This is a genomic window from Pseudomaricurvus alcaniphilus (assembly GCF_011440395.1).
Lineage (GTDB): Bacteria > Pseudomonadota > Gammaproteobacteria > Pseudomonadales > Cellvibrionaceae > Pseudomaricurvus > Pseudomaricurvus alcaniphilus.
This window is the reverse complement of the sequence record NZ_JAAOIX010000001.1, coordinates 979,403-1,037,073: the sequence shown is the minus strand read 5'-3', so window position 1 is coordinate 1,037,073 and position 57,671 is coordinate 979,403. Positions and strand designations below refer to the sequence as shown.

Genomic DNA, 57,671 nt, shown 5'->3' with positions numbered 1-57,671 from the left:
AATCACTCGGCTTGATGAGTATGTCGATATCTCCAAGTTCTATGCTTTATTTACTTAACGATAGAATAGCTTAGTCATAATGTTGATTAAGTTGCTTCCCACGCTCCATTGGATGAGGCTATGTTTATTTGGGCGGCGATACCGGCCATGTCGACGCCTTATTCCATAGCGTAATCGATGGTCGGTGGCTTAACCGCTCTGTTGGAAGATTTTCTCAGCGGTAAAAATCCGCAGGTCGGCATTGACTCAGGGCATGGCGTATACGCAGTTGCTAATAGTTAATGTGCACGGGGCCTTTTTATTGATTTTAAGTGAATTTTGATAAACTGCATTGCACGATATGGGGGGCCGAAAATCGTAGAAATATGTCCTGTCGCCTAAATTTTATTTCGCTACTGCAGTACTGGAAAGCCTCTAATATGGTTAGATTGTTACTATTTGCAAGCAGGCCTTTAGATCTCGAATGGTACAAAAGCAATCAATGATAGTGGGAAACGATGATCACTATATTTAACAAAATAGCAGTTTTAGCGGATATAGCTAATCTGGTTACAAAAGTAGCTCTGGAAAAAATAATCAAAGTGCCTGCCCCTGCCAGGCTGGGGGATGTGCCCGCTTGCGCAGAGGCAATTACGCCAGAGTGGTTAACTCTGGTGATGTGTGCCGATTACCCCGGTGCTAAAGTTGAAACTGTACGAGCATATGGAGGCTCCAACGGCACCTCGCAACGGCGGGCGTTAGTGGTGACCTATAACGACGCAGGTAAGAAGGCCGGTTTGCCCGAAAAGCTGTTTACTAAGGTGGCCAGCTCCCTGGGTTCCAGAATTGTTTTGGGTCTATCCGGTGCAGTAGCTGGGGAATCGCTGTTTTATAACCACATACGCGGAAAACTTAATTTGCGCAGCCCCAAAGCCTACTATGCCGCTTTTGATAAAAAAGCCTTGCGCACCATAGCAATTTTAAGTGACCTCAGTGATGAGGGTTATACCTTTCCCGAACCAATGACCAATCCAGTGACGCGCAAGGACGCAGAGGATATGGTTGAACAGATGGCTATGTACCACGGAGCTATGTGGAATTCGCCTATGCTGGAAAACGAGCTGAGGGAGTTAAAGAATTGCTACGATGTACAAGAAGCCTTAAACGACAAAGTGGGTTTTATCCCCTGCGTGGTAAAAGGCTGTGAGCGTTCACGAGTCGTACTGCCCGATTCGGTTTATCAACGCAGGCACGATATAGGTCCAGCCTTGATGAAAGCCTTGGCCTTAAATTTGGAGGGCCCCCAAACCTTGTTGCACCAGGATGTTCACCCCGGAAATTGGCTGCGTGATAAAGATGGCCGCATGGGCTTGTACGATTGGCAGGTGGTAACCAAAGGCGGCTGGGCACTGGATTACTCCTACGCCATGACGCTTATTCTCAGTACTGAAAATCGCCGTGCTTGGGAGAAGGACTTGCTCGCCTTGTACTTGGAAAAACTGGCCGAAAACGGTGTTGCTACCCCACCAACCTTTGAACGGGCTTGGCACCTTTATTGCCAGCAGATTTTCCATGGGGCTGTGTATGCCCTGTTTACCATTGGTCGCAGCGCTTTAATGCCTAAAATGCAGCCCGATGATTACAGCTTATGGGCGATTCAGAGAGTAGGGCAGGCGATTGAAGATTTGGAATCATTTAACAAGGTTCTTTAATCGAGGTATCTACAACTGTAACTAGCTCATTTACTAATGAAGACGAGGTTTGCTATGGCTGCTCTGATTCTCGATGGCGCAGGTTGTTAAATTAATTAACATAGTCTCTAAAAAACATAGCGATTAATGTATTTTTTACCTCGGCACCAGGTTTGGTTGATGTGAAAGCAGAAAGCTTGACCCGTTTGGCTCTGAACCCATTTCCAGTGCGGAGTAATCTCGTAGTCGCGTGCGTCCCAGGACATAAGAATATATGACTTATCGTCAACTGTTTTGGCGGTACATCCCTGTGCCGCATAAGTGTCCACCAATACCTGCGGTAAGTGGACGGACCCACATTAAGCGGATGTTCGCTAGCTCAGTAAAGCGTGACTGTGTTCTTCAGCTTTAGTTAATGCTTGTGTTATTGCCTCGGGACCCATGGCGACGCCTTCAATATAAATAGTGTCTATATTAGTCATGCCAAGGAAACCCAAAATAGAACGTAAGTAGGGTTCTTGATAGTCCATTACTTTGGCAGGCCCACTAGTATAAATACCACCTCGACCCATCACCAAAATTACTCGTTTACCTGTGACCAGTCCCTCTGGGCCTTCAGCACCATATTGGAATGTCTTTCCCGCGCGCGCTACATGGTCAATCCATGCTTTGAGCACGGATGGAATGGAAAAGTTGTACATTGGTACTTCGATCATAATAATGTCACTGGTTAATAGTTCATTAATAAGCAGATCGGATAATTCAAGTGCCAGAGTATCTGCCTCGCCGGCAAACATAGCCTCCAGGAATGATGGACTTACATGGGGAATGGGCTGCTTAACCAAATCGCGTTCAATAATTGTAGCAGCAGGGTGTTTTTTGCTCAGAACATCTATGGCAACTGACCCTATGCGACGGGTAACTGAACTATTAAGATTACTGCTTGAGGCAATATGTAATATTGTGGTCATGATATTTCCCTTGTAGGTGGAATTAAGTAAAAGATAAGGTGAGCCTGTCCTGGCACTAGGTAGTAGAGTCATTCGAGACAGTGTTAATTTGTGGCAGGCGGATGCAATGGCGCCTTTTAGATCTGGTCATCTCTGCATAGTGTCGCTATAAACTGGATCCTCAATGCCGCGAGTCCCTCTAAGTCTGAGGTTTTCGTAAAGGCCGCCGTGTGTGATACCACGCCATTTTTGAACCTGAGACCAGTCTATAACCAAGCTTCGTTTAGCAATGCGCCACTCTCTTGCACGCTTTTCAAAACGATCTATATACCGGAGGCCAAGAATCATCTCGACTACATCGGCGCCGGAGTATTTAAATTCTGCGTTATTTTCTGCACCGATCAAGGCGATCCGCCCGGCTTCAGTGGGATGAGAAATATGGTGGCAGTGGGCATAGCTCTCGCTAAACGCAACATCACCATCAATGTCGATAATAATATTCGAAATGCTATGCATACTTTGTGCAAAGACATCTTCAACAGTCACTTTCATTCCCAGTTTCAGGAAATCCCTGGCTGGCGGTGTATTATCATCTGGAAATGGCCCGCCTATATAACGTGCATCGTCCCAGAATATGCCATTCAATTCTGCGGAATCCAGTCGATCAACAGCTCGACAATAGCGGTAAATTTTTTCGCGGATCATTTCGCGATCAATCAGTTCTTGAATGTCAAGCATGGGATTTCCATTTGAATACTATTGACTTGAGTAAGCTGGCAAGATGCTGTTGGCCAGAAAAAAATGGGTACATAAAAATGTATTGTTTAATCACCACCAAGTGGAGCTTGAAACTTAAGAAAAGCGGGTGTCATCTCAGGCGATTTTCGTGCACGTCCACAACATAAAAATTAACTGAACCGGGCTCAATGAAATGCGCTTCATCCTCTTTGATTTTGTCGATGTATCGTTCATCAAAAAAGGTACGCATAGACTCTTCTGCATCCGCTCTGTTATCGAATTCGATTTCGGTAATCACGTCAAAGGGAGGGTTGGCGTTGATTCGCCCGTCGCCAATCAGGTCATTAAATGGATCGTCGCGGAGGATGTAGTTGCGACGATGCAGAGTTGCGCCATTTGTGGATGGCGGCAAGATAGCAAATACATTGGGTAAGTGATGCTCGTGATAGTAGTTCATGAACTGCTCGAGTGTTAACCCTGAGCGACGTTTCATAGTGAGAACAAGTTTAAACATGGCATAACTCCTTAGAAAACTAATCTTCGGTGTGTCTGGCACCAACAATCAGACACTAGCAGTTAGTTCACATCCGGAAACTGACATCTGTCAGTTTCCGGATGACGCTGCAGCAAAAATCGATTTTGCTTTGCTCACAAAATCAATGTCATAGAGTCATCGATTTTGGCGGCACTTCCCGGTGCTGCTTTAGTGTCCACCAAAACCTGCGGTTTATGCAGGGACACTAGTTAATAAGTCTCGGCTCTCTCAAATCCAGATGTACTTGTCGGTAGATTAGTACTCCGAGGTGCCCCTTCGGAGTCTCGAGCAGTCACTCCAAGCTGTAGGCAATGATATAATCACCTCGCGGCATATCCACCCCAGAGCCAACAGGAACAGACCCTCCGGCGGTCACCACCAAGAATTGACGACCCGATTTGCTCGAAACATAGCTCATCGGTGTTGCCGTCGAGCCAACCGGTAGTTTGGCCTTCCAGAGTTCCTTTCCGTCAAAGGTGCTGAACGCACGAATATAAGGGTCCTGCGTGCCAGAATAAAAAACCAGGCCTGTTGCAGTTGCCATGGGGCCGCCGATTGTTGGTAATCCAACCGGCATGGGAAGATGGCTTTTGATGCCCAGTGGGCCGGAAGCCTCAGTGGTGCCGGCCGGGCGTTGCCAGGCAATTTTATGAGTTTTTAAATCGATGGCCGTTAGCGTGCCAAAGGGAGGTTGTTTGCACGGCATACCTAGTGGCGATTTGATGAAGCCGTATTCGATGGCATAGGGCGCACCCTTGGTTTCAATTAGGCCGGTAAAGTGGTCTCCACCGCCTTGGGCGGCTCGCTTGTTATAGTCGTCGCGAGTAATCAACTGAGCGAACCAAGGCATACGGATGTCGTTGACAATCAGATAACCGTTCTGCTCATCTATTGCGCCACTGCCCCAATTCGCACCACCGGCCGAACCGGGGTAGAACATGGCGCGGTCGGTTCCAGGGGGCGTGAAGTTGCCTTCATAGCGCAGTTGCCTGAAATCGATGCGGCACCAGAGTTGATCGAGTGGCGTCAAGCCCCACATGCTGCGCTCAGTCAAGATTTCCGTGCCAAGCGACGGCATGCCGACGGAATAAGGCTGGGTAGGAGATAAGCGGTCACCCGTTGTACTATGATGGGGTACTGGGCGTTCTTCGACTTCCGTAATTGGAACGCCCGTCTGGCGGTTAAGGAGATAAATCTGTCCCTGCTTGGTCAGCTGTATGAGGGCGGGCACCTTGCCACCTTGACCGTCTGGGTGATCAAAGAGCAACGGTTGCGAGGCAACGTCGAGGTCCCACACATCATGATGGAGTGTCTGGAATTTCCAAATCAGCCTGCCGGTTTCAAGATTGAGGGCTATCACCGATGTGGAAATAGCATCATCTTCCGGCCGGCGTGCACCTCCCCAGAAGTCCGGGGTAGCGTTGCCGGTGGGAAGATAGATCATGCCCAGCTCTTCATCCACCGACGGCAATGACCAAACGTTCGGCGTGTGACGGGTATACTGGCCATCTTTAATGGGCAGCCGTGTGACGTTCGGATCGCCTGGGTCCCATGCCCAGACAAGATCGCCGGTTTCTGCATGAAACGCGCGAATAACGCCACCCGGTTCGTTGTTGGATCGGTTATCGGCGATCCAACCACCGACGATAATCAGGTTGCGCGCGATCGTGGGTGCGGTTGTCTGCATATAAGAACCGGGAATAACTTCACCCATTCCCTGGGTCAGGTCGATAGCACCCTGCGCGCCAAATTTCGTGCACAACTTGCCGGTAGCGGCATCAACAGCCATAAGACGCGCATCGAGTGTTCCAAAAATTATCCGGCTATCGCATAGCTTTGGCTTGGCACCGGGCGAGGTGGCCGCTTGATAGAAGCTGACCCCACGGCACCTGCGCCAATCAAGCCCAGGCTCAACGTGTGGATCAAATTGCCAGCGAAGCTTGCCACTTTCGGCGTCTATGGCGAGGATTTTGTTGTTTGGTGTGCAGGTGTAAAGGGAATCATCGATTTGCAACGGCGTGGCCTGATATACAGCACCCTCGCCTTGCATATCTCCGGCTCGTAACGTCCATGCGACCTTGAGGTCCTTCACATTATCAATGGTGATTTCGGTATAAGGGACGAACCTCGTCCCCGCAGCTGTCCGCCCCGCATGACGCCATTCCGAAATAGTGCTTCCGTCGCTTGAGGCGGACGCCAGAGTAAGCGGATCGCGGTCGGATGCCAGAATAACACCGTGTTGCAAAAATCCGCCGGCGACAAACAATAGCAAAGTGGTAAGTGTCGAGAGGGAGGCAATGAGCGAGGTCCGCGGTGCTATAGCAGGTTCAGTACTGCGATGACCGGCAAGCGCTGGAGCAATGAGCAGCAGCAAAAAAAGAATCGCCAGAGGTGCGGTTACGCGGGCGAATAGCGGCCAATAAGCGAAGCCCACTTCCCATACGGCCCATAGGCAGGTGGCCAGAAAAATGGCGATATATAGCCAAAGCCCTTCCACAAGACGGCGCATGACCAAAGTGCCTGCTAGCATAATTCCTACCCCCGCTAGCAAGTAATAGGCAGATCCGCCCAGGCGCAGTAACTGGAAGCCACCAATCGTCATTGTTATACCCAGTAAAACGCTGATGAAGCCAATAGCGTAGGTGCTATAGCGCATAAATGGTCCTGGCTGGTAAGGCTTTCTCTCGGGGGCCTTTTTCATTCGGTGACTCTGTTTTGGCGGCTTTTGAATATACATAGATAGGAATTATCTACTCATTTTTTGTTTATAGTGAGATTTGAGCGAACCAGGAACCCTGTGGTGAGGCCAGGTATAATTGACGATTCGCTTTAGTGGCACGATAGCAATATTACAGAGACTCGATAAATCAATACTTCATATTGCTGGTATAGTGCTAGTGCTATCTTTGCTGATGTCGGGGGCTCATGTGGCAGCAATGTAATAGACAGGCTGACGGGAGATAAACGCGAGTCGCTGGAATTTTATTATTATTAAATTCATCGTTGAGATGATCAGGGCGCTTAACTTTATTACCAAAGCTAGCAGTAGACCGATGCGGCCAGATTATTGTAGTGAGTATAAGCACTCGATGTATGAAGAATGCACTTTCATGCAATTAAACATCGGCCTGAGTATCTATACCAAAACGCTCTCCTTGAGCTTGAAAATCGACATAGGCTTGCTGTATTTCTGCACGGCTATTCATAACGAAAGGGCCGCCCATCGCGACAGGTTCATTCAGCATGTGTCCGGCAAACAGCATTAACCGCATCGATGAGTCTTCAGTTTTAAGGAGCAGTTCGCTGGTTGCAGGTTTGCTTTCAGGGGTGAGCCAAACCACATCGCCTGCGCGTACTCGAGTCGTATCGGCTCCTATCAGGCCAGTACCGTCCAAAATCACCACAAAGCTGTTGGCATCGGCAGGCAGTTCAATTGAGTACGCGGTGGTAGTTGCCAGATTTACTTCCGCCATTATTACTGGCGCATAGTTGCGGGCAGGGCCGGTTTGTCCCGCTAAGGGGCCAGAAAAAACCCTGATTTCTATGCCCTCGGCGGTAACTCGTGGCAGTGAGCTGGCTTGCAAAACCTGTAGCCTGGCATCGACCATTTTGTTGGCAGCAGGCAGATTGATCCACAGCTGTAAGATATGAATGGTTTCGCCGTGTAGGGGTATCTCATTATGAATCAGCCCGCGCCCTGCGGTTAACCACAGGGCATCGCCAGGCTTGGCCAGGCCCTGCGCACCGTGGTTATCGTAGTGCTCGACTTCACCTTTGAGCACATAGGTAACCGTTTCAATACCACGATGGGGATGGCGGTCGAATACGCCCTCAGGACAGGTATCTTCCATCAATAATAAAAATGGGTCTGTCGCGGCGGAATCGTCGGGCGGTACAAGTTGACGAACACGGTGAGCTGCTGCCATGCCTTGTTGTTCGATAGGGTGATCAATTCGTGCAACTCGACGTTGCTGAGTTTTTTGCTGCACGGTACTATCTCGGTTCGTCATGATGTGTCTCCGTTGGTTCCAGTTGCACGCTTTGTTGATACGATTGTTGTCATAAATGTTAGTGGCGTGTGAATAGTTTATCACACAGTTTTCGTAGAATTGGTCTGCATTGCACTCTCCAGAATCCTGCTAAATGGCTTTGACTGCCGTATATCAATATTCAAGTTTGTGTAGCTATGCAACAGAAAAGTGTCTTGGCTCCGGGTTAGTCATGATCATATCAAGCGTGTTGATGGGCATTATATAAAATATTCACTGTCCTATTTGTTGTAGCCGAATATATAGTCTGATGGGTAGTAGCTATAGGGGTGTAGGTGGTCAAGTCTAACGCTATGATTCACATAAATGAAACGATTGAGAGGGTACCTGAATCGTTGGCTGTTAAGTTGTCTTCGGCTAATCCAATCTCTCGCCAAGCTCGAGTGGCGCTAGGTGTCTACCAAAGTGAATTTACGCCCGCATCCGCATGGCTAAAAAGGTAATTGTAATGAAAAACCGACAAATTATACTTAGCTCACGGCCTGTTGGCGTACCGCAACCTCGTCATTTTAATTTGATTGATACTGATATCCCTGCCCTACAAGCGGGTGAGTTTTTGGTAGAAAATATCTATTTATCAGTCGATCCGGCGCAGCGCGGTTATGTAAACGATGAAAATAACTATGCCCCACCAGTAGCTATTGGTGGCGTTATGCGGGCAGTTGCTGTAGGGCGTGTGGTGGAATCTAACAGTGATTCCTATGCCGTTGGTGAGTATTTGTACGGCTGGTTTGGCTGGCAAGACTATTGTGTTGCTACCGCTGCACTGGTTTTTTTGCGCATCAACCCTGGGCGTGCACCGCTTTCGACTAATCTTGGCTTGCTGGGTATGAACGGCTTAACCGCCTATATTGCCTTGCACGATATTGGTAAACCCAAAGCGGGTGATACGGTACTAGTGACGGCGGCAGCGGGTGCGGTAGGCAGTATTGTCGGGCAGTTAGCTAAGCTCGAAGGTTGCCGAACCGTAGCCGTAACCAGTTCAGACGAAAAAGGTCAGCATTGTATAGATGACTACGGCTACGATGCCTTTATTAATTACCACAAACCATTAGATGAAGGGTTGCGGGCAACATGTCCCGATGGTGTTGATGTGTTTTTTGATAATGTCGCTGGCGTAATTGGTGATGCGGTATACCAGCATATGGCATGGTTTGGCCGTATTATTCAATGTGGCACGATATCTATTCCTTCGTGGGTGCCGCCACCCGAAGGGCCACGTAAAGAGCGGGAAATTTTAACCCGGCGTTTGACCGTGTCAGGTTTTGTTATTTTTGATCACATGGACAAGCTTGATAGTGTCGTCGAAGTGTTGGCCGCCATGCTGGCTGATGGAAAGCTGCATTATCAAGAAGATATCGGCTATCGGCTAGAAGGTGCACCGCAAGCGCTGGTGGATGTCTATGCAGGTCGTAATACGGGAAAAAAGCTCATACAGCTACGTGATTATCTGTAATCAACAGTATTGATAGCTACTATAATGAAAACATTATGGTTTCTAGATTTGATTTCATTAATAATGTTGTAAGAAGGTCTTATAAAAAGAAAAGATTTCCTTGGCTGGATAAAGAGCTATTAGAAATATCGGAAATTAATGCAGGGGTTGTCTCTGTCGTTGGGTACCTAATGGCTTTCGTAGTGAGGCTATCCATAACGCATTGCAAGGCCATTTCTGAAATGTTTTCTCCTTTACCGGTGCGCTGTAATTTTATGGCGCACAAATATCTACAATGCATAATTCCAAGTAGTTATCAATCGATGTCATCTTTTTTAAAATAAATATTTAACGGAGAAATTGAATATGCTAACTAAATATGACGACTACCCTGTGCATCAAACGTCTGATCCAATAGCCTATGCCGGCACTGACCGAAATTATTATGATCGCTATTGGTTCAACGGGTACAGTCGTGATGGTAGCGTGTTCTTTTCCGCTGCTTTTGGTGTATATCCCAACCTCAATATCATGGATGGCACATTTTCTGTGGTTTCTGACGGGGTGCAGCACAATGTTCGCGTCTCACGTCATATGAATATGGAGCGAATGCACACCGTAGTCGGCCCGCTCGAAGTGGAAGTGGTTGAGCCACTAAAGCAATTGCGCGTTAGACTTAATGACAACGAATTTGGTATTACCGCTGATGTGCTGTTTTCCGGTAGAGCACCTGTGGTAGAAGAGCCTCGGTTTACCAAGCGGCAGGGGCCCCGTACTGTATTTGACTATACCCGGTTAACCCAGAACGGTGATTACACAGGCTGGATTGATATTAAGGGTAAGCGTACGGATTTTGAGGGTAAAAATGTCCGTGGTACTCGGGACCGCTCGTGGGGAGTTCGTTATAACGTCGGCCTGCCTGACCCGCAGGAGGTTCCACCGGTAAAAGATTTGCAGGCGTTCTGGCTTTGGGCGCCACTGAACTTTGATGATACCTGGGTGCACTTTCACGATAGCCAGGAAAGTGACGGTACTTCGTGGAATGTCGGTGGTCTTGTTGGTGGATTGGGCGATGATACCCAGCCTGAGCATATGAAGAAGCTTGAATGGGATATAGTTATGCGTGACGATATCCGCCACCTTAAATCAGCCACTGCCTATATGACAGATGCTGACGGTGGTATCACCAAAGTAGAATTTGACCTAAAGTGGAAGTTTTATATGTCTGGTTTGGGGTATCAGCATCCCGATTATGGTCACGGTTTTAATAAAGGCCCCTTGGCTATCAATTATGACACCATACTTACCGCTGATATTGATTCATCACTGCCGCCGCTTTATTCACATATTCAACAGTTTTCTGAAGTGACAATGACTCGACCAAATGGTGAGGTTTCAAAGGGCTGTGGTGTGCTTGAACAGGCCTTCTTTGGTGATCATGAGCCAACAGGATTGAAAGGCCTGTTTTAATTTATTGCCAGCGGAGAATAAGAATGAGTTCGATTGACAAACAGTTTGCAGCTTACCTGCAGCATAAAATGCCTCAGGTATCGAATGTGGAAGTGCTATCCGTAGGTCAAATATTCGGTGGTGCCAGCCGTGAAACCTATCGTATGAAAGTGCAATGGCAAGAGGCAGGTGAGACTATAAATCGCGGGCTAATTGTTCGGCGCGAGGCGGCTGCGGGTTTGATTAATACCGAAAGTGAAACCGAGTTTCGAGCATTTGAAGCCTTTTCCAAAACGAGTGTACCAGTGCCAGAAGCTTTGTACCTGGAAGAAGATGCCAGTTGGCTTGATCGCGCATTTATTGTGACCTCGGAGATTACTGATTCCGCTGCTGGCTCACCCTTTTCAAACGAGCCCTACGGTGAAAATCGGGAAAAATCGGGTCGGCAAATGTTTGAGTATCTGGGCGAGATTGTCAGGCAAGACCCAGAAGAGCTTGGTCTTGTGGGTATATTGGCGCCAACGCCTATAGATCAAATTTGGAGTGTTGAATTAAATCGGTGGCAACAGGTGATTGACGAGTTGCCATCGCCCGAGCCGATAGCACAAGCCGCAATTCGGTGGTTGCGTAACAATCCGCCGCCCGTTCCAGTAAAAACCTGTGTGGTTCACGGCGATTATCGTTCTGGAAACTTTATGGCCAATGAAGCGGGTGATATTACGGCTATTCTCGATTGGGAAATGGCTCATATCGGTGACCCGCTTGAAGATTTGTGTTGGGCAATTGATCCTATTTGGGGTTTCAAGCAACCTAATCGTGTTGGAGGCTTAATTCAGCGTGAAGAAGCCTTGCGAATATTTGAGCAGAGCAGCGGCATAAAGATAGACCAAGCGGCGTTGCAATGGTGGGAGTTGTTCAGTTGTGTTAAGGGCCTGGGAATCTGGACAACAGCAGCCAAAGAATTTAAGAGTGGCGCCAATCCGGACCCCATGTTGCTGGTTACAGGTATAGCGCCTTATTCATGGCACGAGCGGCTGACCATCGAGAAACTCATTAAAATACAGGCGGGTGTAATTTATGCGAACTGATGCAAGCCACATATTAACCACTTTCCAAACTGATCTTTTTACCAGCATCGTCCCGGCATTGGACGGTAATTACCTCGCTGGTAGAGCGGCGGTTATCGCAATTGGTTGCAACCTTTTGGCGCAATACTGTGATGCGGAAGTCGATAATCTTTACAATGATAACCTGGCGTTGCAAGCTCTATTTAAGTCTACTGTTGAAGTTATTTCGAATGCCGAACTAGCCGCTAAATTACAAGCAGCAATTGCGCTCCAAAGTCCCTCTCTATGTGTGCGCGATGTGGCTGCTTTAAACGATCAGCTAAATACCCTGTTCATCGAAGTGCAGGCGTATATTGAAGGCAGTCAAAGTGCAGAAGAGCAGAGCTTAGAGATTAAGTATTTACGGCATTTAGAAGCCTCTGCGCAGCGCCGAGCTGTTGAAATGTTGTCTATGGGTTGACAAAGTGTTTTCTGGTTGATCTTGCTTGAGTTCCCCCGGCCTGGCCGGGGGAAAAGTTTGTAGACCAAGTTGACATGCGTATGAAGCGGCAGCCCTGAGATTCCGCCTATTGACGAATAAAATTCACGATCTATTAATGAATTGAGGCCTGCGAATCAGCAATACTTATAACAAATATTGATAGTAGGTATATCGAACATCCGTTTCCGGGGGGCGCTATTAAAAGGTACGCTTACCAATCAGTCGATAGTGCTAGCTTGCATCGATCGCTAAGATTAAAAATACAAGGCGAAATGATTTTAGCTATACCTGTACGCAGCGATTAAAACCAATAATGCGAAAACGCATCATATAAAAGGGGAATACAATGAAACTTAAGCCCATGAACCGCGCTTTTTTAATCTGCGGTGCTTTCAGTGCCTGCGTCACTTCAGGAGTAAGCCATGCTGCACTTGAAGAGGTTATTGTAACCGCTCAGAAGCGTGAACAATCTATCAACGACGTCGGTATGACTATTTCTGCTGCCTCAGGCGATCAGCTAATGGCTCAGGGCGTTACTGATACATCAGACCTGGCAAAAATTGTTCCGGGATTTAATGCCACCGAATCGTTCACAATGCCAGTTTATACATTGCGAGGGGTAGGTTTATACGACTACAGTTTAGCCTCATCGCCCTCAGTCGCACTTTATGTGGACCAGGTGCCTCTGCCTTATCCCTCCATGGCGGGTGACGCAAACCTGGATGTTCAGCGGGTAGAAGTACTCAAAGGTCCTCAGGGTACTTTATTTGGTCAAAGTTCTACTGGTGGTGCCATTAACTACATCCCCAATGCTCCCACTGATGAATTTGAAGCTGGTGTAGACGTGAGCTACGAGCGCTTTGGTCGTACAGCTATCTCTGGTTTTGCCAGTGGTGCATTAACCGACAGCTTGCAGGGCCGTATAGCTCTAAACACTGTTCAAGGCGGCGATTGGCAAGTTAGTGCTAGTCGCCCTAGTGATGAGAATGGTGCTGAAGACAAGCTCTCAGGCCGCATACTGTTAAATTGGGATGCCACAGATTCAGCCACCTTTGGCCTTAACGTGGCCTTCAATCATGACAAGTCTGATATCGCTCAGTCTCAATATTCGGGCAATCGATTAAACATCGTCGCTGCGCCAGATGCACGCAACCCTGCCGCCATTGTTGATCCGGCGTTGTACGCCGCGTATACCACCCCCGGCAGCCCCGGCTATGACCCAAGCCTTGCGGCTAAGCAGGAATTGATGTTTAGCCGGATGGCTGCTGGTGAGCAACAAACTATTGACTACCTAACTACTGTTGACCCTGGTGATGACCCGCGTAAAGCAGAATGGACTCCCGGATTCAGAACTGACAGAAACGACAAATTTGAGAAAATAGCCCTGCGTGGCGATATTGGGCTAAGTGACGAAATGACGCTGACCTTTATCAGCACCTACATGGAGCAGGACATTGAACACTATGTTGATGGTGATGCCACTGTTGCTCAAGTTCTGGATGAAACAATCACAGGTAATATTGAGTTTTTCAGTCAGGAAATCCGTATTGCTTACGATACCGACAATATGCATGCCATTGTCGGTCTGAATTATGACAAAACGGAGATGTTTGACAGTATACACTATGATTTGTTTTATGGTCCGCTAAATGAATCATTACCCGGTTTACGTTTCAGCGAGCTAGATGCTCTGCTTAAGCAAGAAATTGACAACACAGCCATCTTCGCCAATGTTGAGTATAGTTTCTCCGACAGTCTGAAATTCAATGCGGGTATTCGTTATACCGAATCCAATCGGGAAGGTGAACAGTGCAATTTTCAATCGCCAGATGCTGCTGATTCGAACGTAAGCAAGACCTTCGGCAACGCAGATATAGTTCCAGGTTTTGGCTTCTATGATTTGCAAACTGCTTTTGGTCTTGACCCTGCGAATCATGTGGTTGTAAACCCCGGTGAATGTTACGTCTTAAATGATAAAGTCGCGCCAACAGATCCAGGTTACCTACGACCAAGTATTACGCCTAATCAGGAGGAGTTGAAAGAAGATAATGTCTCCTGGCGACTTGGGCTAGATTACGCTTTGGACCAAGGCGCACTTGTGTATGGCACAATCAGTAAGGGTTACAAGGCAGGAATTATCAGCGGTCTCTCACCTGCTGTTACCAGCGCCTATGCCCCAGCCGTTCAGGAAGAGCTATTGGCCTATGAAATTGGTGTAAAAGCGCCTATCGGGGACTCGGTCCAACTGAATGCTTCTACGTTCTACTACGACTACACTGATAAGCAGTTACGCGCCAGAATTCTGGACCCTGTTTTCGGTTTATTGGAAAAGCTTTTGAACGTACCAGAGTCTGAAATCTTTGGTGTGGAGGTAGAAGTGCTGGCGCAACCTTCAGATGGGCTGGTGTTGTCTGCCAGCGCTACCTATCTGGATTCAGAAGTGACTAGCAGTTTTAGTACCACCCCTGATGGCAGTGCGATCTATAACCAAAGTGGCTATACCGGTGACTTTAAAGGTTCCACTCTTCCCTACACACCTAAACTATCCGCCGTGGCTAATGTCCAGTACGAGTTTGACGTGACGGGTAATGTTGTTGGCTTTATTGGTGGCTCACTCACCTACTCAGATTCAATGAACACAACATTTGAGAACAGTGTGCTAGTGGCCGATGATTTTGAGATGGACAGTTACACCACACTTGACCTGCGCGCTGGAGTGGCTGCCACCGATGACCGCTGGAGACTGACGTTCTTTGGTCGTAATGTGACTGACGAATACATAGTTAACACGATCTTTACTGGTGATTCAGTCTATCGCAATGCTTCCAAGCCCGCCATTTATGGCATGTCTCTCTCTTTGAGAATGTAATAACCAGTAACATCTAACAGCCCTCGAATCCCGGGGGCTTTTTTTTATCTGAATTAATCTGCTAGAACCTACAAAGCGGTAAGTTGCTTTGTACCACATGCCTGGGGAAACTTTTGGTTGCAAATCGGACGACAATTTTTTGGGGGAAACGATCTATATCCTGATAGATTGATTTGGCGATGCCTTGAGAAACTGTGGACGTTGGTGGGCAATATGGCTATCAGTTCGGCCGGAGGTCATCGGTGTAGTTGATAGTAGTCATACGCATTATTGGCTGGCTATGTTTACTCCTCAGATTGATAATAGATTAATAGATATACGATTTTCTGATACATAACTACAGTTGATAAGCGAGACTTAATGTTACTGTCGTTGCAGTAGAGCAAACAATCGACGAAATATAGTGATCAATGTGTTTTGTATCACTTGCCAAATCATCAGTTACTTGAACAACTCAACAAGAAAAATCCTACAAGAAATCCAGGGTTAATATTATTTGGTTTAGGCTATTTTTTGTGTGTAAAGCGTAGTTGCCAAATTAAACAAATACAATAGGGCTTGGTATGAAACTAGCAAGATTTTCAGTGGGTGGAGAATGTGCCCTCGGATTAGTTATTGGTGATTCAGTTAGCGACTTAAATGCCCGTATTGAATCGTTACCTTCGAAAATGATTGATCTGATTGAGGGTTGGGATGAGTATCGGCCACTCATTGAAGCGGCAGGATTGCAGCCTGATTATCTTCTGTCGGAAGTGACATTGTTGGCACCAATTGAACGGCCAGGAAAAATACTCGGTATCGGTTTGAATTACGCTGACCATGTCGCTGAAGCCGACGGGAAAATGGCAATCCCTTCAAAGCAGCTTTGGTTCGCTAAGCCCGCTACCGCGATTACCGGCCCTTACGCGGATGTAGAACTACCGATCGCTTCCGAGCTGCTCGATTACGAGGCGGAAATGGTTTTTGTTATTGGTAAGCGCTGTCGTCATGTGCCAACTGATAAAGCCAATGAGGTTATTTTTGGATACTGTGCTGGCAATGATGTCAGTGTTCGAGATTGGCAGTTCCACACTAATCAGGTCATGATGGGAAAGTGCTTTGATACCCACGCACCGTACGGACCCTATATCGTGACACCGGATGAGATAGATCCAGAAAACCTGGCGATTCGCGCCCTCGTTAATGGAGAGGTTCGTCAGGAGTCTAATACCAGTCAATTGATATTCAGTTGTGCAGATCAGGTCGCTTATCTCAGTCAGGCGATGACATTGGAGCCGGGCGACATAATTTTTACCGGCACGCCTAATGGTGTGGGTGCATTGATGACCCCTCCTTGCTATTTAAAGCCCGGGGATATTGTCAGAATCGAGATAGATGGCATTGGTTATATTGAAAATACCATTGTTAATGAGATTGCGAATGAGATAGTAGAACAATAATTGATTTCTGCTGCACACTTCCGATGTGGAAAGGATAGGAATAATAATTATGACTTCTGATATCGATAAAAAACTGAAAAGCGTCGCCGAAGGCGATTTATTGTGGACGCCTTCAGACGAAATTATTGCCAAGGCAAAGCTAACCAGGTTTACCCAGTGGCTTGAACAAAAGCATGGCATTACCTTTGCCAATTACAACGCCCTGTGGCAATGGTCGACCGAAGACATAAGTACGTTTTGGGCAATGATTTGGGATTATTTTGAAGTGATCTCAGATACACCTTATAAGCGTGTCATTGACGAGTTAAAAATGCCTGGCGCTAAATGGTTTGAAGGCAGTAAAACCAATTACGCAGAGCACTTGCTACGGCATGAAGCTGAAGCAAAACCAGGAAAAGTAGCATTTTATCACAGCACGGAAACTCGATCACTGGCAACAATGAGTTGGCAAGAGGTGGGGGATCAGGTTCGAAAACTGGCTACCAGACTACGCGAGCTTGGCATTAAACCGGGTGATCGTGTTGTGTCTTATATGCCTAACGTTCCAGAAACCGCTATTGCTATGCTTGCGACTACCGCAATCGGGGCCATATGGTCATCCGCGGCACCTGAATTTGGTGCAAACACGGTGGTGGAACGCTTTGGCCAAATTGAGCCTAAATTTATTTTCGCGGGTGATGGCTATAGCTTTTCCGGAAAGATCTTCGATCGACGTACTGAAGTTGCCCATATTATAAAAAATATTCCCAGCATTGAAACATTGGTTTGGCTGCCCTATATGGGCTTGGAAACAGAGTCGCCGGCAGGATTAAAGTCTTATGTATTTAGTGATTTGCTAAATGGTCCCGAGGTTGCGCGTGAAGAATTCAGTTACGAGCGTGTCGGTTTTGATCACCCGTTATGGGTACTATTTTCATCGGGTACTACGGGAAAACCTAAATCAATAGTTCACAGCCACGTGGGCATGATTGTCGAGCATCTAAAAACAATGACGTTCCATTGTAATTTAGGTCCAGATAGCACGATGTTTTTCTACTCGACAACAGGCTGGATGATGTGGAACTCTCTGGTTTCTTCCCTCATTACCGGTGCGTCTGCCGTGCTCTATGACGGTAGCCCGGTGCATGGTGGGGTCGATATGTTGTGGCGAATGGTCCAGGATACCGGGGTTACTTTTTTTGGCGCCAGTCCGACATTGGTGCAGAATATGAAAAAGGCAGGTGTGCGCCCGGCAGAATTGTTTGATTTAAGTAAATTCGAAAATATTTTGTTGGGCGGTGCGCCTTCGTCCGCTGAGGTATTTCAATGGTTTTATGACGAAGTTAAACAGGATTTATGGGTTTCATCCCAGTCAGGGGGGACGGAGGTTTGCAGTGGCTTAGTGGGTGGCGTATCAACCCAGCCTGTGTATGCCGGAGAGATTCAAGGTCGTGGGCTCGGCATTGATGTTCGTGTTTGGGATGATGAAGGCAACGATTTGGTCGATGAGATTGGCGAGTTGGTTCTAGCGAAGCCCGCACCGTGCATGCCCATTTATTTATGGGGTGATGAGGGTGGTAAGCGCTATCACGACAGTTACTTTGATGTGTTTCCTGGCATTTGGTGTCATGGAGATCAAGCAAAAATTAATGCACGTGGTGGTGTCTATATTTATGGTCGATCAGATGCAACATTGAATCGTTTTGGTGTACGCATTGGTAGTGCTGAAATTTATCGGATTGTTGACGCAGTTGATGGAATTAAGGACAGCCTTGTGATTGGCGCGGATTTGCCTGATGGTGGTTTCTATATGCCGCTATTTGTTGCCCTTGAGGAAGGCGTTGAGTTAACCAACGATTTGATCAACGCCATAACCACACGTTTACGCAAAGATGCCAGCCCACGCCATGTGCCTGATGAAATTCACGTGGTTCCTGTGATCCCATACACTTTAACGGGTAAAAAAATGGAGGTTCCCATTCGTAAAATCATAATGGGTACTCCTCATGAAAAAGCCGTAAGTCGCGATGCTATGGCAGACCCGAGTTCGCTGTCCTGGTTTTTGGAATTTTCTCGGCGTGCCGATGTTGTTGCTAAACGTAGCTAATGGTGCTCTTGGATTGGTTAGGGTAGATGCAAACTTTATTGAAGGAGTTGGTGTAATGAAAAATAAGTCTTTTACTATTGAAGATGAAATGGCTTGCATAAGATTAAGCAACGAATTTGCCTATTATCTGGATCATAAACAATACACTAAAGCAGCAGCTTTGTTTACTGAAGATGGCGTATTTGAGCGACCTGGTGCTAGTGCCAAAGGACGCTCTCAAATAGTGGCTTTTTACGAAGCTCGCCCAGTTTCGCCGGTGTCATGGCATATGTGCGGGTCACCTGTGTTTATATCCGTGAAAGAGGACGAGGCCGAGGCAATAACGCCATTCACGTTGTACCACGCCAAACCTGTTGAGAATGGCTTGCCGCAACTCGGTTCCGGGCCCGCGGCGATAGCTGAGTTTAAGGACACCTATCGGCGTACCGTTGAGGGTTGGAAAATCCACTCGCGCAAGGCGGCACCAGTTTTGGTGGCAGAACATTAAAAGACTGTATTGGTGGGTTTGAAGTTTGATCGTTATCCTATCCTGCTTTTGTTCGAAATATATATCATTTATTAGAATACCTAGAGGGTAATCAAGATGGCTAAAGACAAGAAAATTGTGCCAGTGAAACTGGCGCATATTGTTCTAAAGACAAAACAATTTGAAGCTATGGCTAGTTGGTATGGTAAGGTCTTTCATATGGAGGATGTGTTTAAGAACGATATATTAAATTTTATGACGTTTGATGAAGAGCATCACCGGCTAGTGTTGATAAATATGCCATCAGAAATTGGGGATCATGATCCAATGAGAGTGGGCTTGGGGCATTATGCGTTTAGCTATGCGAACCTGGACGATTTACTCGAAACCTATGTGCGTCTTAAAGGGCAGGGGATTGTGCCGTTTTTTCCCATTAATCATGGTATGACCACCTCGCTCTATTATAAGGATCCCGACGGCAATGAAGTTGAACTAATGATAGATAACTTTAGCACGCCGGAAGAGAGCAAAGCTTATTTTCAAACAGAGGCCTTTAGCGCTAACCCTATTGGCCATCCGTTTGATCCGGATATTTTGTCAGTTGGGCATAAAGCGGGCCGTCCATTTGCTGAAGTTATGGCAGAAGCCATTGCAGCCGCATCGGATATAGCCATCCCCTCCGCGGTCGAGTAACTAAATATTTAGGAGGTTAGTATGCTGGACCCTAAGAATACGAATAGTACAGCCATGTCGCCGCCAGAATTTAATGTCGATATGTACGCTGACGAGGTTTTACGGAATCCTATTCCCTTCTATGATGCTCTGCGTGATGCGGGGCCGGTGGTATCAGTGCCACAATATGGCGTATATGCTGTGGGCCATACGGCTGAAGCAACCGAAATATTGAACGATAACGAGCGTTTTATTGCGAGTGCGGGAACAGGCTTGGTAGATATTCGTGATCCGGGTCTGTTGCGTCCAGTTAGTTTTCTATTAGAGTCGGATCCACCGCAGCATACCCTGGCGCGCACTACTATGCAGCGCATAATGTCACCTGTATTTGTACGAAGCTGCCAGAGTATGTTTATTGACCGAGCTGAAGCATTAGTTGATGAATTACTCGACAAAGGACAAGTGGACGGTGTTGGTGACATTGCAGAAAAGTTTGTATTGAACGTATTTTCTTCAGTGGTTGGTCTAGAGTTGCCACCCGGGCCTGCGATTGCGATCACGACGATGGCTCTAAACATGCAAGGGCCAATGAACGAGCGGAGTATGCAAGCATATAAGGATGCGGAGCCACATCTTGCATGGTTTGAGCAGGCACAGGCGCGGGAGAGTGCTATCCCAGGGGGAATCGCTGATCTTACATATCAGGCAGAAGACGCTGGAAATCTGCCGGAAGGTTTTGCTAAAAATATGGCTTCGACTTTTCTTGCAGGAGGCTTCGATTCGACTATAGGTGGTATAGGACACACCCTGAATCTATTGGCGCAACATCCCAGTCAATGGGATTTGGTTTGTGCCAAATCTCAATTGGCGCGTGCTGCATTCAATGAAGCCATTCGTCTGAACCCTCCTTTTCGTGTTATTTATCGTATGATCACACGTGAGACAGAGGTGGCAGGTTACAGGCTTGAGCCAGGTATGAAAATTGGCGTGTGGATATGTGCGGTAAACCGCGACCCGAACCTCTTCGAACGATTAGACGAATATGACATTACTCGCAAAGGTGCTGCTGCAAGTATGTCATTTGGAATGGGCATTCATAACTGTATCGGGCAAATGCTGGCTCGGCTTGAGGCTGAATCCATTATTAGTGCTCTGGCTAAAAGAGTGTCGCGTATAGAATTAACTGGAGAGCCAGAATATCAATTGCATAATCATATGTACTTGTTGGATCGATTACCACTGCGGCTAATTCCGGCATAGTTGATGGCGCCCTATAGATGGTTTGAGGGCGAGATCGTATTTGGTTTCGGTGTAGGATATAGTCGACGATTTTATAGTTTTGTTGTCGGCTTATAATGGGTTATGAGGAAAATAATATGGGTAAGTTGACAGGTAAAGTGGCGTTAATTACGGGCGCCTCATCCGGTATGGGCGCAGCGCAAGCACGTTTATTCATTGAGCAAGGTGCCAAGGTTCTGCTCTGTGACGTGAACCGTCAGCCAGGTGAGGCTTTAGCTGACGAACTCGGTGATAACGCAGAATTCTTTTATCTTGATGTATCAAATAATGAACAATGGCAGGAAGCAACTGCGTTTGCTGAGACAAAGTTTGGGCATTTGAATATATTAATTAACTGTGCTGGTATTGCAATTTTTGGCCCGCTTGTAGAATCCAGGCTGGAGGATATAGACCTGCAATATCGAGTCAATCAGTTGGGCGTTTTACTGGGAGTTATGGCAGTAATAGCACCAATGACACGCGCGGGAGGCGGTTCTATTGTCAATATCGCCTCAGGAGCGGGGGTTAGGGCAGCGCCATCCATGGTCGCTTATTCCGCAACTAAATGGGCCGTAAGGGGTATAACAAAGAGCGCAGCGAGTGAATTAGCGAATTTTAATATTCGTGTTAATACAATTTGCCCTGGGGTTATTGATACACCCTTAGTCGATAAAAATAGCGATGAGCTTAATGCAGTATTGGTTTCTATGACACCAATGGGCCGAAAAGGACAGCCATTAGAGGTTGCTCATGCTGCTTTATATCTTGCATCAGATGATGCAAGTTTTGTAACAGGAACTGACCTTATGGTTGATGGTGGCTCATCAGTTTAATCTATTATATTGCTGCATTTTTTGTGCGGGACCTGTGGTCATATATTAAGATGACCACAGGTTTTTTTCTTCCTGTGCTATCCTACGCCAAACCTTCAGCTTTTAGGGCGGCTTGAACTGCCGGCCTTGCGACAATTCGGCCAAAATATGCATTCAATGCATCAAATTTTGAGATGTCTAATTTTAGGTGATTGGCCCATAAAATCATTACAAACATATAGGCATCTGCGATCGTAAAGTGTTCTCCGACAAGAAAATCCTTACCTTTTAACGCATTGTTCACATAAATAAAGCGTGTATTTAGACTTTCTTTTGCTGCTCGCTGGATGTCCTCTGCAGCCTGGCGTACCAAAGGGGTATAAAGTTTATGGATATCGGAGTTAATATAACCAAGCCACTCTTGCACACGATAGCGTTCAATAGTTCCAGCGGCTGGTGCTAGCTTGGCTTCGGGTTTGAGGTCGGCCAAATATTGAGAAACTACAGGACCTTCTGTCAGCAACTGGCCGTCATCCAAGGCTAGTGCTGGAATACAGCCTTTGGGGTTGATGTCAAAATAATCGCTGCCATCTTCGAGCTTGTGTGCACGGATATCGGTGTTGATTAACTCTAAGTCGATACCTGCTTCTTTTGATACAATGTGAGGCGCCAGGGAGCAGGCGCCAGGGAAATAATAGAGTTTCATAGGCTTCTCACAGTTTATTGATTGTTGTACAGCATTCATTACAGGGAAGCTGCTGCCAGGCCTGCTGTTTATACCCTGCCGGTTACTTGCTCGATCACTTTTTCGCAGTTGTCGGGCAGTGTGTCGCCACGCCATGCTACATGCTGATCGGGTCGCACCAGAATGAGCTTACGTTCTAACAGGTCCAGTATGGGCTCGTTTGCCAGGCGAATCACTGTGAGGGGTAGCTGTGCTTTTGCGGCGGCTATTTCAAATGCTGAAGAGTCAACTTCGCCTATGACGATGAGTGAGAATTCTCTGCCTAGATATTCATAAAGTGCACAGCCGTCATATAAGTAAATGTGGGGCAGGCGTGCTCCCGGGCAAGTGGTCGGTTGGCATACATCAGGGTTAAATTCCGGTAGGTCGGAGCCATCGCTAATGATGACGGGTGAGCCTTCATAGTAATAACCGTGCTCAACACCCCAGCGCTCATTTTCCTGATTACCAAGCGCCTTGATTTTACTGCCAAGCGCTAAACGTCTGGCTTCAGCGTCATCGGCTTCCAGGTCGCCTTCCTCCATCGCTTTAGCATATGCTTCTGCTATGGCCATACGTACCTTGGTATTCTCGAATGACATAGCGACATTGCGCTGTGCTACTGGAAGGCGCTCAATTTCGTAACTGTCTAATAATGCCTCACCACCCCAACCGTTTAGTACCGCGGAAAGCTTCCAGCCTAGGTCGACCGCATCTCCGATACCTGTATTCATGCCAAAACCACCGGTTGGAATTAATTGGTGGGCAGAATCACCTGCCAGGAATACGCGTTTTTTGCGGTATTCCTTGGCTACCACAAGGTGAGGTGTCCAGGGGTTAGACAGAAGCAGTTCAAATTCAAAATCTTGGCCAACAAACTCCCTAATCCATTCTTTGGGTTGTTGTGGCTCTGTAAAGCCGTGGATAGTCCAAATATCTTTTCCATTTTGCGAAATCATACTGCCTACAGCAGTTTGTAAATGGTAAGTTATACCAAATTTCGCCAGAACGTCATAATCGGTAGAGCGAAAATGTGCGGTATAGGCTTCCGCCACTTTGAACTGCCCGTCTAGCTCTATACCCATGGCTTGACGTACTTTACTTCCGCCCCCGTCACAGCCGGCTAAGTAGTCACCGCTAAGTTGTTCAGTTGCATCGGTTTCCGTGTTGCGGATAGTCACAAGCACACCGTCTGCGGTCTCTTCATGTGACTCGTAGGCCCAACCAAACCGCACATCGATGAATTCGCTTTCTTCGGCTTTTTGTTTGAGCACAGGCTCCACTTCTACTTGAGAAACACGGAGGCTGGGCTCCCATGTGCCGCGGCCATCATTAGCAACGCGGGTCTGGTCTCTTCTGCCGTCAGGTGTGGGGTAGGGGAAGCGATGTAAGACGGTACCCGTTGCGCTGGTTGCCCAGATAATATCCAAATGATGGTCGCCGGGAACACCAACAGCACGTAAATCTTCTGCTACGCCCATTCGGCGAAATAGTTCCATGCTACGGCCATTGGTTAAATCCATTTTCGGGTGGCGCGTCGTTGTTGCATTTCGCTCTAGCAAGATTGATTTAATACCGTGGGATGCTAATTCCAGGGATAGGCTTAAACCAACGGGGCCACCGCCTGCAATAAGTACCTGAGTTTTGTTAGACATTATGTATCCTCTAAAAGGCAGGAAATAGACAAGTGTGAAGGATAGCGAAATCTCTCGTAATTTGTCAACTGTATATTAAAATTTCATTGTAGCCAATTTATTCCAGCTCTAACCTCTGTAGATATGGTTTCCACCTTTAAAAAACCCGTGTATTGGTTAATGTTAGGTGTTCTCGCAGCTTGGCTGAAAGATTTTAAGCTATGGAGTTTCGGGTACTTATTTCCCATGCCACTATTAGTGGCATGGGTTAAATGTAGTACCATATGCTCTTGCTCAAATATATTAGATATCCATATGGGAAATACATGCCGAATATAGTATCCAAGCCTCGTCGTCGAGGTCGCCCTGGCGGCTGTGATGAAAGAGTTGTGCATCGTGAGGAGATGTTAACTGAAGCGCTAAAGGCCTTTGCCGAAAAGGGATACGATGGTATGTCAATGCGTGAGTTGGCAGCCAAGTTAGGGATAAGCCACGGTTTGATACCGGCTCGCTTTGGTACCAAAGAGCAATTATGGAAAGCAGCTTTTGACCAAGGTATGGAGAGTTTGTTGGCGCAGGTTAATACGATTCATAAAGGAAATACCGCAGAGGATAAATTGCGAAATGCTGCGGTTAATTTGCTTGTTTCACTATTCAAGTTTCCCGCATTTTTACAGCTAGCTAACTATGAGGGGGCGCGCAATACGGCGCGCTTGGATTATATTCTTGAATCTTCGGCTCATCAAAAACTGATAGCGGTATTCAAGGAAATAATCGATGAGGGGGTTTCTACGGGTGAGCTTAAAAGTATAAATCCATCGTTGATTTTTTTCTTGATCGCACATGGCGGGGGGGCTGCTTTGTGTTCGCAGCCACTCACGTCAAAGATTGATCTTCTGAAAAGTGATGAGTTGGATTCGGCCAAAGAAGTCGCAGAAGAAATTGTTGAAATTGTTGTTCGTGGCGTTAAAGTGTAGTGATTTAGCTACGAGGAAAGTTACGCTTGACTACAACTACTGGCTTTTGAAGTATGCAGTTTTCTTTTGTTGCAGAATGATTTGTGTTGATCGCATAAACGTTTTTCTCGATTCTTTGAAATATTATTTTTTTCGTAGTTCTGGAAATTTAAAAACGTTAATAGATGCTGAGTCATTTGTTTGTTGTTAGCATGCCAGAGCGGATATGTTTTCTTTTTAGATGGGCGTGTTACGGAATAAAATTTATATCGTCCGCAAGAAAGTCTTTGAACTTTCCTCGTAGCCAGCGATGAAATGCATCATTTTGATGTGCTTCAGACCAAAAAACAGATACTTGCATAGGCGCAATGCCCATGTCGCACTCTATGATATCGATTTCAAAGTGACGCGAATAAATTTCACCAACATGCCGCTGTACCAGTGCGATAGAATCTGATTGTTCAACAAGAAATGGTAGTAACGTAAAGTGGGGAACCAATAATTGCTCCACCCAGCCATCTTTAAAGGGGCGATTGACTCTTATGGCGCTATTTGCCTCTGGTCTATATCCAATATTGGCAAGTTTCGAAAATTCATCTTTACTTAAGGGCGAGCTGACTTTTTGATTTCCTCGTCTGGCTATGCAAATAAACTCTTCCTTGTATAGGGGTTCTTTGTACAAGGTGTTACCCTCAACGATGGGTTCGGGTACGATTATAAAATCTATCTCGCCTCTTTCAAGTTCTAGCACATGTGTCTCTGGAACATTGATTATTTGCACGTGGACGTTAGGTGCTTTTATTCTTAGTTCTTCGATTAGCTTCTTTCCTAAAGCTACAATAACGCAATCGGCCGTTGCTATAATAATTTCACGATGAAGCGATAGAAGGTCAATCTCTTCTGCTTGAGTAAGAGTTTCGATTTCTTTTAAAGCGCTGTCGAGCTTTTCTTCAATTGTGTGGGCAAAGTGCGTTAAAACCATATTTCGCCCAACACGAACCAGGACATCGTCGTTAAATTGTAGGCGAATGCGTTTTAGTGCCTCGCTCACCGCTGATTGGCTCATGTGTAACAGTTCAGCAGTTCTTGTGACATTCTTTGTCTTTAGGAGGGATCGTAAAACGGGCAAAAGATTTAAATCAATTGCCCTGAGATTTTTTGGGGTATTTACCATAGTGGTCATTGCTTCTTGTAAGGATTGCGCGGATTTGAACCCGATGCGCATCAATATATTAGCTGATAACACAGCCCGTAATCACTCGTTAGTTGGTCAGGTGTTTTGGAGCCCTGGCCAATAGAATGGTTAAATACGTCTTTTGGCTGCCCGGTTGATCTGCCCGCCTCATATTGGTTATGGTTGGCTCGTAATTATTATGGCAAATGTTATTCTAATCCGAGTTCAGCCTTCGTTTGTCATATAGCCTTAAGTAGTAATTGATAATCTCCTGCCGGGCCTCGACGATCGCGATAGCCGCTTTCAGCATCGCTTGGAGCCTTTGGCCGGGCGCTCTATACGATAATGTTGGCAATGTTCTAAATGGGCATTGCGTCTCATGCGCAGTGGTCGATACATTGACTTGACAGGTCGGTCCCGCTTCGACTGGGCGGTAAACAAGTAGTCTACTACATTCTCGTCGTAGGGAAGCCGCTACCCTTTAAATCTCTTGGTCTATTATTCTAAATCGCCGGCTTTCTACTCGCAACTGGAAAATTCCGACTTATTCAGTAGGCTGCTTGGCTTTGTCTCGGGCCTACTAACGAGCCCGTCTGTAGAGTGACATTGACCGCAGACGTAGTGTAGCCACAATTCAGGGGTTATGCTTCTTCCGTGCGATACTTTTGGGATCCAATTTACGTTCTTGCGAATTCTACCCTTTGCTGTTGAGCGGCATTTCTTGATACTGAATATAACCCCTTAATCGGGTGGCCGAATTGGCGGTGCGCTCCCCCGTGGCGGTGTCTTGGTTGACTTTGGTCATCAGTTTCGGTGGGCGCAACACCGTTTCGGGTATTCGATCGGGCGAGTCGCTCAGATACCACTGTGTTTCTGAGTTGTGCATAATCACCGAAAGGGAGCGTGGCGCGTTCCAATTATTCGAATAAAAAAGCTTGTTTTCCATTGTATAACTTTTTTTGTCCGAGGCAGGCGGAGAACGGAGGTTGTGACAGAGCTCTGTTGAGGGGATCAGCTTGTTGAATGTTTCTGCTTGGTATAAATGGTTTTCAGGCATTTGATTTAATGATGAGTGAATCGAGTGGTGGTTTGTTCAATCTGGCGGGGGTTTTATTGACTGTAATTCCCGGTAGGCCAGTGGTGTCATACCAGTCCACTGTTTAAAGGCGCGAATAAAGGCGCTGGACTCTGAGAAAGCAAGCTTTTCACTGATTTTCTCTATGCTATAACGGTTCGAATTTAAAAAGTAAATGGCCATGTCTCGTCGGGCATCTTCTTTCATTTGTCTGAATGAGCGACCTTCTTTTGCCAGCTTTCTTCTCAGGGTTTGTTCAGTTGTCGAAAAATGTTTGATGGCTTCAGTCAGTAGTGGTGGGGTTTCGCCGCTACGGATGACTTTTTCCATCCATAAGCGTAGGCGAACAGATGTTGACGAGCTGCGCTTGGGTTGTGTCAACAGTTTTACCTGGGTGTCTGTCCATAAATTTCCCAGATCATTACGGTCTCGGCACACTGGAAGCCCAAGGTGTTCGCCGCTGAAAATGATGGAGTTCTCTGGCTGGCTGAAGTAAACCGGTGCGCCGTAATATAAATACTGATATTCCTGCTTGAAGCGCGGTTCCGGGTGTTTAAGGTTAACTCGTTCCAGTGGAATAAAGTCCCCAGCCAGCCAGCACATGATGCGCTGACACAGCAGCATAGTATTTTCCAGAGCGTAATGGCCGACGATACCGGTCATGGGTAGTACCACGTGAGCAATCCGAATGCTTGTGCCGTCTTCTATTGGCGCTGTTTGGATGCTTGAAGCAATCTGATTGAGTGTTCGGCTGGTCTGTTTGAGTGCATCGGCGATGGTAGAGCAGCTAAAGCCCGTGCGAATCAACGTTTCCAAAGTGCCAAGGGGTAGTGGGGTGTTGAGCAGCCCGCAGGTTTCATCGCGCAGTGTGGTTATAACTTGGCCAGACAGCCGAGAGAAATCTAATGTCGATATTCGCAGTCGGTTATTGTTCATTATTTGCACTGGGATATTGAGCGAGCGCAGTAGTTCCTTTGGGTTATAGCCCTTTAAAACATAGCCCTCCAGCAGAGACTGGGCGTAAACTGATGAGATTGTAACAGCTTCCATAGTGGTGCCCTTCAATACGCATTGATAGTCTGAATTGTAACATAATGTCTATCTCGTGGCGCTGTTCGTCATTGTCACAGCCACGCTTGAAGAGCATGATAACGGCCTTTTTCGATCACTATCATAAACATTGCTGAGAGCCTTATATGACCAACAACGCCTACATTTACGATGCCGTTCGCACTCCCCGCAGTAAAGGCAAGCAGGACGGTAGCCTGCATCAGGTCAAGCCCATCGACTTGGGGGCGGGTTTGTTGAAGGGACTGCAAAAGCGCCATGACCTGGATACGGCATATGTGGATGACGTGATCATGGGTTGTGTGAGCCCCGTAGCGGAGCAGGGCTCCGACGTAGCAAAGATGATTGTGCAAAAGTCCGGTTGGGCGGAATCTGTGGCGGGGGTGCAACTGGATCGCTTTTGCGCGTCGGGTCTGGAAGCGGTGAATACGGCGGCCCAAAAAATTGCTTCCGGTTGGACGGATCTGCTGGTTGCCGGCGGAGTGGAATGTATGTCCCGTGTACCAATGGGGGCGAATGGCGGGGCCATGAGCCTGGACCCCGCCTTCCAGCTGGAAACACAGTTTGTTCCCCAGGGCATTGGCGCTGATGTCATCGCGAACCTGGACGGATACCGCCGTGAAGATGTCGACGCCTTTGCCCTAGAGTCCCAGCGCCGTGCGGCCCACGCCCGTGACAATGGCTATTTTGATAAGTCCATAATGGCCGTTAAGGACGAAAACGGGCTGACGATTCTGGAAAAAGACGATTTCATCAAGCCTGGTTCGACGATGGAGGGGCTGGCAAAGCTGAAGCCTTCGTTTGAAGTGATGGGCGGTCTGGGTTTTGACGATGTCATTTTGCGCAAATACAACACCTTGCAGCGCGTGGAACATGTCCATACGCCGGGCAACTCCTCCGGTATCGTTGATGGCGCTTCCGCTGTATTGATCGGCAGCGAGCAGGCAGGCAAGGATCTCGGGCTGATCCCTCGCGGCCGCGTGGTCTGCGGAGTCGTTACTTCCACCTGCCCAATCATTATGCTGGCAGGACCTGGGCCGGCAGCAAAAAAATGTCTGCGAAAGGCTGGTCTCAAGCCATCCGATATCGACCTGTGGGAAATCAATGAAGCATTCGCTTCAGTTGCCTTGCGCTTTATGAAGGATCTGGATATCAGTCATGAAGTAACCAATGTCAATGGTGGATCTATAGCCATGGGGCACCCGCTGGGTGCAACTGGCGCGATGCTGGTCAGTATTATGTTGGATGAGTTGGAACGCCGCGGTATGAAACGCGCGATGTTATCCCTGTGCGTAGGTGGCGGTATGGGAATTGCCACCATAATTGAGCGTGTGTAGTTCCACCGAATGACTATTAATTTCCGGGAGCAAGTGATGAGTGTATTTAAGTACCAGAAAGACGCAGATGGTATCGTGACGATAACCATGGACCAGACCGGTCCGGTCAATGCCATGAATGCCGAATACCGTCAGGCCATGGCTGAGACTCTGGATAAGCTGGAAGCTGAAAATGGGCTGGCGGGCGTTATTTTGACCTCTGCTAAAAGGACCTTCTTCGCCGGTGGCGACCTGAACGAATTGGTCGCTGTCAAGCGCGGTGAGGAAGCCCGGCTACAAGCCCTGGTGGAAGCGGTCAAAGCACCGCTGCGCCGTTTGGAAAAACTTCCGGTACCCGTGGTTGCTGCTATCAATGGAGCGGCCATGGGGGGCGGTTTTGAAATATGCCTGTCCTGTAATCACCGCATCGCGTGGAACAATAACTCCGTTCAACTGGGCTTGCCAGAAGTGACGCTCGGGCTGCTGCCGGGCGGTGGTGGTATCGTTCGTATGGTCAATCTGCTGGGTCTGGAACTGGCCTTGCCCTATCTGCTGGAAGGCAAACGCATTGCTGCTGACAAGGCTTTTAAGGCGGGATTGATTCACGAGACGGTCGAGTCTCTGGAAGAGCTGCTGCCGCGAGCCAGGGCGTATATCCTTGCGAACAAGGGCAACCAGGACGCTGCAGTTCAACCCTGGGACCGTAAGGGGCACAGAATTCCTGGCGGCGTTGTCAATTCACCCGGAATGGCTCAGTTGATCCCCGGCGCTGCCGCCATGTTGGCAAAGACGACTCGCGGCTTGTTGCCGGCACCTGCGAAAATTCTGGATTGTGCAGTTGAGGCGGCCAACGTGGATTTTGAAACTGCCTTGAAAATTGAAACACGTGGCATGGTGTATCTGACACTGACACCGCAAGCGAAGAACATGATCACTGCCTTCTTTTTTAATATGAACAAGGTAAACGGTGGTGCCAGTCGTCCTAAGGGAATCGAGCTGCAGAAAGTCAGCAAGTTGGGTGTGCTGGGCGCCGGCATGATGGGCCAGGGTATTGCTTATGTATCGGCCATGGCTGGCATAGAAGTGATTTTGAAGGACATAAGCGTCGAAGCGGCTGAGCAAGGCAAAGCCTATACCGAAAAACTGTTGGCAAAAGGAATTAGCAACGGTCGTATGGATGAAGCCAGGAAGGCTGCGGTTCTGGGTTTGATCAAAGCCACTGCCAGTGACGAAGATTTGCAGGGCTGTGACCTGATTATTGAGGCGGTGTTTGAAAGTATCGAATTGAAGAACAGGATTACCGCTGCAACTGAGCAGTATCTGGCGGCAAATGGTGTTTGGGGTTCAAACACCTCCAGCCTGCCAATTACCCGTCTGGCAGAAGCTTCCAGTAGACCTGAGAACTTTATCGGTATCCATTTTTTCTCGCCGGTGGAAAAAATGCCACTGGTGGAAATTATCTGCGGTGAAAAGACCAGTGATGAGACCTTGGCCAGGGCTTTCGACTATGCCAAACAAATCAAAAAGACACCCATAGTGGTCAACGACTCGCTGGGTTTCTACACCTCAAGGACTTTCGGAACGTATCTGGATGAAGGGTGCCGTTTGCTAACAGAAGGGTTGCACCCGGTGAAAATTGACAACCTGGGCAAAGCTGTCGGTATGCCTGTGGGACCGCTGCAGGTGCACGATGAAACCAGTTTGGAGCTGTCCCGCAAGTTACACGAAACCTGGTCCAATATTGGCCAGGCAGACAAGTGGGGCGAGCGGGACGCTATGCACGGTGTCATCGATACTCTGCTCACTAAACATGGGCGCGGTGGTCGCCATTGGGGCGGTGGGTTCTACGATTATGCGGAAGACGGCACCCGCAATATCTGGCCAAAATTACTCGATTTTTATTATAGGGCGGATGTCGATTTGGATGAGCAGGATGTAAAGGATCGCCTGTTGTTCCGGCAGGTGATCGAGACGCTGAAATGTCTGGAGACCAATGTCCTGCGCAGTGTAGCTGATGCTAATATTGGCTCTATTATGGGTATAGGCGCGCCGGTGTGGACAGGCGGATTCATTCAGTTCGTCAATACCTACGGGCTGGAAAATTTTCGGGCCCGTTGTGCAGAGCTGGCTGCCAGCTATGGCGATCGATTTAACTGCCCTGCCGTCGTGGTCGAGAAAATTGCCAGATGTGAGCTGTTCACTTAATTGAAGAGCTCTGCCTGTTTAGCGAGCGGGCATTGCCTCCAGGCCGCTGGTGATACCGCAGTGTACCCTTTGCGGCCAATTTCTGCGGCGGCTGTCGCGCACAAGAAAAGTAGCTTGATGGCTGGATGTTTAAACCTAGATGATCCTTAATTAGAGAGTGATGAAGTGCGAAAATTTACCGAAGAACAGTCTATGTTTCGTGAAGCATATCGCAAGTTTCTTGAGGCTGAGATTACACCAAACGTAGAGCGTTGGCGGCAACAGGGTATCGTCGATCGCGAGGCGTTTGAGAAAGCGGGAGAGCAGGGGTTCTTGATGATCTGGCCCGATGAGCAATATGGCGGCTTGGGCGACAAAGACTTTCGCTTCGAGCAAATCATAATCGAAGAAACTCAGCGAGCAGGCTGTGGAGAGTGGTTCAACACACTGCACAGTCGTTTGGTCGGCCCCTATCTGGAGCATTTTGGCAGTGATGATCAGAAGCAGCGCTGGTTGCCCGACTGTGTATCCGGTAAGAAGGTTCTCGCTATCGCTATGACCGAGCCCGATGCCGGCAGCGACTTGGCCGGTATGCGTTCTAGTTTGAATGTGGAGGGTGACCACTATGTGCTCAACGGTTCCAAGACGTACATATCTAATGCTATTAACGCAGACTTGGTCATAGTTGCGGCCAAATCTGACTCGGAGGACCATTCGCACTCAATGACCTTGTGTGTGGTAGAGCGTGGTATGGATGGATTTGAGCGCGGTCGCAACCTCGATAAAATGGGATTAAAGGCACAGGATACCGCCGAGTTATTCTTCAATAATGTGGTTATCCCCAAGGAAAACATTCTCGGTGAACCTGGTCGCGGATTCTTTTATTTGATGCAGGGGCTGGCGGAGGAAAGACTGATCGCCATGGTAATGGCTGCTGCGAATGCGCGCAGGGGATTCAACATCACCCGGGAGTTTGCTATGGAGCGAAAAGTCTTCGGTAAGCCCCTGTCGCACATGCAGAACACCCAGTTTAAATTAGCCGAAATGGATGCCGAGTTGGATATCCTGCAGGTCTATGTCGACCACTGCGTTTCCGAGCACAATGAAGGCCGTCTTACTGTGAATATGGCGGCTAAGGGTAAGTTGCAAGCCACAGAGCTGGAGTGGAGGATGATGGATCTTGGCGTGCAGTTGCACGGAGGCGCCGGTTATATGCAGGAGTATGCCATCTGCTCCATGTTCACTGATGCACGGATTAATCGTATTTTAGCGGGTAGCTCCGAGATTATGAAGTTGATTATTGGTCGGGATATTTTTACGGATAACTACAGCAGTATTCTGGATTAAATAAAAATGGTTATGGGAGTTGGATGTGGATATTAAAGGTAAAGTTGCTATCGTTACTGGTGGCGCGTCTGGTTTGGGTGAGGCTACGGTCCGTCGTTATGCGGGTATGGGTGCCAGCGTAGCCATTTTTGATATGCACGATGAGCGTGGTAACTCGCTGGCGGTCGAACTGGGTGATAATGTGATCTACCAGAACGTCAATGTTACCGATGAAAACGCTGTTCAGTCGGCCATTGATACGGTTGTTGAAAAATTTGGTGCTGTACATATCTGTAACAACTATGCCGGCATTGGCAGTGCTGTCAAGACCGTGGGCAAGGATGGCGCTTTTCCTTTGAGTCATTTCAAATCGGTCATTGATGTAAATCTGAACGGTACATTTAATGTGTTACGCTTGGCCGCATTGCAGATGACCACGCAACAACCGGTCAATGACGATGGCGCTCGTGGGGTAATAATCAATACCGCATCTATTGCCGCTTATGAGGGGCAGATGGGCCAGGCTGCATATAGTGCGTCAAAGGGCGGCATCGTGGGTATGACCCTGCCGATCGCGCGTGATCTGGCCGGTTATGGTATTCGCGTGAATACTATTGTTCCAGGTTTGATTCACACGCCGCTGTTTGACTCTTTACCCGAGTCCGCGTACGAGGCCTTGTCGCATAGCCCGCTGTGCCCCCAGCGTTTAGGCAGGCCCGATGAGATTGCGCACCTGTCCCAGTATATTGTAGAAAATGATTACACTAACGGAGAGTGCATTCGCATGGATGCCGGTATCCGTATGCAACCTAAGTAACCGATAAGCCAGCCGAAGGAGTTCCTATGGGACCATTAGCAGGGATAAAGGTAATCGAAATGAAGGGCATTGGTCCCGGCCCGTACGCTGGTATGCTGTTGGCGGACCTGGGGGCTGAAGTTATTGTGGTCGAGCGTGCGTCTAAGCCCAATTCTATTGCTCCCCCTTCTGCGATGGATATTAATTCCCGTGGTAAGAAAAGTATTGCATTGGATTTGAGTTGCGCGCAGGGTTTGGAGGTTCTGTTAAAGCTGGTTGAAAGGACTGATGTCTTCTTTGAAGGCAATCGGCCCGGCGTAGCGGAGCGTTTAGGGTTTGGTCCCGATGTGTGCTTAGGGCGCAACCCCAGGATTATCTATGGTCGTATGACAGGCTGGGGACAGCACGGTCCACTGGCGAATTCAGCTGGCCACGATTACAATTATATTTCATTGACTGGTGCTGCCGCTGCGATCGGTACCAAAGATCAGCCGGTACCACCTTTAAATTTAGTGGGCGATTTTGCCGGTGGCAGTTTATTCCTGGTTGTTGGCATCCTTTCGGCGTTACTGGAAGTACGACAGTCAGGTAAGGGGCAAGTCATCGATGCCGCCATCACAGATGGCTCTGCACATCTGATGAGCATGTTCTATACCTTGGATCAACTGGGCGGTTGGCAGACTGAACGAAATAAAAATCTATTGGACGGCGGTGTGCCATTTTATGGCGCCTATGCAACGGCGGATAGCAAGTTTGTATCAATCGGCCCTATAGAGCCTAAGTTTTTTGCCGAGATGGTCCGCATAGCAGGTTTTCCAGAAAGTTTTGTTAAGGATCAAAATAACCCTCAGCGATGGCCTGAGATGAGAGCCACTTTTACGGAGACTTTTAAATCCAAAACTCGAGATGAATGGGTGAAATTATTTGAAGGTAGTGATGCGTGTATTGCCGGGATTCTAGATTACGAGGAGGCACCGGGTCACCCTCATAACCGGGCACGCGAGACCTATATCGATGTTGGCGGCATTCTGCAACCCGCACCAGCGCCACGTTTTAGTCGTTCAATTTGTCAAACTCCTTTAGCACCTCATGAAGAGGGAGCCGATACTAGGCTTGTATTGGAAGATTGGGGCTTTTCTTTACAGGCTATTGAGGTGCTGGATAAAGCTGGGGTGTTGTCATGACATTAAATTGGAGCCCCAATAAGCGAAATTGGAACTATAACTTATACAGTAGTATACTGTGTGACGACTATTTGCAGTTGTCGCCCAACGCAAATGGGTGTCATAGAGCCTGATGCGCGAGCAGCCATTGAGCCGGGAACCTCTCGGGCCTCAGCCGAGTAGCCGAAATATCTAACAGCGTTTTTTTGCTGTGCAGAAGTAGAGCAACTCATACCAGAAGGCCGTTTACACAAAGGTAAGTAATAAGTCCTGGCTCCAAAAAGCCCGTTGCGGATCATTGCTTCTGGCATATAACGTATAGTCTTCAAGCTGAATCGTTCTGCGATTAATGATAGCCAGATAATAAAGCGTTGAAAGAATATTCATAGTTGATAATCAACGACTTTCCACAGATAGGTAGATATCGGGCGCGGCTACTTCTGAGGTGGTAAGTGTTGGCAATTTCAGTGTGGCACTATTGTCAATGGTTGTTGCTCTAGTTCGAAATAGCTACTTTCTTTGCCAGCTGGATCACGGTACACGATTCTGTGGTCCAATGTAGGAGGGATCTGGCCGCTGTCAAATAGCTTGTGATGTATGCTATCCAGCAGTAGGTCGATCCTTACATCTAACCCGAAAATTTCGTGAAGGGGATAGATAAAAGTGGGATGTCTTTAAAAATAGGGCTGTCGAGACCTCCAAAACACAAAAATTGCTGCTCACGTCGTTATTGCAACATCCGGATTAAGGGCCTGATAAAGTGCATCGTTCAGAAATTTTCCTAATTGTACTACTAGGGCCCTTAACTTTGAGTGCAGTAAACAAAGAAAATATCTCGGCGATTTAAAATGGGTCCAGGTATGTCCTCCCCCCAAGCCATCCCCCCAATCAAAATCATGACACGTGCACAAATAATTCTTTAATTAAAACAATGAGTTACGATCAGAAAAATGGCTGCGCTGTCGGTTCAAATCCGGCCACTCCGACCAATTAACAAAAAAGGCCACCCAATGGGTGGCCTTTTTTGTTAATAGACCGAGTTGCGGGGTTTGTTCAATCGAACGCCTCGGTTCACGGCTCTACCCCATTAACGGGGGATGGGCACTCATCGAACCCTGTTAATAATGCCATCCCACCCACAGTGGGCCAGCCTGAAATCCGGCCACTCCGACAAAAAAATGCTTTATAAATCAGCCGCTTAGGTATTTAGGCTCTACCCCATTTAAGTCTATATTAAGTCCAGTGGGAAGTTTGATTACTCTGGTACAGATTGAGCTATACGTTTAACATATAGCTTTGTCATTCATTGTGAAAGAGCCGAGTCGGTTTGCCCAATTCTGACAAATAGTCGCTGGGGTACGGGCGCACCTATTTTAAAGATATGCGGCGAGACTTCTTCTAAAATTTGTGGCCGATGTTGCTGTAGGGAAAATTAAGGATAAGGAATGCCGCAAGCGCCAGTAGTCTTAGAAACTTCTGTTGGGGAGGTGCTAGCAAAGTTTGATGCCGAATTTGCCTCTGTTGCTGATGCTGTCGCGAATGGAGAGTTTGCACTTTGGGTCGGTTCTGGTATTTCACGTGAAGCCCCCAATCTCGGAAATCTCATAGAGCGGGCGCTCGACTTTATCCGGGTACGGGCGGTATCCGCTAAAACTGCTCATGTATATTTGCCGGCTCTCCGGGAGGCGCTTGAGTTGGCGGATATTGACCCTGCAGTAGTCCAAGGCCAATACGGTAGACCATTGGCGGACTGGCCTCAGTATGGAGAAATTATCAAGAGATTATGGGGCCAGTACTCTCGCCTTTTAGACATTCGAATTGCCGGCACAGATGTTGACTTTATACTCTGGGAGGCAATCGACATTAGGGAGGCTTTCCGGCATCCCGCTCCTCCCGCGGCAGAGCATCTCTGTATCGCGATACTGATTCTCGAAGGTGCAGTAAATCAAATTGCCTCAGCAAACTGGGATGGTTTTTTAGAAGCTGCTGTTCAACGATTGGGCAACGGTATTCCAGGTGTCATACAGGTCGTTGTTGATCCTGATCATCTTAGAGGGCCGGCCGGACGAGCTCGTCTACTTAAATTCCACGGCTGCATTTTACATGCGGAGAGTGAGCCTGATTTATTTCGGCGATTCTTGACTGGGAGCCACTCTCAGATTGTTGCCTGGCCGGAAGCGCCTGAATATGCAGCGATGAGAAATGCGGTTGTTAATATTGCAACAACGTACAAGACTCTGGTGCTTGGGCTTTCTATTCAGGACAGCAATCTACAAACGCTATTTACGAGAGCTAACATTGCACATGCGTGGCCATGGCCCTGTGTTCCGGCTGCTCCGGGTCACGTGTTTTGTGAAGAGCTAGAAGATTTACAGCGGGGGCAGCGCGATATTTTACGACTTATTTATCGTGAGGCATACAATGTTGATCTTGTCGGTCTTCAAGAAGCCTGCCTAATTCGTGCTTGGGGTGAAAAGGTGCTGATTGCGCTTGTTTTGAAGCTACTTGCAAACAAGCTCGATTTGCTGATGAGATATGCTCTAACCTCTTTAGAGAAGTTGCCAATCGCAGAGGCACTAACGCCCTTACTTGTGGGATTGCGCAATGACATATCGGGTCTCGCGGTTCCTGCCCCAGATGAGCGAAATCTTACGGCATTCGTGAATATGGCCATTGCGGTATGGTCACGAGTGCTCGCGATTTTTCGAAATGGAACACTACCCAATAATCCAGAAGCCTATGAAGTACTTACCAGTAGCACTCCCCATCTAATTATTAATGACCAAAATTCCTTGGCTATGCGACTGGGATTCCTCGGGGTCGCGTTGTCTTTGTTTCAGCACGGACGTGAAAAAGGACTCTGGACGTTGAATCTACCCGTCTCAAACGATTTAGAAGCTGGAGTAATGACAGCTCGAGCGTTACGCGCAGGCGGAGTAGATCGTCCAGTCTTCATCGTGAAATCTGCCACGGAAGCGATCGCCCTCAAGTCTGATGGTGCCTTTGGTAGTGAAAACGTAATTGTTGTTCACGCAGATGATGCTTGGCATCAGCTGGGAGGAAGTGCGCGTCGCGTGCGTGGCGCACCGGGTAGAGTCGGAAGGGTCGATGAAACACACATTAGTTTGAGTAATCTGCTCACGCGATGTGATACTTGTGAAGCGCTGAAAAAAGATTTTGTTGAGGAGGTTATGATTTGACACAATCGCCTCTTGTTCGCGCAATTCGGGAGCGACTTCGTTGCGCCAATTATGTTGATTTATCGATACCCTTCAAAGTTGCTGGCGTCGAGTTCTCCTTTAGCGGTGCTATGCATGGTAGCGACGGTCGAGCTCTGGACCTTGTTCTCCTTATTGATACCGTTACGGGAGATTTTGGAGATCGTGATGGCCGACGAGTTCGGCAAAAGGTAGAGGCGCTAAGCCGCGCGCTCGACGTAACCGGGTCTCGTTATGTGGTGACGGTCATCCTTGCGGGCCCCCCGCTGGCGAATGGTGGAGTTGAAGTGCTTCCCGAAACCTGTCGCGTATTACATGTGGAAAGTATTGAGCTAAATGATAGTGGTGAGCTTGTAGATCAGGCCGCGCAATGTCTACTTGAAGATCGTATTCGCGTATTGTTGCCGCTGCTGATTCCTGCTCCGATTACAGGCTCGCAGGGCGAGGGTGTTACTGTCATGGATCAGCTTATTCGCGCGCTACCCGCTGGAACTAGCAGCGCTCTAATTGATGCTTTGATTGATGCGTCCAGTGATGGAGAGCTAGCCGTGCTAGATACAGTTGTGTCGATGACCTCGAGGGCCCTGCAGTCAAGTCAGAATGAGGGCTTATCGTGAATCGGATGTTGAAAAGTATAGATATTAACAATTTCCGCAGTATTCGTGGCCAAATTCACGCGCCGTTAGACGCAAAAGTTATTCTTGTTCATGGCGAGAATGGTGCGGGAAAGACAAGTTTGTTGTCCGCAATTGAATTAGCGCTTACTGGTAAGGTTCAATCTTTGGAGCGCGTTGATCCAAGCTATGATGCGCAACTACTGCATCGCTCATCAGATAGTGGCAGTGTTTCATTGCAGATATTGAATGGTGCAGCGGAAGAACGATTCAGCTCTCAGCTGAGAGCAGAGGGTGCGCGTCCTAAGGCTGTTCTGAGCGACCAACTTGCCACGTTTTTCCGGGAGCGGGCATTTCTCCCTCAGTCTCTTCTAGGTCAGTTGCTGCAAATCTACCAAGATGCTGGGAGTGATGCGGCATCCCCTCTCGCGCAGTTTGTGGCCAAGTTGCTAGGGCTTGATCGGTTGGACTCTCTTGAAGGGGGGCTAAAATTTCTCGCAGACGTGCGTAATGTTCGTAGACATGTGGATGGTTGGCTTGACACCGAGAATCAAAAATCATTTCTTGAGAGTCAACTCACTGATAAAAGAAAGATAAAAGAAGAGATGGAAGCCCAGATTCAGGGCTTGATTGACGAGCTCACGAAACTGTGTGTTGAGCTTGAATTATCTGTCGCGATCGAGGAGAAAAAGCTGGATCAAGTTGCGGCGGTTCTTTCCCTTAGCAGCGATTCTGAAGCCTTTGCGCAGCTGACTGATCGGCAGCGGCAACTAGCTTCAATCCAGCGTGAAATTCAAACTTCGCAAGATTCTAGTGCATCCGATACTGCTCTCTTGCCTAGTGGTATTGATAATGCTAGGAGCGCATTTGAACTATGGGAAAAGAAATACGGAGGAGTAGTCGCTACGCTTCGTAGGCGCGTTGAAGGTGTTTTGGAAAATGCCTCGTTTCCCAGTAGCCCAGAACAGTTCGCAGAGTCCGCATTAAAGCTCTTGGGTATCGAACGAATCCAGATTAGAGATCGGGTGTCACGTGCTCGAGCAGACATCGAGCGGTACGTGACTGCACAGGAGGAATCTGATGCAAAGAATTTAATGCTGAAAACCATAGATGAAGAAATAGACCGATTGTCCAACAATGCGGGTAGTCTAGGGGCTGCATTGGCAGAGATTTCTTCATTTATAATTGATGAATCTTGTCCTGTCTGTGATAGAGATTTTCGTGAGGTCAGCCAGCTGCCGCTTAGCGATCACGTACATGGTAAGGTACGTATGCTTTCTTCGTCGGCAGAGCGATTGCTTAGCCTCGGGCGTGCTCGGAGTGATGCGCAAGTCATTGCCGATCGACTGAGTCGCGAGATCGAGACTATTTCTGCGCGTAAGTTGGATGAGAAGTCTTTAGTCGAGTTAGATCGGCGTTTGGGCTTAGTTGAGAATCTAATTAACGAGATAGACAGCATTATCGATGCGCTGCAAGAAGGCGGACGATTACGCGCTGCTGATGTGGCTGTTCGGCGTGCAGTTTTTGAGGCTGAGACGCGCAGTTTAGCACTTGCGACTGCGCGAGAAACATTGAACGATTTTGCGCTAACGATCCATGCCGAGATTATTGCGGATGACGAAAGTTTAGAGGTTGGTGCGGCGCGTCTAAACGCTACCCTTGCTTCCCGAGCCAAACGGCTGGAAAGTCGACTTTCTATGCGGCGTAGAGGAACTGAGTGTATTGAAAATATTCACTCTGCGATTATGCGTCGAGATGAAACCGACCAGAGAATTTCGAAAGATAATGAATCATTGCGTCAAGTTAATCGGGCTCTAGAGCGAGCTAAGGCTCTACGTGATCAAGGAAATGCAATTCGAAATGCTGTCGATACGGTTCGGTCTAGTATCATACGCAGAGAATTTAACGACCGGCTTAATCTCGTCTGGCGTGATCTTTTCGTGCGGTTGGCACCAGCTGAGCCATTCGTACCAGCATTTCGGATTCCAGAGTCTTCAACGCAGAAACTACAACCCAAGCTTGTTACGGAGCATCGAGAAGGAGGAGAGGGTGGAGGAGCACCGGGCGCCATGCTCAGCGCGGGCAATCTCAACACGGCCGCCCTGACGTTATTTATAGCGCTTCATCTCGCAGTTCCTCGGGAGCTACCCTGGTTAATTTTGGATGATCCAGTTCAGTCGATGGATGACGTCCATATTGCGCAGTTGGCGGCGCTATTGAGGACTTTGTCCAAAGAGCATGGTCGTCAGTTGATGATTGCTGTCCATGATCGCCAATTGTTCGAGTATCTAAAGCTAGAGCTTAGTCCAGCTTTTCCGGATGACAGCCTGATAACACTCGAATTGTCGCGTGGGCAACGTAGGGATAGTGTGTGTATCTCGCGGCGCTTCTCTTTTAGACAAGAGACGGCTATAAATTTCGTAGCTTAATGTTTTCACTATATATCCTTATGGACATGGCATTTTTGTGTTCGTACAGTTATTGACAGAAATCCAAGGGCGGCGCATTCGCGCCACCAACAGAAAACCCCTCATCAAAAACCTGATTGTTTTTTGAGCGGCCAACAGGGCAGACAGTCCACTCCCGGATTTTGGTTTTGATGTGTTCCACGCCTAAGTAGATGGTCTAAATTTGTATGGTATTTTTAAGAGTTAAAATCATGTTTATAAAGGTCAATTTAAATGGCTGAACTAGAAGAAATGCGTCAGATTATGCGTGAATTCTCATGTTCTCGAGAATGGGATAAGTTTCACTCACCTAAGAATCTATCGATGGCCTTAAGTGTTGAGGTAAGTAAATTAATGGAGTGCTTTCAATGGATGACGGAAGAACAATCGAATTCTCTAAGTCCTGAGCAAATCGAAAACATAAGCGATGAAATTGCAGATATTCAATTGTACTTAGTCAGTCTTGCAGACAAAGTCGGTATTGATATAGGTAGCGCTGTTGATAATAAAATAAAGAAAAATGAATTGAAATACCCAGCGGATAAAGTAAAGGGTAGCTAAAAGAAGTATTCTGAATATGAATAAGGCAAATTAAATGATTGTATATTCTGCAACTAAGCGCAAATTTGTAGAGGATGTTCGAGCCAATCGAATTGCCGAAATTATAGAAAATGAGGTGTTACGAAAATTAAATCGTAACTCTCCTCGAAATGAAAGGTTGTCTTGGGAAAACTCCTTACAATATATGTCTCAGGTTCTTTGGGATGAAGGTATTCCTTCGGCAGCGGGTGTAGCTATCGAGTACAATCTTCCGATGACGAACCGTCGAGTGGATTTCATCTTGACGGGAAAAGATGCTGATCGTAACGATACCTCGATTATTATTGAGTTAAAACAGTGGCAAGAAGTTAAAAAAACCAATAAAGACGCCATTGTCAAAACACGCTTCCTGCATGGGGAGCAAGAGACAAATCACCCTTCATATCAAGCGTGGTCTTATTCAGCCTTGATTGAGGATTATAACGAAACAGTTCGAAAAGAATCTATTCGGCTTCTTCCTTGCGCCTACCTTCATAATATGAAGTCACGAGATGTTATTAACGACCCTTTTTATGTGGAACACACATCTAGAGCACCTGTCTTCATTTCACCTGACGCGCTAAAACTATCAGAATTTTTAAAGCAGCATGTCAAATATGGTGATAGTGATAACATCATGTATCGGATTGAGCATGGGGTTATCAAACCATCTAAAAATTTGGCTGACGCTTTAGTATCCATGCTTGATGGTAACCCTGAGTTCTTGATGATTGATGAGCAAAAATTAGTATATGAGACAGCTCTTGATCTTGCCCGTAAAGCTCAAAAAGGCAGGAAACAAACTTTAATCGTTAAGGGTGGCCCAGGGACCGGAAAGTCAGTTGTAGCTATAAACTTACTTGCCGAGTTAACCAAGCGAGAACTATTGGTACAGTATGTTTCCAAGAATGCGGCACCACGAGAAGTTTTTAAAAAGAAGCTGACAGGCAGTAGGAAGAAATCTCATATTGATCAGATGTTCAAGGGCTCTGGAGCCTATACCGAGATTGAGGCTAACAAATTTGGAGCTTTAATAGTCGATGAAGCCCATCGTCTAAATGAGAAGTCTGGTTTATATGGAAATCTGGGAGAGAATCAAATCAAGGAGCTGATTTTCGGTTCCCGCTTTAATATATTTTTCATTGATGAGGCTCAGCGAGTTACTTTACAAGATATTGGTACTGTCGAGAGTATTAAGCGATGGGCATATGAGTTGGAATCTGATGTCACGGAACTGGAGCTTGCATCTCAGTTTAGATGTAATGGATCAGATGGATATTTAGCATGGGTTGATAACAGTTTGCAGATTAGGGAAACCGCTAATTCGACCCTTGAAGATATTGATTATGACGTTAAGGTTTTTGATGATCCTAATCAACTTCGTGCTGAAATAATTGAGAAAAACCGTTTAACTAATAAGGCTCGCCTAGTCGCTGGCTACTGCTGGGACTGGGCTAGTAAAAAAGATAAGGAAAAATTTGACATTGTAATTTCTCAGTACGAGTTTAAGGCTCAATGGAATCTGTCTGAAGACGGCAGTTTATGGATGATTGCAGAAAATTCAGTCAATCAAATTGGTTGCATTCACACTTGTCAGGGTTTGGAGCTAGATTATATAGGAGTAATCATTGGGGAGGATTTTGTTATCCGGGATGGTATTGCTATAACAGATGCAAGTAAGCGTTCATCTAATGATAGGTCCATACGCGGGTTTAAAACTATGCTGAAGAAAGATCCTGAAAAGGCGGCTCAGTTGACAGCAGGGATCATTAAAAATACCTATCGTACATTGATGACTCGTGGCCAGAAAGGATGCTATATCTTTTGCGTAGATGCCGAGACTGGCGAATATTTTAAGAATTTAACTCAATCTGTTGCAGAGAATACGTCCACGTCACTTAGTCCCTATCAGGGGTTAAATCTACCTATAGTATCTATAGAAGATGCGTATCCATATGTGACCCATGTTCCTATTTATGACTTACACGCTGCCGCAGGCTCCTTCAGTGAGGCGCAAGTGATTGAAGGTGTCCAATGGGTAGAGTTACCCGAGCATATTAATGTAAGTGAAGGAATGTTTGTAATGCGCGTAGAGGGTGAGTCGATGAATCGGCGCATTCCTAATGGATCTTGGTGCTTGTTTAAGTCAAATCCCGGGGGAACGCGAAATGGTAAGGTAGTCCTAGTTCAGCATAGGCACATAGATGACCCCGATCATGGCGGGAGCTATACAGTTAAGGTTTATCACAGTGATAAAACTATTGAGGGAGATATGACCATTAATACAAGAATAGTGTTAAAGCCAGATACGAATGCGTTCGGTTATTCATCCATCGAGTTGGAAGATAATGGAGAGGAATTAACAATAATTGGCGAGTATTTAGCAGTGATTAGTGACTAAGCCTAAGCACTACAAAATGTTCACACTGCCTTATTAAATTGAAACGATTCGCGAAACCGCGAAACCGCGAAACCGCGCGCGAAACGGGACGGGGTGATTAAATATTAGCCAATCGCTAGTCTGGCGGGCTGTGAGCACCCGCAAGGAAAAGCAGCATGCCAAGGATGGCGGGCAGCTATTCGGTCAGGATATCTTGCCCCCAGGGAAACCCTTCTCCCGGCAGTACTTGGCCAGCTTCGCCTCATTCAGCGTCGCGGTTTCCGGATAGCGGGGCAATAACCGTTAGTCCTATTTCGTCTCGGTGTCGATAGTGTCTTCAACTTTGGCTGGGGCTACGGGCCTGTTGGGCCATTCACACGCTTATCATTGGCAGCCAACAAGACCGCCGATCTTTGGTGGCTGGAGTGAGGAGGGGCGGCTAAAACCAGCTTGTTGGTAAAAAAATAATCCCTCCGTCATCTTTATGCTAAAGTTGCCCAAACTCATGTCCTAAATTGCTATCGAAAGGAATTCTATAATGAAAGAGCGTGTTCCCTTAGTCATCGCCAACTGGAAACTGCATGGCGGTATCGATTTGCTGGCCGGGTCAATCGCCACACTGGTGCGGAAAAAGTTTGCAGCCAGGATCGCCGTTTGTCCGCCTTATCTCTACGTGCGTGAAATGGTTCATTTTTTAGGCAGCTCACAGATTATGGTGGGCACGCAGAACGTCAGCAAGTATGAGGCCGGCGCCTATACCGGTGAAACGTCCGCCCAGTTGATCGCGGAGGCTGGCGCCAAACTTTGCCTGGTCGGCCACTCCGAGCGTCGCCAGATGTTTAATGAGACCGATGCCGCCTGTGCCATCAAGGTCAGTCGGGTTCTGGCCAGTGGCATGATGCCGATTCTGTGTATCGGCGAGAATGAGCAACAGCGAGAGGCGGGTGTTACCCACGATGTGTTGAGCCGCCAGCTGCAAAATACCCTGAAGGACCATTCTTCCGAGGAAAAAGAGCTCCTCGCTAACAAGCTGGTGATTGCCTATGAACCGGTCTGGGCCATAGGCACCGGACTGGCGGCGACACCCGAGGATGCGCAGGCAGTGCACGAGTTCATTCGCAGCGAACTGGCAGTGCTCTACGGCGAAGAAACCGCCCGCAAAATTAACATTCTCTACGGCGGCAGCGCCAATAAAAGCAATGCCAATGAGCTGCTTGGCAAGCCGGATATCGATGGCCTGCTGGTGGGCGGGGCGAGCCTGGACCCGGAGCACTTTATGCAAATATGCCTGTTAGCCAACAATTACGCGGAATCCTTGCAGGAATAAGCGGAAGAGATGGGGCACGCCTTTTTCACTTTACAGTTGTTGGCTTGCTTGTATGTCGATTCTGTTAATCAACGACTATTCAGGCTTCCGGAAATAGGCCAGGCATCCAGCGGCCTGCTAATGATGCGGGAAAAGCTATGCGAAGCGGGGCGCGTGTTGACTCTGACGTGATGGCACCTGTTTCTTGAAGGGCTGATACGATCCGGCGTGCTTGCCGCTCGCCTGTGCCCACGATTTCCTGAACATCACGTCGCGGAAGTTCGCCGCGATACAGAATGGCCTCCAGAACATTACCTGCTTTTGGTGGCATGCAGCCTGTCCGGATCTCCTCTTCCGACCAGAGCCGAACACGTTTCCGAAGCTTGTCCGGCTGTAACAGAGTTTCCATGAAATCGATCTGGTCAATACAGGTCTGTAAGAAAAACGCCGTGAATTCAGCAAGGGCGCTTTCGCTTCGGCTTCCACGTCCATCCATATCGCCCCGGCGCGGCTGGTCGCAGGCTATCAAATGTTGCTTGTATTTGGATTCCTGCCTGGCTAGGCCGCGAGCGATAGACCAAAGGCCTCCTGTATCCAGTGCTTCTCTTAACATCGCGTAGGACATCAGGCGCGCCACACGGCCATTGCCGTCCAGGAAGGGGTGTATCCAGAGTAGACGGTGGTGGGCTGCTGCCGCCGAAAAAATGGTTTCTGCCTTTTTTAGTCCGCTATACACCTTCTCAAATCGTTCGAGGAAGCGGGGTAGGGCTCCGGCACTGACAGGAATATGGTCGCCGACTTTGACATCCTGTGATCGTAGCGCTCCAGGAGTAAGGCGAGCGCACTCGCCTGTGTTCGGTTCTTCTACCCAAAGTAATTCTTCGGGCAGTAGTTCTCCGAACCGCTTATGTATTTCGCAGACGCCATCGAGGGTGCTTGCGCGGCCGCCGTCCAGCCCGCCTTCATCAATCCATTTTTGAACCATGACATGGGCGCGCGCCTCCAACTGCAAGTCCCGTTTGCGTGGTTCATCGCTGTAGTCGTTCCGGAGGGCACGTTCAATATCGATGGGGTGAGTATTGTGTCCTTCGATAAGGTTCGAGTAGTAGCAGTTCATGGCCCGGACCAGTTCTGCCAAGGCCGAAACAACCCCATCCGGCAGGCTGCGTCTGAAACCGGCTGATTTAGCGGCAAGCTCAACCCCGAACTCCGTTAAGGCTGCGCGGTGTCTGGAGCCTTCTCCGATTAGGAGTGGCTCCATGATTGTGATGGCCTCTCCTCGATCTATTACCGCTGTCATGTCCGCTTCTATATCCGGTTTAAATTAAAATATATTCAATATATAACATAAGGTTAAGTAATTTCAAAACAAAATAGTGCCACATAAATGTCCGGTACTATGTCCAGTACTATGTCCGGTTTGACGTCCGCTTTATTTGAATTTATCTAGTCAGATTTATTTTCATCATATTAAATGGAACACTTAATGGTTGACGTAGTGAGATGCCGCCTGTCGGGAGCTTGTCAGAATCACCACTGATATGCGCAGCCAAGCCGCTCCTCGAGGCCGGTCTGGTTGAGCATCGTTGATGCTGGGTCGAAGACCCGAGGGCAGGAAGCCCGAGTCCAATCCGGCCACTCCGACTATTGCCAAATTGCGTAATTCATTGATTTTTATTAATTTTTATTAGCTCTACTCCATTGTTAACGGCCCGGACTGTGTTTTCATTGAAGTGTATGCAGGCTAGCTTTAATGCCGTTATATTACCCGTTGCCAGGGCGCACGTTATGCTATCACTGGCCGGATTAAGGTTCGCCACAGATCTTCAGGATTTCGCTAGTCAGGGAGGGTGATAGTCGATAACCCGCCTGAGTTAGTTTATCCAATAACGGCTTGACGGCGGCTATTTCACCGGCTTTCTTTGCTTTGACTAAAACTGCTGCTGTTCCAGTGACAGTGATGCCATGCTTGGTTGCAACTTTGCGTCCTCGTCGCTCATCCACCAAAGCGACGGCACCAAGATCTTTTGCCAGGGCCAGTGCCTCAGCCTCCCCCAAATCAAGTATCGCGATCAGGTCTCGGAACGCAGGGGTCAGGTTTACCGATTTTTGGAGCAGTAAGCCGCTTTCAAGAGCCTGGCGAATAGCCCTTGCACCAGGCTTTTTTTCGTCTTGGGTTGCCTCCGTGATGACACCGTCGGGAACGTATACCGAGGCAAACAATTTTGGGAGGACGGGGAGTAGATTGAGAAGGGCTAAGGCAATTAGAGGGCCAGTGTCAGAAACAATGACTCTATTCACCCAGCGAATCCAGGTCTGATGCCAGCTCTTCGGCCGATTGATCGACGACCACAATATCGAGATTGGCGATCAGTTCCATAAACGCTTCGACTGACATCAGTGCAAGTTTGGCCGCCTTGGTTAAGGTTAATACATTTTCCTCATACAGCTTTAGCGCCAGATTGACGTGTATACCTGCTTTCAATAGGTCGTCGTTAAAGGGGAGCGCGAGAGACACGGGGGTGTTGCGGTTGGTGAGCAACACGAATTCCCCGGCAGCCGCGGATTGGCTCAAGACGCCAGGATTTTCTCGCAGAGCTCGAACGCCTATGGTTTTCACGATATCGCCTTCTGTAATAATGTACCATCAAATGGTAGCACAATATGCTTTAATCTGGCTATGCTTAGCTCGTCAGTTGGTATCTACCTTGTCGCCTGGTTCCTCTTCGTGGAAGTCTGTGTGGCTACAGCCCAACCTTCATTACCTTGGTCGACTTCTCATTGAACTGATGATGGTCTGCTGCGCGCTGGGATTATCCTGCAATCCCTTGTCACCGATGCGCAATTGCTGCAGTGTGTAGTGAGTCAGCGGGCCTCGGGTTGATATTTCTAACAATCAGCAGCTTATAGATTTGATTTCTGGCGGCTTTTTGTAAGTGAAATTTAAGTCCATATTAAGTCCAAAGTAATTTCAAGATGGCAGGCATATTCCAATGGCGACCACCTCAAAGTCGTCGTTTTGAGATGCCAGCTGGTAGATTTGTCGGCCGGTTTGGCCAAAGCCCATAATGCCGAGCCGTATCGGTTTCGGTTTACTCATCGTCAGCTTCCTCCGGGTTGCTCTGTGATGGCAGAAGCTTGGCATCCCTCATTAGAGATCGAAGATGAAGCAGCAGGCGCGACAACAGAAATGCTCACCGAGGGCAGGCGTGACTGACGTGGCGCCAATTGTAATCCCGGCTGGCTGATCCAGTAGTGCCCGGGCAGGAGCAGCAGGATATTGCCGCTCGCGTTGCGCCGCCATGCACGCTCTGTGGGGCCCCGTGGAGCGGACACTGGCTCGGTGTTGCTATTGCTCTGCGGGCAATGTTTGCCTGGCTTCTGATATTGAGACCACTTTTGGCCCGCTCAACGGAGGCCCGTTCCGCCTGACAGGGTCGACAGGGTGCACGCGAAATCCCCAGCCCTGGCTTGCGGCGATGGCGCGACACTTTTCCAGGCCGCGACCCAGAAACAGATTTTCGAGTTTGGGGGCGGCGGAGAAGCAGATTTTGGGTTCAAAACCGAACAGTGCGCCGCAGTAAAAGTCTGGACCGTCGACTATAACGACTAATGTGCTTGCACGGTGCATAGGTAACTCCAGTGACTGACAGGGAAAATATTGGCTGGATGGGTGCTTGGCAAGGGCGCTGAATTTAACCGGCGCAGGTTGTTTCAGGAGAGCGTGTTGGCTCAAGTAACTGGAGGTCGCATAGCCTTCCCCGGTAGTAATGAAGTTGTAATTATGGCGGTAACCGCAGGTCAACTGACGTCTGCCAGTGGGGACGGCGACAGCCACGGTTTGGTGTCGCGCCGGGGGTAAATCGTCGCCGCAGGCCATTTTTGAATCTCCGTTGAGCCGCCCTGGTGCACCTCAGCAGAGTCTGGCAAGAGCATGGTTTGTCCTCCGTACCAAGCTTTAATTATACCATTTTAGGGTCCTGAAGTGGTGCTTAAGGTCAGTTTTTATGATTAATAAAGTAAACAAAAACAATGACTTATAATATTTATTGGAGTGTTTTTGAGAGGGCGGGATGGCTGCTGGCAGGTGTTGATTTCCGGCTCCTGCCAGGGGCGGACGTGGCAGCATACGTGCGCAGTTCAGGGTATATGTGATCCGTACGCGATGGCCTGCGTAAAGTGTCTGTTATTCACTTCTTCGAGATCGCAATATGAACGCACACCCGCTTCCCCCCTCACTCAGTCTTGCACTGTCCGAACTTCCGCGGGCGGGCCTGGAGACAGGCTTGTCGGTGTTGCGTTTGCCGCGACTGATCAGGCAGCATCGGGGTGGCGATGGCCATCCGGTGCTGGTTCTACCCGGCTACGGGGCCGCAGACGGAGCTACCCGGCTATTGCAGTACTTTCTCAGGAAAATTGGCTATGCAGTGTATGGATTGGAGCTGGGTCGCAATCTGGAGGCCGCTGAAGACCGCATCAGGAGTATCGATGACGCCACCCGTTTTCGCGAGACCATGACCCGGGCGGTGATCGAGCGGGTCGAGACGCTGCATCGGGATGTTGAGCAACCCCTGAGCCTGATCGGCTGGAGCATGGGAGGCTTGTATGCTCATGATGCATCGGGTCACATTCCGGAAAAAGTGCGGCAGGTCATTACCCTGGGCTCACCGTTTGGCGACCCGCGCGGCACCAGCCTGTTTATGTTGATGCGCCGCCTCAGCGGCAGTGAGGTACCGCTCGAGGAGCAGGATTTCGATGGTTGGCTGCAGAGGGCGCAGCGCAGCGATGCGTCAGTCAGGACCCACGTGGTGTACAGCAAGCGCGATGGGATTGTCGGCGACGGTGTGGCGAAGCTGGCAACTATGGATCATGTCATTCATGTGGAGATCGATTCCAGCCACGTTGCGTTTCCGTCCAATTCGCTGGCGCTGGCAACCATTGCCGAAATCCTGAAATCGGCTTGACGATACGGCTTGGGCATTGCCACCCATGTAGGGGTGGATATGGACGAAGACGACATGCCCGAGGATTGCGCGCACCGCCGGGTCGGTCTCTTGCCGGAGTAGATCGAAGAAGACCGGCATAGATTCACGCATTGCCTGCACACGCAGTGGGACGTGGTAGGAATTCCGGATATAGACCTGATCGTTTCTGTAACTGGCGAGGTCGGCAGGTTTTAACAGACCGGCAGTAACGCTTGGCCGGAACAGCTCCTGATACCAGTCACTATGGTCTTTTTCGACCGCTGCGCCGGGATTTTCGCCGGCGATGATGCGGGCGTGGCCATCGCTAATCCTTTTTCGTTTCGTTAGGGTTTTGTGTTAACCCGGTATTAGGTTATTGAGTTGTGTCGGTGTTAGGTTATTGTGTCAATCAATGGTTAGGGGCTTTAAGTGATTCGTCGACAATGCGATCCATAGTCTTGTCGGCATGCTCACTGCTGGCAAAATGCCGCGCCTCCCGCCAGGCGATAACGCTGGGGTCGCCTAGGGCCTGAAATTGCCGTATGCGCCAGTTAGAAGCCCAGGCACGGATGCGGGTAGCGCTTTCAATGGCGTCCAGGTCTTACAGGTCGGCCCCCACGTTTTCACCGTCAATATTTTTGGCAATGTATTTGGCGATATAGCCCACGGCAGAGCCTTTGGCGAGGTCGATTGTTTCCCCCTTTACAACGTTATGGCTTGTCGGTGCCTTTGCGTGAAAGCGCTAAGTCATAGACTTCATTTCGGTTTCTTTTTCCAACAGCTAAGACGGTAACTGTGACAGTAGAGTCGGAAACGCTATAAACCAGTCGGTAGCCAAGTTGTCGCAGTTTGATCTTATATAAGTTTGAGCCGCCGCTGATTGCGGCGGAAGGTACATGAGGGTTCTCTAATCTTTCCGCCAGCTTTTTTTTGAGTATATTGCGCACTGGTGGCCCAAGCTTCTTCCACTCTTTAAGCGCACTTTTCTTGAAAGCGAGCTCATAACTCGCCCATGCTCACCTTGACGCTGTCATCCTTGATACGGCTTTTGGCGAGCTTGAGTAGCTCCTTGTCCTCGATGAGGTCCATCATGGCTTCGTAAGCTTCCGCGGGAACGCAGTAGAAAGCTGGCTTGTTCCTGTTTAGGACAGCTATAGGCATACCTTTGCCGCTGGCGATGACTTTCATTGGGTTGGCCTTAAGTTCCGAAATGCTGGCGGCAATTTCAGTAAGTATCACATGTGTCATTGTGTTTCCTGAATTGCGGACGATAAGCCCTAACATTAGGTCTCTAAGTAGGTCTTGTAAAGTCCGCAGCACAAGGAGTGTTTAGTAGAAATCGCCGCTAAACAGGACGGAGGGATTAAATATTAACCGATCGCCAGTCTTGCGCGTTATTTACTAAGTAGGACGTGTTGATATCAAAACAGACTCAACACCAAAAACAGCGCCAGGATCACCGCCACCCAGAACACTACCCGCCCGGTGGGCCAGGTCTTGGCCAGGATCCCCTGGGGGCCGGAGTAGGTGTGCAGGTGATCCCCAAACAGTACCAGGCCGCGCTTGAGGCACTGGCGCAGCAGAGCATCCACCGCCCAGAAGCGGCGCATGATGCGCTGCAGCAGGCGCGGCAGCAGGTGGCGGTAGAGCCATTCGGCATCGAGGTTGACCGAGGGCAGTTCCGGGGGGTACATGCCGCGCAGGTTCAGCCACACGAACGCCAGCGCGGAGAAGAACAGCAGCTGCGTCTGTGCCAGCACGTGAGTGGCGTCGTAGGGGGAGTAGCCCAGCTCGAACGGCAGCAGGCTGTAGAGCATCTGCGGGTAGGCGCCGATGGCGACACACAGCACCGCCGCGATCGTCATGGCGATCAGCATGTTGGTGGGCGGCTCAGTGGTGCGGATGCCGGAGTCGTGGGCAAAGAAGGCGAAGTAGGGAATCTTGATGCCGGCGTGGTGGAAGACACCGGCCGAGGCGAACAGCAGCATCAGCCAGATGATGTGGTGGTCGTTCGCCAGCGCCGCCGACATCACCATGGATTTGCTGACAAAGCCGCTGAACAGCGGGAACGCCGAGATGGACGCGGCGCCGACGAGACAGAGGATCGTGGTTTTGGGCATGGACTTGTACAGTCCGCCCAGCTCCGAGCCGTTGATCTTGCCGGTCATGTGCAGTACTGCGCCCATGCTCATAAACAGCAAGCCCTTGAAGATAACATCGTTGAAGGCGTGGGCCACCGCGCCGTTGAGCGCCAGGGCGGTGCCGATGCCGATGCCCACCACCATAAAGCCCACCTGGTTGATCAGGCTGTAGGCCAGTACCCGGCGCAGGTCGTTTTCGATCACCGCATAGAAGATGGGAAAGCAGGTCATCAGCGCGCCGATGTAGATCAGCAGATCGGTGCCGGCGTAGCCCCGCGCCAGTGCGTAGACCGCCACCTTGGTGGTGAAGGCGCTGAGAAAGATGGTGCCGGTGGGAGTGGCTTCCGGGTAGGCGTCGGTGAGCCAGGTGTGCAGCAGCGGGAACGCGCATTTGATACCGAAGGCGATAAAGATCAGCCAGCCGGCGATGGCGGCAGGCCCCTCTTGCTCGAGGCCGATCCACTCAAAGCGCAGGCTGCCGGTCACCTGGGCGTGGAGGATGACGCCCACCAGCAACAGCAGGCCCGACACCACCTGGATGGTGAGGTAGCGCATGCCGGCGCGGTAGGCGCGCTCCGTGCGGCGGGCGAACACCAGGAACACCGAGGTGACCGCCAGCATTTCCCAGAACACGAACAGGCTGAGTAAGTCGCCGCTGAATACCGCGCCCAGGGCGCTGCCGGCGTAGAGCAGGCTGGCGACCTGTTGCAAAAGGTCGCGCACGTGCAGGGCGTAGACGATGGCGATAAACGCTGCGATGTGAAACACGTAGCCAAACAGCACGCTGAGCCGGTCGGTGTAAAACGGCGTCAGTTCAAAACCCAGCAGGGTGGTCTGCCAGTGGTTGCCCTCGGGCAGCTGCCACAGAAACACGCCGCTCAGCAGCGGTATCAGCAGCAACAGGACGTTGCGGGCCTTGCCCGGCAGCAGTGGCAGCAGCAGGGCACCGAGGTAGAAATAGACGAATGAGGGGAGTTCAGTGATCCACATGGGGCTCATCCGTTTTGTCTGTTACCAGGTCCCGCACCTGCGGCTCACGTTCGTAGAAGTGCTCATCCCGCATCAGCAGCTTGCGCATGGCCTTGGCCGCCAGCACCAGCACCACGCAACCGATGAAGCCATAGAGCGGGTAGAAGCCGATCAATCGCTCCCAGGGGTGTTCGACGTGGCGGTGTATCACCAGGTCCAGCAGCAGGAGTGCCGCGCAACAGACGTAAAAGACGCGCAGAATGCGTTTGATGTTGTCGGGCTTGTAGAAGAAACCGGGCGTTTCGCTGTTCATGGTCAACCGTAGATCCTTTGGGCCAGGTCAAACACCGCGTTGGGAAAGGCAAACAGCCCAACGCACATGACGGCGGTGATCACCAGGGCAATCAGCGCGGGCAGTGGCGCCTCCCGCACCGACCGCTCCGGCCCGTGACCGTCGTCGGAGGCACTGCCGAAAAACGCCCGCAGCGGGATGGGCAGTAAATAGGCGATGTTCAGCAGTGAGCTGGTGATTAGCACTGCCACCATCAGCTGCTGGTCGGCCTCCAGGCTGCCCCCGATCAGCAGCCATTTGCTCCAGGTGCCGCCGGCAGGGGGCAGGCCGATGATGCTGAGGCTGGCCACCAGGAACGCCGTCATGGTCACCGGCATCACCCGCCCCAGCCCCTGCATCTGGCTGACCTCGGTCTTGTGGCAGGCGACCATGATGGCGCCGGCGCAGAAGAACAGGGTGATCTTGCCGAAGGCGTGCATGGCGATGTGCAGGGCGCTGCCGGCGATCGCCAGCTCGGTGGCCACCAGCGCCCCCAGGGTGACGTAGGCCAGCTGGGCGACGGTGGAATAGGCCAGCCGCGCCTTGAGGTTGTCTTTGTAGAGGGCCACCAGCGACGCCAGCACAATGGTCAGCCCCGCCAGATAGATCAGCCATTGGGTCACCGGCAGCGTGGGCAGGGTATCGACCCCAAACACGAACACGCAGACCTTGAGCAGGGTAAAGACTCCGGCTTTGACCACGGCCACCGCGTGCAGCAGCGCACTGACCGGCGTCGGCGCCACCATCGCTGCCGGCAGCCAGCGGTGGACGGGCATGATCGCGGCTTTGCCGATGCCAAACACGAACAGCGCCAGCAGCACTGACAACACCCAGGCCGGGGTGTCGTCGGGGAAAATGCCGCCCGCGGTAAAGGTCAGGGTGCCGGCCAGGGTCCAGGTGGCGATGATGGCCAGCAGTAACAGCAGGATCGAGCTGCCGAGCAGCATGCCCAGGTACACGCGGCCGCCCTTACGGGCCTTCTCCGTACCCGCATGGGTGACCAGGGGATAGGTGCTCAGGGTGAGCACTTCGTAAAAGATAAACAGGGTAAACAGGTTGGCGGAGAAAGCGATGGCGAACACCGCGGCCATGGCGAGGGCAAAAAACAGGTAGAAGCGGGTCTGGTTGGCCTCCCCGTGGCCGCGCATATAACCGATGGCGTAGAGGGTGGTCACCGGCCAGAGAAAGCCGGCGACCAGTGCGAACAGCAGGCCGAGGGCTTCCAGCGAGAAACTCAGGCTGAGCCCGGGCAGGATCTCGAACCAGGTGAGCTCGATCCGCTCGCCCGCGGTAAAGCGCTGATAAATTGTGGCCACGCAGGCGAACACCAGCACGCCGGCGACCAGGGAAACGCCGTCACGGAGGTTGGGCCGGTCGCGCAACAGCAGAATACCGACTAGCGCCAGCAGCGGCAGAACTATTGTGGCGTGGAGCAGCAATCCCAGGCTCATCAGAAGCGCACTCCAAAGATCTGTTGCGCCGCGGCCTCGGCGATACCCACCGGCAGGCGCGTGTCGATACCGAAGTAGAGGTTGGCGGCCACCAGGATCCAGATCACCAGCAGCAGGCTGCGCGGCGCCTCCGGCGTATTGCCGACCGAGCGCGGCCTGTCGCTTGACGCGGGGGCAAAATACATGGGCTCAATCATGCGCCAGACATAGACAATCGCCAGCAGCGAGCCCACCACGATCAGCAGGGCCAGCCACCACAAATCCTGCTCCAGCGCCGCCTGCACCAGGTACCACTTGCTGATAAAACCTACGGTCAAGGGCACGCCGATCAGACTGAGCCCGCCGCCGACCAGTGCCGCCGCGGTCCAGGGCATGGTGGTACCCAGCCCCGCCAGATCCTTGAGCAGCACGCTGCCGTGATGGTAAACCACTGCCGCCAGCGCCATAAACAGGGCGGCCTTCATCAGCGCGTGGTTGAACAGGTGCAGCAGGGCCGCGGTGGTGCCGGCCTGGCTGTCGAGCCCGTAGCCGATAATCATGTAGCCGATCTGGGCGACGCTGGAATAGGCCAGCATGCGCTTGATGTTGTGCTGGGAGATCGCCACCAGCGAGGCGACGAACACGCCCGCCAGGCCGAGGCCGATAAACACCTCTTGCAGCGGCAGGATGGATTCGGTCAGCGCTACGCCGAAGACGCCGAAGCTGAAGCGGAACAGCAGGTAGACCGCCACTTTGGTGGCGGACGCGGCCAGAAACGCGGTGGCGATTGAAGGCGCAAAGGCGTAGGCATTGGGCAGCCACACGTGCAGCGGAAACATGGCCAGCTTGAGGCACACGCCCACTACCAGGAAGGTAAAGGCTACCAGCACGGTGGTCGACTCCGACACGCTGGGAATGCGCTGGGCCAGATCCATCATGTTCAGGGTGCCGGTCATGGCGTACAGGAAGCCCACCCCGATCAGGATAAAGGTCGCACCGATGGTGCCCACAACCAGGTACTGAAAGGCCGCCCACAGAGCGCGCCGATCCCGGCCCAGGCTGATGAGAATGTAGGAACCGAGGGAAGAGATCTCCAGAAACACGAACACATTGAAGGCGTCGCCGGCGGCGACAATACCCAGCAAGCCGGCCAGGCACAGCAGGTAGGCGACGTAAAAGTAGGTGCGGGCGCCGGCTGCGAGCTCCTTATTGACGCTGCGATAGGCGCCCAGCAGAACCAGCGTCCCCATGGCGCTGACAATCAATAACAGGTAAGCGCTCAGAAGGTCGATGCGGTACTCGATGCCGATGGGGGCCTGCCAGCCGCCGAGGGCATAGCTGAGAGTGCCGCCGGTTTCAACCTGCCACAGCAGCAGCCCGCTGATCACACCGGCCAGCAGGCTCGCCAGCAGGGCGAAGGCCCAGACAAAGCGGCTGCCGTCCAGCATCAGGCACAAAGGTGCGGCCAGTAACGGCACGATAACCTGGAGAATGGGCAGATGGGTCAGCACGGTTGATGGGCTCTATTGTTGGTCATCGAGAGTTTGAATGTCGTCCTCTTCAACGGTGCCGTAAGCCTCTTTAATGCGAATTACCAGTGCCAGGCCCAACGCGGTGGTGGCGACGCCGACCACAATGGCGGTCAGGATCAGCACATGGGGCAGGGGATTGGAGTAGACTGAAACGCTGTCGGACAGGATCGGCGCACTGCCGTCCTCTACCTTGCCCAGGCTGATGTAAAACACGAACACGGAGGTCTGGAAAATGTTCAGGCCGATGACTTTCTTCACCAGGTTGCCACGGGAGACGATGATGAACAGCCCCACCATCATCAACACCACCACGATCCAGTAATTGTAGAGATCCAGAATCATGGGAAG

46 protein-coding genes and 2 pseudogenes (1 of these 48 cut by a window edge) are annotated in these 57,671 nt (G+C 49.5%); 26 read left to right on the top strand and 22 right to left on the bottom strand.

From position 1 onward, the window contains the following. Positions 1 to 58 carry the 3' end of a nuclear transport factor 2 family protein gene (locus G8764_RS04440; protein WP_207951659.1) on the top strand. It extends 320 nt beyond the left edge of the window, so only the last 58 of its 378 coding nucleotides appear in the window; the start codon falls outside the window, past its left edge; the stop codon is at positions 56 to 58. A gap of 439 nt (positions 59 to 497) precedes the next feature. Continuing rightward, the gene (locus G8764_RS04435; RefSeq protein ID WP_166162226.1) at positions 498 to 1,691 is read left to right on the top strand and encodes a phosphotransferase; all 1,194 of its coding nucleotides are present in this window, start codon (positions 498 to 500) and stop codon (positions 1,689 to 1,691) included. A gap of 353 nt (positions 1,692 to 2,044) precedes the next feature. Here the strand turns inward: G8764_RS04435 and G8764_RS04430 are convergent, their stop codons facing one another. The 5 genes from G8764_RS04430 to G8764_RS04410 form a co-directional block, all read right to left on the bottom strand. Continuing rightward, positions 2,045 to 2,641 (bottom strand): FMN-dependent NADH-azoreductase, encoded by a 597-nt coding sequence (locus G8764_RS04430; RefSeq protein ID WP_166162224.1) that lies wholly within the window; start codon positions 2,639 to 2,641, stop codon positions 2,045 to 2,047. Positions 2,642 to 2,767: 126 nt separating this feature from the next. Further along, positions 2,768 to 3,358, bottom strand: a complete 591-nt coding sequence (locus G8764_RS04425; protein ID WP_166162222.1) for a nuclear transport factor 2 family protein — start codon at positions 3,356 to 3,358, stop codon at positions 2,768 to 2,770. A gap of 130 nt (positions 3,359 to 3,488) precedes the next feature. Further along, positions 3,489 to 3,872 carry an EthD domain-containing protein gene (locus G8764_RS04420; RefSeq protein ID WP_166162220.1) on the bottom strand — a complete coding sequence of 128 codons (384 nt, stop codon included), beginning with the start codon at positions 3,870 to 3,872 and terminating at the stop codon, positions 3,489 to 3,491. Positions 3,873 to 4,185: 313 nt separating this feature from the next. Beyond that, positions 4,186 to 6,594, bottom strand: coding sequence for a membrane-bound PQQ-dependent dehydrogenase, glucose/quinate/shikimate family (locus G8764_RS04415; protein ID WP_207951657.1), 2,409 nt, complete (start codon positions 6,592 to 6,594; stop codon positions 4,186 to 4,188). 415 nt (positions 6,595 to 7,009) lie between these two features. Then, on the bottom strand, positions 7,010 to 7,903 hold the full coding sequence (locus G8764_RS04410; RefSeq protein WP_166162218.1) for a pirin family protein: 894 nt from the start codon (positions 7,901 to 7,903) through the stop codon (positions 7,010 to 7,012). Positions 7,904 to 8,390: 487 nt separating this feature from the next. On the opposite strand from G8764_RS04410, the gene G8764_RS04405 reads away from it, so the two are divergent. The 11 genes from G8764_RS04405 (at position 8,391) to G8764_RS04355 (ending at position 22,017) form a co-directional block, all read left to right on the top strand. After that, positions 8,391 to 9,398, top strand: a complete 1,008-nt coding sequence (locus G8764_RS04405; protein ID WP_166162216.1) for an NADP-dependent oxidoreductase — start codon at positions 8,391 to 8,393, stop codon at positions 9,396 to 9,398. 345 nt (positions 9,399 to 9,743) lie between these two features. Then, complete coding sequence (locus G8764_RS04400; protein ID WP_166162214.1) at positions 9,744 to 10,847, top strand: Rv3169 family protein; 1,104 nt, start codon at positions 9,744 to 9,746, stop codon at positions 10,845 to 10,847. Between the two features lie 23 nt (positions 10,848 to 10,870). Continuing rightward, the gene (locus G8764_RS04395; RefSeq protein ID WP_166162212.1) at positions 10,871 to 11,914 is read left to right on the top strand and encodes a phosphotransferase family protein; all 1,044 of its coding nucleotides are present in this window, start codon (positions 10,871 to 10,873) and stop codon (positions 11,912 to 11,914) included. Then, on the top strand, positions 11,904 to 12,353 hold the full coding sequence (locus tag G8764_RS04390) for a hypothetical protein (RefSeq protein WP_166162210.1): 450 nt from the start codon (positions 11,904 to 11,906) through the stop codon (positions 12,351 to 12,353). Before G8764_RS04395 ends, G8764_RS04390 begins: the two co-directional genes overlap by 11 nt. Positions 12,354 to 12,720: 367 nt before the next feature. Further along, positions 12,721 to 15,243 carry a TonB-dependent receptor gene (locus G8764_RS04385; protein ID WP_166162208.1) on the top strand — a complete coding sequence of 841 codons (2,523 nt, stop codon included), beginning with the start codon at positions 12,721 to 12,723 and terminating at the stop codon, positions 15,241 to 15,243. Between the two features lie 563 nt (positions 15,244 to 15,806). Beyond that, entirely contained in the window at positions 15,807 to 16,682 is an 876-nt protein-coding gene (locus tag G8764_RS04380; protein ID WP_166162206.1) for a fumarylacetoacetate hydrolase family protein, read from the top strand. A 49-nt stretch (positions 16,683 to 16,731) separates the two neighbouring features. Next, on the top strand, positions 16,732 to 18,768 hold the full coding sequence (locus G8764_RS04375) for an acetoacetate--CoA ligase (RefSeq protein WP_166162204.1): 2,037 nt from the start codon (positions 16,732 to 16,734) through the stop codon (positions 18,766 to 18,768). Between the two features lie 55 nt (positions 18,769 to 18,823). Then, positions 18,824 to 19,255, top strand: a complete 432-nt coding sequence (locus tag G8764_RS04370) for a nuclear transport factor 2 family protein (RefSeq protein ID WP_166162202.1) — start codon at positions 18,824 to 18,826, stop codon at positions 19,253 to 19,255. 96 nt (positions 19,256 to 19,351) lie between these two features. Then, positions 19,352 to 19,927, top strand: coding sequence for a VOC family protein (locus G8764_RS04365; RefSeq protein WP_166162200.1), 576 nt, complete (start codon positions 19,352 to 19,354; stop codon positions 19,925 to 19,927). A 21-nt stretch (positions 19,928 to 19,948) separates the two neighbouring features. Further along, positions 19,949 to 21,166, top strand: a complete 1,218-nt coding sequence (locus G8764_RS04360) for a cytochrome P450 (RefSeq protein ID WP_207951656.1) — start codon at positions 19,949 to 19,951, stop codon at positions 21,164 to 21,166. Positions 21,167 to 21,282: 116 nt separating this feature from the next. Continuing rightward, entirely contained in the window at positions 21,283 to 22,017 is a 735-nt protein-coding gene (locus tag G8764_RS04355; RefSeq protein WP_166162198.1) for an SDR family NAD(P)-dependent oxidoreductase, read from the top strand. A gap of 82 nt (positions 22,018 to 22,099) precedes the next feature. On the opposite strand, the gene gstA is transcribed toward G8764_RS04355, so the two are convergent. Continuing rightward, positions 22,100 to 22,702, bottom strand: a complete 603-nt coding sequence (gstA, locus tag G8764_RS04350; RefSeq protein ID WP_166162196.1) for a glutathione transferase GstA — start codon at positions 22,700 to 22,702, stop codon at positions 22,100 to 22,102. Between the two features lie 68 nt (positions 22,703 to 22,770). Continuing rightward, positions 22,771 to 24,375 (bottom strand): FAD-dependent monooxygenase, encoded by a 1,605-nt coding sequence (locus G8764_RS04345; RefSeq protein ID WP_166162194.1) that lies wholly within the window; start codon positions 24,373 to 24,375, stop codon positions 22,771 to 22,773. A 305-nt stretch (positions 24,376 to 24,680) separates the two neighbouring features. Between G8764_RS04345 and G8764_RS04340 the strand changes: the two genes are divergently transcribed. Further along, a complete protein-coding gene (locus G8764_RS04340) occupies positions 24,681 to 25,331 on the top strand; it encodes a TetR/AcrR family transcriptional regulator (protein ID WP_166162192.1) in 651 nt (216 codons plus the stop codon). Positions 25,332 to 25,560: 229 nt separating this feature from the next. Here G8764_RS04340 and G8764_RS04335 read toward each other — a convergent pair whose 3' ends face one another. The 3 genes from G8764_RS04335 to G8764_RS04325 form a co-directional block, all read right to left on the bottom strand. Then, complete coding sequence (locus tag G8764_RS04335) at positions 25,561 to 26,493, bottom strand: LysR family transcriptional regulator (protein WP_166162190.1); 933 nt, start codon at positions 26,491 to 26,493, stop codon at positions 25,561 to 25,563. A gap of 685 nt (positions 26,494 to 27,178) precedes the next feature. Next, the gene (locus G8764_RS04330; protein WP_166162188.1) at positions 27,179 to 27,541 is read right to left on the bottom strand and encodes a hypothetical protein; all 363 of its coding nucleotides are present in this window, start codon (positions 27,539 to 27,541) and stop codon (positions 27,179 to 27,181) included. Between the two features lie 36 nt (positions 27,542 to 27,577). After that, complete coding sequence (locus G8764_RS04325; protein WP_166162186.1) at positions 27,578 to 28,609, bottom strand: AraC family transcriptional regulator; 1,032 nt, start codon at positions 28,607 to 28,609, stop codon at positions 27,578 to 27,580. A gap of 146 nt (positions 28,610 to 28,755) precedes the next feature. Between G8764_RS04325 and G8764_RS04320 the strand changes: the two genes are divergently transcribed. From G8764_RS04320 to tpiA, 11 genes are all read left to right on the top strand, one after another. Then, complete coding sequence (locus G8764_RS04320) at positions 28,756 to 29,964, top strand: acetyl-CoA C-acetyltransferase (RefSeq protein ID WP_166162184.1); 1,209 nt, start codon at positions 28,756 to 28,758, stop codon at positions 29,962 to 29,964. Positions 29,965 to 29,973: 9 nt separating this feature from the next. Next, complete coding sequence (locus G8764_RS04315) at positions 29,974 to 32,148, top strand: 3-hydroxyacyl-CoA dehydrogenase NAD-binding domain-containing protein (protein ID WP_341806291.1); 2,175 nt, start codon at positions 29,974 to 29,976, stop codon at positions 32,146 to 32,148. Between the two features lie 192 nt (positions 32,149 to 32,340). Then, positions 32,341 to 33,474, top strand: a complete 1,134-nt coding sequence (locus G8764_RS04310; protein ID WP_166162180.1) for an acyl-CoA dehydrogenase family protein — start codon at positions 32,341 to 32,343, stop codon at positions 33,472 to 33,474. 25 nt (positions 33,475 to 33,499) lie between these two features. Then, positions 33,500 to 34,270 (top strand): SDR family NAD(P)-dependent oxidoreductase, encoded by a 771-nt coding sequence (locus G8764_RS04305; protein ID WP_166162178.1) that lies wholly within the window; start codon positions 33,500 to 33,502, stop codon positions 34,268 to 34,270. Between the two features lie 26 nt (positions 34,271 to 34,296). Then, positions 34,297 to 35,433 (top strand): CaiB/BaiF CoA transferase family protein, encoded by a 1,137-nt coding sequence (locus G8764_RS04300; protein WP_166162176.1) that lies wholly within the window; start codon positions 34,297 to 34,299, stop codon positions 35,431 to 35,433. A 1,424-nt stretch (positions 35,434 to 36,857) separates the two neighbouring features. Next, positions 36,858 to 38,612: an SIR2 family protein gene (locus tag G8764_RS04295; RefSeq protein WP_166162174.1), complete on the top strand. Its 1,755-nt coding sequence runs from the start codon at positions 36,858 to 36,860 to the stop codon at positions 38,610 to 38,612. Continuing rightward, positions 38,609 to 39,247 carry a hypothetical protein gene (locus G8764_RS04290; protein WP_166162172.1) on the top strand — a complete coding sequence of 213 codons (639 nt, stop codon included), beginning with the start codon at positions 38,609 to 38,611 and terminating at the stop codon, positions 39,245 to 39,247. The genes G8764_RS04295 and G8764_RS04290 overlap by 4 nt, the downstream gene beginning before the upstream one ends. Before the next feature lie 5 nt (positions 39,248 to 39,252). Next, entirely contained in the window at positions 39,253 to 41,673 is a 2,421-nt protein-coding gene (locus G8764_RS04285) for an AAA family ATPase (protein WP_243748619.1), read from the top strand. Positions 41,674 to 41,925: 252 nt separating this feature from the next. Then, positions 41,926 to 42,252 (top strand): nucleotide pyrophosphohydrolase, encoded by a 327-nt coding sequence (locus G8764_RS04280; RefSeq protein ID WP_166162168.1) that lies wholly within the window; start codon positions 41,926 to 41,928, stop codon positions 42,250 to 42,252. A gap of 34 nt (positions 42,253 to 42,286) precedes the next feature. Continuing rightward, positions 42,287 to 44,671 (top strand): DNA/RNA helicase domain-containing protein, encoded by a 2,385-nt coding sequence (locus G8764_RS04275; protein WP_166162166.1) that lies wholly within the window; start codon positions 42,287 to 42,289, stop codon positions 44,669 to 44,671. Positions 44,672 to 45,188: 517 nt separating this feature from the next. Continuing rightward, on the top strand, positions 45,189 to 45,977 hold the full coding sequence (gene tpiA / locus G8764_RS04270) for a triose-phosphate isomerase (RefSeq protein ID WP_166162164.1): 789 nt from the start codon (positions 45,189 to 45,191) through the stop codon (positions 45,975 to 45,977). A gap of 79 nt (positions 45,978 to 46,056) precedes the next feature. Here the strand turns inward: tpiA and G8764_RS04265 are convergent, their stop codons facing one another. From G8764_RS04265 to G8764_RS22710, 4 genes are all read right to left on the bottom strand, one after another. Then, positions 46,057 to 47,073 (bottom strand): Fic family protein, encoded by a 1,017-nt coding sequence (locus tag G8764_RS04265; protein ID WP_207951654.1) that lies wholly within the window; start codon positions 47,071 to 47,073, stop codon positions 46,057 to 46,059. A 689-nt stretch (positions 47,074 to 47,762) separates the two neighbouring features. Beyond that, complete coding sequence (locus tag G8764_RS22885) at positions 47,763 to 48,257, bottom strand: PIN domain-containing protein (RefSeq protein ID WP_166162162.1); 495 nt, start codon at positions 48,255 to 48,257, stop codon at positions 47,763 to 47,765. Continuing rightward, positions 48,250 to 48,576, bottom strand: coding sequence for a UPF0175 family protein (locus tag G8764_RS22415; protein WP_166162160.1), 327 nt, complete (start codon positions 48,574 to 48,576; stop codon positions 48,250 to 48,252). Before G8764_RS22415 ends, G8764_RS22885 begins: the two co-directional genes overlap by 8 nt. A 351-nt stretch (positions 48,577 to 48,927) precedes the next feature. Further along, entirely contained in the window at positions 48,928 to 49,056 is a 129-nt protein-coding gene (locus tag G8764_RS22710) for a hypothetical protein (protein WP_166162158.1), read from the bottom strand. Positions 49,057 to 50,167: 1,111 nt separating this feature from the next. On the opposite strand from G8764_RS22710, the gene G8764_RS22300 reads away from it, so the two are divergent. Continuing rightward, complete coding sequence (locus tag G8764_RS22300; protein WP_207951653.1) at positions 50,168 to 50,920, top strand: esterase/lipase family protein; 753 nt, start codon at positions 50,168 to 50,170, stop codon at positions 50,918 to 50,920. 601 nt (positions 50,921 to 51,521) lie between these two features. On the opposite strand, the pseudogene G8764_RS23045 reads toward G8764_RS22300, so the two are convergent. From G8764_RS23045 to G8764_RS04205, 8 genes and pseudogenes are all read right to left on the bottom strand, one after another. Further along, positions 51,522 to 51,623 (bottom strand): annotated as a pseudogene (locus tag G8764_RS23045) (replication endonuclease); the annotation flags it as partial. Between the two features lie 7 nt (positions 51,624 to 51,630). Next, positions 51,631 to 51,906: pseudogene (locus G8764_RS04235) on the bottom strand (type II toxin-antitoxin system RelE family toxin); the annotation flags it as partial. A 13-nt stretch (positions 51,907 to 51,919) separates the two neighbouring features. After that, on the bottom strand, positions 51,920 to 52,168 hold the full coding sequence (locus tag G8764_RS04230) for a type II toxin-antitoxin system Phd/YefM family antitoxin (RefSeq protein WP_166162156.1): 249 nt from the start codon (positions 52,166 to 52,168) through the stop codon (positions 51,920 to 51,922). A gap of 173 nt (positions 52,169 to 52,341) precedes the next feature. Further along, a complete protein-coding gene (locus tag G8764_RS04225) occupies positions 52,342 to 54,051 on the bottom strand; it encodes a Na(+)/H(+) antiporter subunit D (RefSeq protein WP_166162154.1) in 1,710 nt (569 codons plus the stop codon). Beyond that, entirely contained in the window at positions 54,038 to 54,343 is a 306-nt protein-coding gene (locus tag G8764_RS04220) for a hypothetical protein (RefSeq protein ID WP_166162152.1), read from the bottom strand. Before G8764_RS04220 ends, G8764_RS04225 begins: the two co-directional genes overlap by 14 nt. Before the next feature lie 2 nt (positions 54,344 to 54,345). Beyond that, positions 54,346 to 55,812 carry a proton-conducting transporter transmembrane domain-containing protein gene (locus G8764_RS04215; RefSeq protein ID WP_166162150.1) on the bottom strand — a complete coding sequence of 489 codons (1,467 nt, stop codon included), beginning with the start codon at positions 55,810 to 55,812 and terminating at the stop codon, positions 54,346 to 54,348. After that, positions 55,812 to 57,302, bottom strand: coding sequence for a proton-conducting transporter transmembrane domain-containing protein (locus G8764_RS04210; RefSeq protein WP_166162142.1), 1,491 nt, complete (start codon positions 57,300 to 57,302; stop codon positions 55,812 to 55,814). Before G8764_RS04210 ends, G8764_RS04215 begins: the two co-directional genes overlap by 1 nt. A gap of 12 nt (positions 57,303 to 57,314) precedes the next feature. Then, positions 57,315 to 57,665, bottom strand: a complete 351-nt coding sequence (locus G8764_RS04205; protein ID WP_166162140.1) for a cation:proton antiporter subunit C — start codon at positions 57,663 to 57,665, stop codon at positions 57,315 to 57,317. Positions 57,666 to 57,671: the final 6 nt, after the last annotated feature.

What these genes read in the sequence shown, in the direction of transcription:
- G8764_RS04435 (WP_166162226.1), top strand. Translation starts at nt 498, where the DNA reads ATGATCACTATATTTAACAAAATAGCAGTTTTAGCGGATATAGCTAAT.
- G8764_RS04430 (WP_166162224.1), bottom strand. Translation starts at nt 2,641, where the DNA reads ATGACCACAATATTACATATTGCCTCAAGCAGTAATCTTAATAGTTCA.
- G8764_RS04425 (WP_166162222.1), bottom strand. Translation starts at nt 3,358, where the DNA reads ATGCTTGACATTCAAGAACTGATTGATCGCGAAATGATCCGCGAAAAA.
- G8764_RS04420 (WP_166162220.1), bottom strand. Translation starts at nt 3,872, where the DNA reads ATGTTTAAACTTGTTCTCACTATGAAACGTCGCTCAGGGTTAACACTC.
- G8764_RS04415 (WP_207951657.1), bottom strand. Translation starts at nt 6,594, where the DNA reads ATGAAAAAGGCCCCCGAGAGAAAGCCTTACCAGCCAGGACCATTTATG.
- G8764_RS04410 (WP_166162218.1), bottom strand. Translation starts at nt 7,903, where the DNA reads ATGACGAACCGAGATAGTACCGTGCAGCAAAAAACTCAGCAACGTCGA.
- G8764_RS04405 (WP_166162216.1), top strand. Translation starts at nt 8,391, where the DNA reads ATGAAAAACCGACAAATTATACTTAGCTCACGGCCTGTTGGCGTACCG.
- G8764_RS04400 (WP_166162214.1), top strand. Translation starts at nt 9,744, where the DNA reads ATGCTAACTAAATATGACGACTACCCTGTGCATCAAACGTCTGATCCA.
- G8764_RS04395 (WP_166162212.1), top strand. Translation starts at nt 10,871, where the DNA reads ATGAGTTCGATTGACAAACAGTTTGCAGCTTACCTGCAGCATAAAATG.
- G8764_RS04390 (WP_166162210.1), top strand. Translation starts at nt 11,904, where the DNA reads ATGCGAACTGATGCAAGCCACATATTAACCACTTTCCAAACTGATCTT.
- G8764_RS04385 (WP_166162208.1), top strand. Translation starts at nt 12,721, where the DNA reads ATGAAACTTAAGCCCATGAACCGCGCTTTTTTAATCTGCGGTGCTTTC.
- G8764_RS04380 (WP_166162206.1), top strand. Translation starts at nt 15,807, where the DNA reads ATGAAACTAGCAAGATTTTCAGTGGGTGGAGAATGTGCCCTCGGATTA.
- G8764_RS04375 (WP_166162204.1), top strand. Translation starts at nt 16,732, where the DNA reads ATGACTTCTGATATCGATAAAAAACTGAAAAGCGTCGCCGAAGGCGAT.
- G8764_RS04370 (WP_166162202.1), top strand. Translation starts at nt 18,824, where the DNA reads ATGAAAAATAAGTCTTTTACTATTGAAGATGAAATGGCTTGCATAAGA.
- G8764_RS04365 (WP_166162200.1), top strand. Translation starts at nt 19,352, where the DNA reads ATGGCTAAAGACAAGAAAATTGTGCCAGTGAAACTGGCGCATATTGTT.
- G8764_RS04360 (WP_207951656.1), top strand. Translation starts at nt 19,949, where the DNA reads ATGCTGGACCCTAAGAATACGAATAGTACAGCCATGTCGCCGCCAGAA.
- G8764_RS04355 (WP_166162198.1), top strand. Translation starts at nt 21,283, where the DNA reads ATGGGTAAGTTGACAGGTAAAGTGGCGTTAATTACGGGCGCCTCATCC.
- gstA (WP_166162196.1), bottom strand. Translation starts at nt 22,702, where the DNA reads ATGAAACTCTATTATTTCCCTGGCGCCTGCTCCCTGGCGCCTCACATT.
- G8764_RS04345 (WP_166162194.1), bottom strand. Translation starts at nt 24,375, where the DNA reads ATGTCTAACAAAACTCAGGTACTTATTGCAGGCGGTGGCCCCGTTGGT.
- G8764_RS04340 (WP_166162192.1), top strand. Translation starts at nt 24,681, where the DNA reads ATGCCGAATATAGTATCCAAGCCTCGTCGTCGAGGTCGCCCTGGCGGC.
- G8764_RS04335 (WP_166162190.1), bottom strand. Translation starts at nt 26,493, where the DNA reads ATGACCACTATGGTAAATACCCCAAAAAATCTCAGGGCAATTGATTTA.
- G8764_RS04330 (WP_166162188.1), bottom strand. Translation starts at nt 27,541, where the DNA reads ATGCCTGAAAACCATTTATACCAAGCAGAAACATTCAACAAGCTGATC.
- G8764_RS04325 (WP_166162186.1), bottom strand. Translation starts at nt 28,609, where the DNA reads ATGGAAGCTGTTACAATCTCATCAGTTTACGCCCAGTCTCTGCTGGAG.
- G8764_RS04320 (WP_166162184.1), top strand. Translation starts at nt 28,756, where the DNA reads ATGACCAACAACGCCTACATTTACGATGCCGTTCGCACTCCCCGCAGT.
- G8764_RS04315 (WP_341806291.1), top strand. Translation starts at nt 29,974, where the DNA reads ATGACTATTAATTTCCGGGAGCAAGTGATGAGTGTATTTAAGTACCAG.
- G8764_RS04310 (WP_166162180.1), top strand. Translation starts at nt 32,341, where the DNA reads ATGTTTCGTGAAGCATATCGCAAGTTTCTTGAGGCTGAGATTACACCA.
- G8764_RS04300 (WP_166162176.1), top strand. Translation starts at nt 34,297, where the DNA reads ATGGGACCATTAGCAGGGATAAAGGTAATCGAAATGAAGGGCATTGGT.
- G8764_RS04295 (WP_166162174.1), top strand. Translation starts at nt 36,858, where the DNA reads ATGCCGCAAGCGCCAGTAGTCTTAGAAACTTCTGTTGGGGAGGTGCTA.
- G8764_RS04285 (WP_243748619.1), top strand. Translation starts at nt 39,253, where the DNA reads ATGTTGAAAAGTATAGATATTAACAATTTCCGCAGTATTCGTGGCCAA.
- G8764_RS04280 (WP_166162168.1), top strand. Translation starts at nt 41,926, where the DNA reads ATGGCTGAACTAGAAGAAATGCGTCAGATTATGCGTGAATTCTCATGT.
- G8764_RS04275 (WP_166162166.1), top strand. Translation starts at nt 42,287, where the DNA reads ATGATTGTATATTCTGCAACTAAGCGCAAATTTGTAGAGGATGTTCGA.
- tpiA (WP_166162164.1), top strand. Translation starts at nt 45,189, where the DNA reads ATGAAAGAGCGTGTTCCCTTAGTCATCGCCAACTGGAAACTGCATGGC.
- G8764_RS04265 (WP_207951654.1), bottom strand. Translation starts at nt 47,073, where the DNA reads ATGAACTGCTACTACTCGAACCTTATCGAAGGACACAATACTCACCCC.
- G8764_RS22710 (WP_166162158.1), bottom strand. Translation starts at nt 49,056, where the DNA reads ATGAGTAAACCGAAACCGATACGGCTCGGCATTATGGGCTTTGGCCAA.
- G8764_RS22300 (WP_207951653.1), top strand. Translation starts at nt 50,168, where the DNA reads ATGAACGCACACCCGCTTCCCCCCTCACTCAGTCTTGCACTGTCCGAA.
- G8764_RS04230 (WP_166162156.1), bottom strand. Translation starts at nt 52,168, where the DNA reads ATGACACATGTGATACTTACTGAAATTGCCGCCAGCATTTCGGAACTT.
- G8764_RS04225 (WP_166162154.1), bottom strand. Translation starts at nt 54,051, where the DNA reads ATGTGGATCACTGAACTCCCCTCATTCGTCTATTTCTACCTCGGTGCC.
- G8764_RS04220 (WP_166162152.1), bottom strand. Translation starts at nt 54,343, where the DNA reads ATGAACAGCGAAACGCCCGGTTTCTTCTACAAGCCCGACAACATCAAA.
- G8764_RS04215 (WP_166162150.1), bottom strand. Translation starts at nt 55,812, where the DNA reads ATGAGCCTGGGATTGCTGCTCCACGCCACAATAGTTCTGCCGCTGCTG.
- G8764_RS04205 (WP_166162140.1), bottom strand. Translation starts at nt 57,665, where the DNA reads ATGATTCTGGATCTCTACAATTACTGGATCGTGGTGGTGTTGATGATG.